General features: G+C 58.4%; 44 protein-coding genes and 1 pseudogene. 22 read left to right on the top strand and 23 right to left on the bottom strand.

What is annotated here, in order from left to right; genetic code table 11:
* A partial coding sequence (locus RSSM_RS07125; RefSeq protein WP_052336006.1) for an adenylate/guanylate cyclase domain-containing protein occupies nucleotides 1–2,059 on the top strand: 2,059 nt, incomplete at its 5' end.
* Between the two features lie 257 nt (nucleotides 2,060–2,316).
* On the opposite strand, the gene RSSM_RS07120 is transcribed toward RSSM_RS07125, so the two are convergent.
* Nucleotides 2,317–3,054: a response regulator transcription factor gene (locus RSSM_RS07120; RefSeq protein ID WP_008676048.1), complete on the bottom strand. Its 738-nt coding sequence runs from the start codon at nucleotides 3,052–3,054 to the stop codon at nucleotides 2,317–2,319.
* A gap of 179 nt (nucleotides 3,055–3,233) precedes the next feature.
* Complete coding sequence (locus tag RSSM_RS07115) at nucleotides 3,234–4,112, bottom strand: metallophosphoesterase (RefSeq protein ID WP_008676045.1); 879 nt, start codon at nucleotides 4,110–4,112, stop codon at nucleotides 3,234–3,236.
* Between the two features lie 129 nt (nucleotides 4,113–4,241).
* Here RSSM_RS07115 and RSSM_RS07110 point away from each other — a divergent pair, with 129 nt between their 5' ends.
* Together RSSM_RS07110 and bshB1 are read left to right on the top strand one after the other, a co-directional pair.
* Complete coding sequence (locus RSSM_RS07110; protein WP_008676043.1) at nucleotides 4,242–6,041, top strand: outer membrane protein assembly factor BamB family protein; 1,800 nt, start codon at nucleotides 4,242–4,244, stop codon at nucleotides 6,039–6,041.
* 40 nt (nucleotides 6,042–6,081) lie between these two features.
* Nucleotides 6,082–6,822, top strand: coding sequence for a bacillithiol biosynthesis deacetylase BshB1 (bshB1, locus tag RSSM_RS07105; protein ID WP_008676040.1), 741 nt, complete (start codon nucleotides 6,082–6,084; stop codon nucleotides 6,820–6,822).
* A 144-nt stretch (nucleotides 6,823–6,966) separates the two neighbouring features.
* Here bshB1 and RSSM_RS07100 read toward each other — a convergent pair whose 3' ends face one another.
* Together RSSM_RS07100 and truA are read right to left on the bottom strand one after the other, a co-directional pair.
* Nucleotides 6,967–8,556 (bottom strand): serine/threonine-protein kinase, encoded by a 1,590-nt coding sequence (locus RSSM_RS07100; protein ID WP_008676036.1) that lies wholly within the window; start codon nucleotides 8,554–8,556, stop codon nucleotides 6,967–6,969.
* 185 nt (nucleotides 8,557–8,741) lie between these two features.
* The gene (gene truA / locus RSSM_RS07095; RefSeq protein ID WP_236621000.1) at nucleotides 8,742–9,662 is read right to left on the bottom strand and encodes a tRNA pseudouridine(38-40) synthase TruA; all 921 of its coding nucleotides are present in this window, start codon (nucleotides 9,660–9,662) and stop codon (nucleotides 8,742–8,744) included.
* A gap of 354 nt (nucleotides 9,663–10,016) precedes the next feature.
* Here truA and RSSM_RS07090 point away from each other — a divergent pair, with 354 nt between their 5' ends.
* Nucleotides 10,017–11,540 carry a DUF58 domain-containing protein gene (locus tag RSSM_RS07090; RefSeq protein WP_008676032.1) on the top strand — a complete coding sequence of 508 codons (1,524 nt, stop codon included), beginning with the start codon at nucleotides 10,017–10,019 and terminating at the stop codon, nucleotides 11,538–11,540.
* A gap of 106 nt (nucleotides 11,541–11,646) precedes the next feature.
* Here the strand turns inward: RSSM_RS07090 and RSSM_RS07085 are convergent, their stop codons facing one another.
* The 6 genes from RSSM_RS07085 to RSSM_RS07060 are packed head-to-tail and all read right to left on the bottom strand — an operon-like array spanning nucleotide 11,647 to nucleotide 18,021.
* On the bottom strand, nucleotides 11,647–13,113 hold the full coding sequence (locus tag RSSM_RS07085) for a hypothetical protein (RefSeq protein WP_052336005.1): 1,467 nt from the start codon (nucleotides 13,111–13,113) through the stop codon (nucleotides 11,647–11,649).
* The gene (locus tag RSSM_RS32345) at nucleotides 13,034–13,969 is read right to left on the bottom strand and encodes a VWA domain-containing protein (RefSeq protein WP_008676027.1); all 936 of its coding nucleotides are present in this window, start codon (nucleotides 13,967–13,969) and stop codon (nucleotides 13,034–13,036) included. Before RSSM_RS32345 ends, RSSM_RS07085 begins: the two co-directional genes overlap by 80 nt.
* Entirely contained in the window at nucleotides 13,966–15,051 is a 1,086-nt protein-coding gene (locus tag RSSM_RS07080; protein ID WP_008676025.1) for a vWA domain-containing protein, read from the bottom strand. The genes RSSM_RS32345 and RSSM_RS07080 overlap by 4 nt, the downstream gene beginning before the upstream one ends.
* Entirely contained in the window at nucleotides 15,048–16,100 is a 1,053-nt protein-coding gene (locus RSSM_RS31530) for a DUF4381 domain-containing protein (protein ID WP_008676023.1), read from the bottom strand. Before RSSM_RS31530 ends, RSSM_RS07080 begins: the two co-directional genes overlap by 4 nt.
* Nucleotides 16,097–17,017, bottom strand: a complete 921-nt coding sequence (locus RSSM_RS07065) for a DUF58 domain-containing protein (RefSeq protein ID WP_008676022.1) — start codon at nucleotides 17,015–17,017, stop codon at nucleotides 16,097–16,099. The genes RSSM_RS31530 and RSSM_RS07065 overlap by 4 nt, the downstream gene beginning before the upstream one ends.
* The gene (locus RSSM_RS07060) at nucleotides 17,014–18,021 is read right to left on the bottom strand and encodes an AAA family ATPase (protein WP_044301547.1); all 1,008 of its coding nucleotides are present in this window, start codon (nucleotides 18,019–18,021) and stop codon (nucleotides 17,014–17,016) included. Before RSSM_RS07060 ends, RSSM_RS07065 begins: the two co-directional genes overlap by 4 nt.
* A 184-nt stretch (nucleotides 18,022–18,205) precedes the next feature.
* Between RSSM_RS07060 and RSSM_RS07055 the strand changes: the two genes are divergently transcribed.
* Nucleotides 18,206–18,814 (top strand): peptidylprolyl isomerase, encoded by a 609-nt coding sequence (locus tag RSSM_RS07055; RefSeq protein ID WP_008676017.1) that lies wholly within the window; start codon nucleotides 18,206–18,208, stop codon nucleotides 18,812–18,814.
* A 93-nt stretch (nucleotides 18,815–18,907) separates the two neighbouring features.
* A complete protein-coding gene (locus RSSM_RS07050; RefSeq protein WP_008676014.1) occupies nucleotides 18,908–19,384 on the top strand; it encodes a hypothetical protein in 477 nt (158 codons plus the stop codon).
* A gap of 338 nt (nucleotides 19,385–19,722) precedes the next feature.
* Here RSSM_RS07050 and thrS read toward each other — a convergent pair whose 3' ends face one another.
* A complete protein-coding gene (gene thrS / locus RSSM_RS07040) occupies nucleotides 19,723–21,930 on the bottom strand; it encodes a threonine--tRNA ligase (protein WP_008676010.1) in 2,208 nt (735 codons plus the stop codon).
* 326 nt (nucleotides 21,931–22,256) lie between these two features.
* Between thrS and RSSM_RS07035 the strand changes: the two genes are divergently transcribed.
* Nucleotides 22,257–23,750 (top strand): EF-hand domain-containing protein, encoded by a 1,494-nt coding sequence (locus RSSM_RS07035; protein ID WP_044301559.1) that lies wholly within the window; start codon nucleotides 22,257–22,259, stop codon nucleotides 23,748–23,750.
* A 120-nt stretch (nucleotides 23,751–23,870) separates the two neighbouring features.
* Here RSSM_RS07035 and RSSM_RS07030 read toward each other — a convergent pair whose 3' ends face one another.
* The gene (locus tag RSSM_RS07030) at nucleotides 23,871–24,533 is read right to left on the bottom strand and encodes a PilZ domain-containing protein (protein ID WP_008676001.1); all 663 of its coding nucleotides are present in this window, start codon (nucleotides 24,531–24,533) and stop codon (nucleotides 23,871–23,873) included.
* A 243-nt stretch (nucleotides 24,534–24,776) separates the two neighbouring features.
* Here RSSM_RS07030 and RSSM_RS07025 point away from each other — a divergent pair, with 243 nt between their 5' ends.
* From RSSM_RS07025 to trpA, 3 genes are all read left to right on the top strand, one after another.
* On the top strand, nucleotides 24,777–26,942 hold the full coding sequence (locus RSSM_RS07025) for a hypothetical protein (RefSeq protein WP_236620999.1): 2,166 nt from the start codon (nucleotides 24,777–24,779) through the stop codon (nucleotides 26,940–26,942).
* 25 nt (nucleotides 26,943–26,967) lie between these two features.
* Nucleotides 26,968–28,251: a polysaccharide biosynthesis/export family protein gene (locus tag RSSM_RS07020; protein WP_008675998.1), complete on the top strand. Its 1,284-nt coding sequence runs from the start codon at nucleotides 26,968–26,970 to the stop codon at nucleotides 28,249–28,251.
* Nucleotides 28,252–28,454: 203 nt separating this feature from the next.
* Nucleotides 28,455–29,306, top strand: coding sequence for a tryptophan synthase subunit alpha (gene trpA, locus RSSM_RS07015; protein WP_008675996.1), 852 nt, complete (start codon nucleotides 28,455–28,457; stop codon nucleotides 29,304–29,306).
* A 476-nt stretch (nucleotides 29,307–29,782) separates the two neighbouring features.
* Here the strand turns inward: trpA and RSSM_RS07010 are convergent, their stop codons facing one another.
* Nucleotides 29,783–30,643 carry a peptidase C39 gene (locus tag RSSM_RS07010; protein WP_236620998.1) on the bottom strand — a complete coding sequence of 287 codons (861 nt, stop codon included), beginning with the start codon at nucleotides 30,641–30,643 and terminating at the stop codon, nucleotides 29,783–29,785.
* 208 nt (nucleotides 30,644–30,851) lie between these two features.
* A complete protein-coding gene (locus tag RSSM_RS07005) occupies nucleotides 30,852–32,342 on the bottom strand; it encodes a S26 family signal peptidase (protein WP_044301543.1) in 1,491 nt (496 codons plus the stop codon).
* Nucleotides 32,343–32,538: 196 nt separating this feature from the next.
* On the opposite strand from RSSM_RS07005, the gene RSSM_RS07000 reads away from it, so the two are divergent.
* The 5 genes from RSSM_RS07000 to RSSM_RS06980 all read left to right on the top strand — a co-directional run bounded on the left by RSSM_RS07000 (nucleotide 32,539) and on the right by RSSM_RS06980 (nucleotide 36,156).
* Nucleotides 32,539–32,961 carry an ATP-binding protein gene (locus tag RSSM_RS07000; RefSeq protein ID WP_008675988.1) on the top strand — a complete coding sequence of 141 codons (423 nt, stop codon included), beginning with the start codon at nucleotides 32,539–32,541 and terminating at the stop codon, nucleotides 32,959–32,961.
* Nucleotide 32,962: 1 nt separating this feature from the next.
* Nucleotides 32,963–33,505 carry a flagellar basal body rod protein FlgB gene (locus RSSM_RS06995; RefSeq protein WP_008675986.1) on the top strand — a complete coding sequence of 181 codons (543 nt, stop codon included), beginning with the start codon at nucleotides 32,963–32,965 and terminating at the stop codon, nucleotides 33,503–33,505.
* A 2-nt stretch (nucleotides 33,506–33,507) separates the two neighbouring features.
* Nucleotides 33,508–33,927, top strand: coding sequence for a flagellar basal body rod protein FlgC (flgC, locus tag RSSM_RS06990; protein WP_008675983.1), 420 nt, complete (start codon nucleotides 33,508–33,510; stop codon nucleotides 33,925–33,927).
* A gap of 4 nt (nucleotides 33,928–33,931) precedes the next feature.
* A complete protein-coding gene (fliE, locus tag RSSM_RS06985; RefSeq protein WP_008675982.1) occupies nucleotides 33,932–34,330 on the top strand; it encodes a flagellar hook-basal body complex protein FliE in 399 nt (132 codons plus the stop codon).
* 191 nt (nucleotides 34,331–34,521) lie between these two features.
* Complete coding sequence (locus tag RSSM_RS06980) at nucleotides 34,522–36,156, top strand: flagellar M-ring protein FliF C-terminal domain-containing protein (RefSeq protein WP_008675980.1); 1,635 nt, start codon at nucleotides 34,522–34,524, stop codon at nucleotides 36,154–36,156.
* A 257-nt stretch (nucleotides 36,157–36,413) separates the two neighbouring features.
* On the opposite strand, the gene RSSM_RS06975 is transcribed toward RSSM_RS06980, so the two are convergent.
* The 3 genes from RSSM_RS06975 to RSSM_RS06965 all read right to left on the bottom strand — a co-directional run bounded on the left by RSSM_RS06975 (nucleotide 36,414) and on the right by RSSM_RS06965 (nucleotide 38,998).
* Nucleotides 36,414–37,691: an NAD(P)/FAD-dependent oxidoreductase gene (locus RSSM_RS06975; protein ID WP_008675978.1), complete on the bottom strand. Its 1,278-nt coding sequence runs from the start codon at nucleotides 37,689–37,691 to the stop codon at nucleotides 36,414–36,416.
* 110 nt (nucleotides 37,692–37,801) lie between these two features.
* The gene (locus RSSM_RS06970) at nucleotides 37,802–38,485 is read right to left on the bottom strand and encodes a ceramidase domain-containing protein (protein WP_008675975.1); all 684 of its coding nucleotides are present in this window, start codon (nucleotides 38,483–38,485) and stop codon (nucleotides 37,802–37,804) included.
* 186 nt (nucleotides 38,486–38,671) lie between these two features.
* Nucleotides 38,672–38,998 carry a hypothetical protein gene (locus RSSM_RS06965; protein ID WP_008675973.1) on the bottom strand — a complete coding sequence of 109 codons (327 nt, stop codon included), beginning with the start codon at nucleotides 38,996–38,998 and terminating at the stop codon, nucleotides 38,672–38,674.
* 300 nt (nucleotides 38,999–39,298) lie between these two features.
* Between RSSM_RS06965 and RSSM_RS06960 the strand changes: the two genes are divergently transcribed.
* The 4 genes from RSSM_RS06960 to RSSM_RS06945 all read left to right on the top strand — a co-directional run bounded on the left by RSSM_RS06960 (nucleotide 39,299) and on the right by RSSM_RS06945 (nucleotide 42,228).
* Nucleotides 39,299–40,036, top strand: coding sequence for an SDR family NAD(P)-dependent oxidoreductase (locus RSSM_RS06960; protein WP_008675971.1), 738 nt, complete (start codon nucleotides 39,299–39,301; stop codon nucleotides 40,034–40,036).
* Between the two features lie 247 nt (nucleotides 40,037–40,283).
* Complete coding sequence (gene ribH / locus RSSM_RS06955) at nucleotides 40,284–40,733, top strand: 6,7-dimethyl-8-ribityllumazine synthase (RefSeq protein ID WP_044301555.1); 450 nt, start codon at nucleotides 40,284–40,286, stop codon at nucleotides 40,731–40,733.
* A gap of 15 nt (nucleotides 40,734–40,748) precedes the next feature.
* Entirely contained in the window at nucleotides 40,749–41,735 is a 987-nt protein-coding gene (gene thiL / locus RSSM_RS06950; protein WP_008675966.1) for a thiamine-phosphate kinase, read from the top strand.
* Complete coding sequence (locus RSSM_RS06945; protein ID WP_008675964.1) at nucleotides 41,728–42,228, top strand: glycine cleavage system protein H; 501 nt, start codon at nucleotides 41,728–41,730, stop codon at nucleotides 42,226–42,228. Before thiL ends, RSSM_RS06945 begins: the two co-directional genes overlap by 8 nt.
* A 176-nt stretch (nucleotides 42,229–42,404) precedes the next feature.
* Here RSSM_RS06945 and RSSM_RS06940 read toward each other — a convergent pair whose 3' ends face one another.
* Nucleotides 42,405–43,157 (bottom strand): OB-fold-containig protein, encoded by a 753-nt coding sequence (locus tag RSSM_RS06940; RefSeq protein WP_008675962.1) that lies wholly within the window; start codon nucleotides 43,155–43,157, stop codon nucleotides 42,405–42,407.
* A gap of 349 nt (nucleotides 43,158–43,506) precedes the next feature.
* On the opposite strand from RSSM_RS06940, the gene RSSM_RS06935 reads away from it, so the two are divergent.
* Nucleotides 43,507–44,211, top strand: a complete 705-nt coding sequence (locus RSSM_RS06935) for a glycine zipper domain-containing protein (protein WP_044301552.1) — start codon at nucleotides 43,507–43,509, stop codon at nucleotides 44,209–44,211.
* Nucleotides 44,212–44,618: 407 nt separating this feature from the next.
* A complete protein-coding gene (locus RSSM_RS06930; protein WP_236620997.1) occupies nucleotides 44,619–46,835 on the top strand; it encodes a mu-protocadherin in 2,217 nt (738 codons plus the stop codon).
* Between the two features lie 166 nt (nucleotides 46,836–47,001).
* On the opposite strand, the gene RSSM_RS06925 is transcribed toward RSSM_RS06930, so the two are convergent.
* From RSSM_RS06925 to RSSM_RS06905, 5 genes are all read right to left on the bottom strand, one after another.
* Nucleotides 47,002–48,567, bottom strand: a complete 1,566-nt coding sequence (locus tag RSSM_RS06925; RefSeq protein WP_008675954.1) for a glycerol-3-phosphate dehydrogenase/oxidase — start codon at nucleotides 48,565–48,567, stop codon at nucleotides 47,002–47,004.
* Nucleotides 48,557–50,053, bottom strand: coding sequence for a glycerol kinase GlpK (gene glpK / locus RSSM_RS06920; protein ID WP_008675952.1), 1,497 nt, complete (start codon nucleotides 50,051–50,053; stop codon nucleotides 48,557–48,559). The genes RSSM_RS06925 and glpK overlap by 11 nt, the downstream gene beginning before the upstream one ends.
* A complete protein-coding gene (glpQ, locus tag RSSM_RS06915; protein WP_144059623.1) occupies nucleotides 50,050–51,030 on the bottom strand; it encodes a glycerophosphodiester phosphodiesterase in 981 nt (326 codons plus the stop codon). The genes glpK and glpQ overlap by 4 nt, the downstream gene beginning before the upstream one ends.
* A 254-nt stretch (nucleotides 51,031–51,284) precedes the next feature.
* Nucleotides 51,285–54,863, bottom strand: a complete 3,579-nt coding sequence (gene smc / locus RSSM_RS06910) for a chromosome segregation protein SMC (RefSeq protein WP_008675949.1) — start codon at nucleotides 54,861–54,863, stop codon at nucleotides 51,285–51,287.
* Nucleotides 54,864–55,218: 355 nt separating this feature from the next.
* A complete protein-coding gene (locus RSSM_RS06905) occupies nucleotides 55,219–55,872 on the bottom strand; it encodes a DUF456 domain-containing protein (protein ID WP_008675946.1) in 654 nt (217 codons plus the stop codon).
* A 130-nt stretch (nucleotides 55,873–56,002) separates the two neighbouring features.
* On the opposite strand from RSSM_RS06905, the pseudogene RSSM_RS06900 reads away from it, so the two are divergent.
* Nucleotides 56,003–56,398: pseudogene (locus RSSM_RS06900) on the top strand (HNH endonuclease); the annotation flags it as partial.

Below are 56,398 nucleotides of genomic sequence, written 5' to 3'. Positions count from 1 at the left end.
GGCGTCATCGTCACCAGCCGGCCCGGCATCCGCCTATGCCGATGCGAGCAGCGGTGCGGTCGCTGAATCAGGCCAACGCCAGAAACGGCACGTCGTCGCGATCCCTTGGGCCGTGCCATGGGACTCCTCCATCTCTCGCCATCATGCCGTGCTCACTCGGTTGAGCAACGACCGGTTGCGTGTCACGAAAGACCCACGGGCACGCAATCCGATTTTTTACCGCGGCAAACCACGCGAACAATTTGTGTTGGTCCCGGGCGAGCACTTCGTCATTGGACAAACCACCTTCACTCTCGCGCGGCGTCCGGGATTCACGTCCGATCCGGAACCGCCGCCCCAACCGTCGGTGGAGTCAACGCCCTCGATCCGCCGTGGACTCGCGTCTTCGCAACGTGACAACGCGGGCAGCGATGCGGATCTGACACCGGACTACATTGCGTCGCCGCAGTCGTTCGAAGTCACCGAAATGGCGTTCGCCGAATCGGCATTGAGGCAGCGAAACTTTCACGACACTCAAGCGAGAATCGAATTGCTCGCGAGGCTCCCGGACTTGGTCGCCGGAAGCATCAGCGACGAAGAACTGTTTGCGCGAGTGACGGACGTTTTACTCCGCGCGACCCCGGCATCCTCTGCGGTGGCGATCGTCCGGGCGGACCAGCCTGAAACAACGACAGCCAGCTCCGATTTGGCTAACTCCGATTCAGGGGACACCGCGCCGCAGATGCAGATTCTGCACTACGACGTTCGCAACAACGACTCGACATCGCACGACGTGAGCACGAAACTGGTCACCGCGACGCTGCATCGTCGTGAAAGCGTTTTGCATCTGTGGGAGACCTCTCCTTTGCGAGGAACGTCCTTGCCCGCATCCGATTACACCGCGACCGAAAACGTCGACTGGGCGTTCTGCGTGCCACTGCGAAGCGAAGCGTGTCGTGGGTGGGTGCTCTATGTGACGGGCAGCCGGACGGGGTTGGTGGGCGAAGCGGCGAATGACTCGCGCACCTTGGTCGACCGACTCAGCGACGATGTGAAGTTTGCCGAGGTCGTCGGTTCGCTCGTTTCAGGCATGCGTCAGGCGAATCAGTTTCAACAACGGCATGCGGCGATGCGGCGGTTCTTCGCCCCCGTGGTTCTCGACGCGATCGCGGGCACCGATTCGGAGAATTGGCTGCAGCCGCGTGAGTGTGAACTGTCGGTGATGTTTTGCGACCTGCGTGGTTTTTCACGAACGTCGGAAATGCACAGCGATCAACTTCTCGTACTGCTCGAACAAGTCAGCGCGGCCCTCGGCGTGATGACCAAACATATCCTGGACACCGAAGGGGTGATCGGAGACTTTCACGGTGACGCCGCCATGGGATTTTGGGGATGGCCATTGCCGCTGCCTCACGGGACCGACCCGATGGTGGCGGCGAGTTCGGCGGCCGCACGTGCGGCGGCAGACATTCGTCGCGATTACACAAAGGGAGCCTCCGATTTCCGTTGCGGCATCGGGATCGCTTCGGGCAAAGCGGTCGCCGGCCGGATCGGTACGGTCGACCAAGTCAAAGTGACCGCGTTCGGTCCGGTAGTGAATCTAGCGAGCCGGCTAGAAGGACTCACCAAAGTGTTCGGGGTCGAGATACTCGTCGACGAGGTGACTGCCAAACATCTCGTTGTCAGCAACTCCACGATCGGCACCGATTCGGCGGAGGATGATTCGGTCGCGACCGCAGCACTCTCCCCAACACACTCCGGTGCAACGCCTGCCATCACCGGAGACGGTTTTCATTTGCGAACGCTCGGTCGGGTGCGTGCCGCCGGAACGCAAACTCCGATCGAGATTTACCAATTGATCGTCCCGATGGAAAACCAACCGCAACTGACTCAGACGCAACTTGAGTTGTCACAGCAGGCGTTTGTCGCGTTTGCCGAAGGACGCTGGGACGACGCCTATCAACAGTTGCACGAACTGCCCGCATGGGATCGTCCCAAGGACGTGTTGCTGCAGCGAATCCTTCACCACCACCGAGTCGCACCGGCGGGATGGGACGGAGTGTTGGAGTTCCCGAAGTAGTACAAGCCGAGGTGGTGTGCTTACTTGTTCCGCCGCAGTTTGATTTTCCGGTTAGAACCGTAGTGGATAACGCAAGGCTGTTGATTACCCACAAATTTCTTCACGCCGAAGGCGTTTTAGCTATTAGCCGGCGGTAGAGCAAAGCGAGCACCGCCGGGATGGTAGGCAAGGCATTGTTGCGCCCCCCTTGGATATCACCGAAAGTCTTGGCGACTTTCGCTACGGTTTGAACCCTTAAGTCGAAAATAGCCGAAGCGCTAGGCTTCTTCGGCGACTGCGACTTCTTCGTCTTCGTGAGCACTCGATTCGTGCTCGCGGAAGCGGTATCCGATGCCACGAACGGTTTCGATCAAGTCTGCCGAATCGTTCATTTTCTTCCGCAACGCACGGATGTGAACGTCGATCGTTCGCTCGAGCACCAAGGTGTCTTCACCGAGAGCGGCTTCGACGAGTTCGTTCCGATCGAAGGCACGTCCGGGTTGGCGGATCAACGTTTCGAGCAGCCGGAATTCGCTCTTGGTGAGTTTGAGGACCTCGCCATCGATGGTGGCCACGAAGCGTCGGCGATCGACGGTGACTCCCGACTGGGTCACCGATTCGGCATCGTCCACGGTAGGTTCGCGACGTCGCAGGAGAGCTTTGATCTTCTGCAGCAGAACCTTGTAGCTTTCGACCGGCTTGAGAACGTAATCGTCTGCTCCCATTGCGAATCCGACCACTTGGTCCGATTCCTCACCGAGTGCGCTGAGCATCATGATCAGGCACGACTGAGTCGCCGGATTGGCCCGCAACTGCTTGCACACCTCGACTCCACTGAGGATCGGCAGATCGACATCGAGGACGATCAAATCAGGCAACTGCAGTTTGGCTTGTTTGAGTGCTTCGCGGCCGTCTGTGGCTCGGAAGACTTCGTAACCTGCCCGCTTGAGTTGATACTCAAGCGTCTCGACGAGCGGCAGATAATCTTCGACGACGAGGACTTTCGTTTTGGACATGCGGCGCGATTGTGGTGGGGAATGGCGGGTTAAAAACGGCCTCCTGCGGACGCCAACATTTTGATCCATCAACCCCATTTACGCAGCGCCCTGGGGAGGGCGAAAGCAATGAAGGTTCTATGAATATTCTATGTGCAGAACCGCATGGCCTGGCGTCTTTGTGAACCAAAATCAACGATTTATAGGGACAAATCGAGCACAACGGGCTCGAACGGCACATGCTTCACCGCTGCGCCCGCGTTATAGAACTCGTAGCCCGCAATACGCACCCCGCGGAGTCGCCGGTGAGTGTGCCCGAACACGATCTGCTCGATCCCATGGCCGAGCCATTCGGGTTGTTCCCGGACCCACCGGAGCAACCGCATGCAGACCCGTTTCCGGCGGTGAACGGCGCCCGCGGTCGCTAAATGCAGTCTCGCCGACACGGCCGCGTTGTAGAGGTGATTTCGGATCGCGGGGGGCTCGTGAATATCAGTGCGTTCATGGTGCCATCGCGACCGATATCGGCCCAATCCCGCGTGGCTGCCGCCGCCTTCGATCACGTCGCCGTGAACCATGAGGCAATTGCCCACACGAATAGCGTCGAGCCCCACATGCACGCCCCCAGGCTGCAAGGGCAACTCGTGATTCCAAATCGGCTGAGACGCCGAGTTCTGCTGCCGCGTCGATGGCTGATACGGCGCGGCCCACTGAGCGAGTGCAGTCTGAAATTCGGGCTGAGCGTCGTGATTGCCGGTCAAATAGACAAAGCTCTTTTCGGGGAACTCCTCCCGCCACGCCTCCAACCAGTCCACCGCGATCCGGCGAGAGGTGGGCCCGTCCCCTTCGCACGACCAACAAAAGTCGAACAAGTCGCCGCCCCAAACGCACACGTCCGCCGATTCGACCGCCTTGCGTACCACCCGATGGTGTTCGCCATAATTGCTTCGCGAACTGAGCAGATGCAAATCGGAGACAAACGCGACGGTCAATTGACGTTTTGCGTTTCCGGATCCGGGCCGCACCAATGTCGCGAGATTTGGCGGACTGCTATCGTGAGAAATACGATCGTGTGACATCTCTCGCCTTTGCGTTAGTTCGGCCGAACCGGACAATTGTTTTTTAACGTGGTCTTCAACGACTCGTTTTCAACGACCGCGTCTTGGATTGTTCCTGACTCCCCACTCATCCGTACCAACCATTTCATAATGACTAATCCTAACGACGGGTATGCCGTCTCCAAATCAGAGACAGACGCCGCACCCTCAACCGCGCCCAGTTCATCGGATCAGGCCGTTTCCGCCAATCGGACGCCGTTTCTCCGCCGGGCTGCATTCTCCGCCGGAGCAGGCATTTTGATCATTGGCGTGATCCAATACTTCGCTCCTGATTTCGATTACCAGTTCGCGTTTCTCGGATGTTTCGGTGTTGGTGTCATCTCGTTATTGTTGACGTTGTACTTTTTACAGCGGGCCGCACATCGTGCCGGTCGCACGTGGTTGGTACCGGTGTCGACGCTCGCGATCGCGATTGTGTTCATTTCGCTGGTGAAAGTCCGAACCATGTCGGGCGAAATGATCCCGCAACTCGGTTGGCGTTTCTCGACGCGAGAGGTCCCCGAACTACAAACATCCCCGGCTGCACCGATCGCCCCCGATGCGTCAAACAACGTAGCGGCATCCGGCAACGATCCCAACAACGCAAACGGCGCTGCCGAATCGAATCGCCCGAGCGAGGAAATCGCAGCCGGTACGGACGCCAATACCGACGATGCCACACCGTCATCGGAAACGCTCGTGATCGAGTGGGGGCAGTTCTTGGGTAACAACCGCAACGGTGTCGTCAGCAATCGTGCGTTCACGATTCCCAAATCCGCCAGCGAAGTCGAAACGATTTGGAACATTGGCATCGGCGGCGGGTGGTCATCGTTCGCGGTTGCCGGCGACATTGCCGTGACGTTGGAACAGCGTGAAGACCGTGAGTGCGTCACCGCGTACCGTGTCAGCGATGGCGAGTTGTTGTGGATGGTCGACCATGAGGCGACTCACACACACCCGCTCGGCGGCGCGGGTCCCCGATCCACCCCGGCGATTGATCAGAACCGTGTCTACGCTCAGGGTGCGACCGGGATGGTGTGGTGTTTGGACTTAGTGACCGGACAGGTGATTTGGGAAACGGATCTGCTCAAGACCGCCGGTTGGGATCAGGTCGAATCCGAAGTCGCCGTCACTTGGGGGCGCAGCGGTTCACCGTTGATCGTCGACGGTCTTTGTGTTTTGCCCTTTGGCGCAAACGCCGACGCGAGTCAACGGTCGCTGATCGCGTTCGATGCGAAGTCAGGCGAAATTCGCTGGACCGCCGGCGAGGACCAGATCAGCTACGCGTCGCCGCAGTTAATGACGCTCGCTGGAGTGCGGCAAATCGTTTCGGTCAACGAACAAACCATCACTGGCCACTTAATCGAAACCGGCGAGCAACTCTGGGAAACGGATTGGTTCGGACAAAGCAGCGGTGGAGCCAACTGTGCATCGGCGATTGATGCGGGCAACGATCGTTTCCTGATCGGCAAGGGCTACGGTGGCGGTAGCGCGTTAATCGAAGTTCAACAATCATCCTCAAACGATGGCTTTGTCGCCGAAGACGTATGGCGATCCAACCGGGTGATGAAAACGAAATTCAATCATGCGGTAGTCCGCGACGGCGTCGCATACGCGCTGAGCAACGGTGCGTTACAAGCGGTCGACATCGACTCGGGTGATCGCCTCTGGGAGCAATCTCGTCGCTCGCGGTCGGGGCAGGGGCAAGTCATCTTGGCCGGTGATACTTTGATCGTTCAAGAAGAAATGGGCGACGTCTTGTTCGTTGACGCCACGCCGGATGAATACCGTGAATTGCTGCGGATCGACGCGCTGCAGCACAAGACGTGGAACGTCCCTAGCCTCGCCGGCAACATACTGTTGGTGCGGAATTCCGTCCAAGCGATGGCGTTCCGTTTGCCTCGCAAATAAACACTCACATCACAGCGACAAACAACTCGAAACGACAACGATGATCAACACGCTCACACCGACTGAGTTCCCCAATCCTGACGATTTCGAACCACTCGACTTCCTCGTCGTCGCGCCGCATCCCGATGACGCTGAAATTGGAATGGGTGGCACGATCATGCGGATGATCGATCAAGGCATGCGGGTCGGCGTGCTCGACCTCACCTCGGGCGAGCCGACTCCGCATGGCAGCATGGAAACTCGCATTCGCGAAACGGCGGCGGCGACTTCCGTGATGAAATTGACGTGGCGTGGCAACGCGGGACTGGTCAATCGAGCACTCGAGAACACGATGGATGCTCGCGTTCGGATCGCAAGCTACATCCGCTGCCTTCGACCGCGTTGGCTGTTCGCGCCGTACTACCATGACGCCCACCCGGACCACTTGGCCGCGACCCTGCTGACCGAAGCGGCACGGTTTCACGCCAAGTTGAGCAAGACCGACATGCCCGGTCCGCGGCATCATCCCGAGCGGTTATACTATTACTTCTGCATCCACCTGCGGCTCGCCGTCCAACCGGCGTGGATCGTCGACATCTCCGAACAGTGGGAACGGAAGATGGAAACGGTCAGGGCCTACGAGAGCCAAATGATTACCGGCCGGCCGACGGCACCACCGACACTCATCGATCGAATCCGCCACGAAGGCGAGCATTGGGGACGGCTGATCAATCGCACTCACGGCGAACCGTTTGATACGAAAGAGCCACTCGCGATGGGCAGTTTGCGAGACCTGCTGTAGCGAAAAATCTTCGAGTGTCGGCAGGTATCCGGGCGTGAACGATTCCGCCCCGCCGGGTTCGCCGCGCCGAGTTCACCCCGCCGAGTTCGCCCAGGCTCAACTCACTCAGCTCAACTCACTCAGCTCTGCCCACCCCAGCTCTAACTACTCGACGACAAACACACGACCGCCCTTGCCGTCTTCGATGGCTTTGACTTTGGGGGACGCGTTGGGAAGTGGTCGCGATATCGTGTAGGCGGCAATACCGACGACGAGCACGAGTGCGACCACCGCGATCGCCAAACCGATCCCCAGCATGACGAGCTGCGTGTCGCCGCTTTTTTGGCCACCGTCGGATGACGATGCGGCGTTGGTTCGCGTCGCCGCAACCGGGCCGGACTTCTTGACGACAGGAGGGATTCCCGATTGCCCGCGTGCAGCCCCAGGCATCGACTGGTTCGACAGTCGGCCACTGGACAGTGGTTGACCGGATAATGGTTGACCGGGGGTAGTCGCAAAGTCCGAGATGGAACCTCCCGCGACATCGAGTGGCGGCAGCGAACCGAAATCGAAATCTTTGATAACCTCGACGACGTCAACCTCTGACGTCGGCATGCTGTGGCTGTCTTCCATCGTGGCCTGAAACAGCTTGTCGTCGATCGCCGAATCGCTCTGCGTCACCATCGCCGCGAGTTGTTCGTGTCGAGCCCCGATGTCACCCCGTCCGGCCCGCAATCGTTGCAACTGATTTAGCAAATCCGCCGCCGACGACGGTCGCTCGGCGGGCTTCTTCGCCATCATCCGTTTGAGCAGCATCGCGACGGCTTCGGGACAATCGCTACGCGTCTGACGCACGTCGGGGATCGGCGCGGTTTGGTGTTTGGCCAGTCTTTGCGCGACGCTGTCGCCACGAAACGGCGGTTTCCCGGTCAGCAAGAAATGCCACGTACAACCGAGCGAATAGATGTCCGCTCGTGCGTCTACCGTCTTGCTGTTGAGGGCTTGTTCCGGGGCGACAAAATCCGCCGTCCCCATCAACCGTTTGGATTCCTGGTTGTCATCGGCCTCCGACCATCCGATCCTCGCCAATCCCATATCGCTGACCTTCACGACACCGTCACTGCGGAGCATCAAATTGGACGGTTTAATGTCCCGGTGAATCACGCCGCGTTCGTGAGCATGCACCAAACCCTCGCAGGCTTGGGTGATCGCATCGAGCGCCGCGTCGTAAGACATGATTCCGTCACGCGCAACGATTTGATGTAGATCAATCCCGTCGACAAACTCCATCACGATGTAAAGTTTGTTGCCGGCTTCGTTAAAGTCGTACGCGCGGACAATATTGATATGATCGAGTTGGGCCGACGCACGAGCCTCTTCTTTGAACCGTTCGATTCGGCGAGTGTCTTTGAGAGCATCGGGCGGTAACACCTTCAACGCCATCTGACGTTTCATCACTTGGTGTTCGCCGAGATACACCATTCCCATCCCGCCACGTCCGAGCGGTCGGAGCAGTTTGTACGCGCCGAGAAAGAAACCGCGACTCTTGCCCGAGAGTAGTTTGCTGGCCTGCCATCGCGTGAGCAGCCCTGCGTTTCGCAGGCCGTCGGCGAGGCGCTGTGAGTCCACGTGGGCATCCTCCGTCATCAACGATGCGACGACGGTTTTGATTTCCTCGAGCGTCAGAACACGTGAGGCGAGGGCGCGTTTGACGAGCGAACGGGTTTCTTCATCAAGAATCGGACGCGCGGTCACTGTGGAAGTCGACGATTTTAGCTGAATGGATGGTCCAGGAGCGGTAGGGGAACTCTCACCATTCATCGTGAACTCGAAATAAGTAAATAAACGAACGGCCAATTCTACTCATCGGCCTCGCGGTTTGCGAAGCGACAGCGTGCATGGAACGCTCGCCATTTCAACCGATTTTCGGGCCCGGCAGGTTAAGTTTTCGTGAACATTAACGACGGAGTCAAAAAAACCTCATTGGGATAACTTACGCAGCACAAAAAAAGCCCCTGTGGCGGTGCCGTCGCCCCTGCCATCTGGCGATCTTTCGACATCAAAACTTCATCAATCCACTCCAGCGGTCGGTGCCCGCGGGCCACGTCCAACATCGTCCCGACGAGGTTGCGGACCATGTTGTAGAGAAACCCGTTGCCCTCCACGTCGAAGCACCACCGTTGCCCGGTAAACGCATCGGACCGAGCCGCAATGGCCTGCGATTCCTGGCCATCGGATGCACTGACGTGTTCCCGCATCCAACAACTCCGCGTGATCGTGCGAACCGTACTCGCGACGGAGGAACCCGCGGCTTGGAAGGCGGCAAAGTCATGGGTTCCGACAAACTTATCCGCCGCCGCCGATAACAGATCGACATCCAGCGGCCATGGAACCCGGTACCGAGTCCGCATGGCAAACGGATCACGTTGACCACCGACCTGAATTTGATATCGGTAACGTTTCCTGACGGCGTCAGCGATCGGATGAAACGAAGCCACCGTCTCACGCACATCGACGACGGTGATATCGTCAGGCAATCGCGAATTGATGCCTCGCATGACCGCGTTCGCGTCGGCTCGCCAATCAGGCAACACGCAACGAGCGACCTGCCCCCACGCGTGCACTCCCGCGTCCGTGCGTCCACTACCGAGCACGCGACCTGCTTTCGTCCGAACGGCTGCATCGGCCGGATCGATTGCGGACTGGTCTTTCTTTGCGTTCTTGCCGAGTTTTGCCTTCTTGCCGAGCAGCGTGGCGACCGCGTTTTCGAGCTCGGCCTGCACGGTCGGTTGCCCCGGCTGGACCTGCCATCCCGAATAGCGAGTTCCGTCGTAGGCGATCGTCAGATGATAAGTCGGCAAGAGGTTCTCGCAGAAAATGGATAGAATCAGAAAAAGGTTCAGCAGTCGGAAAAACGCACACTCACGGAAAAACCGAGACACCGACGGATCGCATCGCCGCACCCAAGGTCGCTGTTCGAGTCGTTATTCTTATCCAACCGGCCGGATCACGGTAGCGTGTAGGACACGTTGAGGATCTGTTAAGATGTCCGCACGGCGTTTGAGCCTGAGGATGCTCGATCGTTTTCTGACCGTTTCACCGTTTCACCGTTTCACCGTTTCACCGTTTCACCGTTTCACCGTTTCACCGTTTCACCGTTTCACCGTGACGACGAGTTCGCGGCGAGTCACACCCACCGACCGCGACACGACTCCATGCTTTTTCATCTTGCTCAATCAGCGACCGCCAGCGGAGTCGCGGAAGAGATTCAGTGGCTCAGCGGATTACCATGGTTGCTGCTGCTCTTGCTGAGCCTACCGTTGGTCGTGGCCGCGTTGTACACGCGGGTGTTTCCGACCGGACTGTGGGCGAGCCTGCTGAGCGTGTCCATCGTCCTGAGTGTCCTGTTCGTCTTCTCGCCACAGGCGCTCGTCGTCCTCGCCATGGTCGACGGTCTGATCTTCGTGGTCACGTTGATTGATTTTCTGTTGCTGTGGTGGGGCAGTGGTGGTCACCGCGCGACCGGAATCGTGGTTTCACGCCACATCCCTCGTACCGGTTCGCTACGTGTACCGATCGAGACGACGCTGACGCTACAGAACCAAACATCGATGCGTCTGATCGGTGATTTCTGCGATGACCTACCCGAACATTTCACCGCTGAACCTTCGATGCATGATCTCGATCTCGCACGAGGAATGGAAACGATCGCCATCAGCCAACTCACCGCACATCGTCGCGGCGCGTTCGAGTTGGAACGATGTTACCTGCGAATCAAAAGTCCGCTGCGACTGTGGCAACGCCAAATCACTCTGCCGATTCACAACCGGGTGAACATCTATCCGGACATGAAACAGTTGTCCGATTACGCAATGCTCGCCCGGACCAATCGGCTCAGCCTGATCGGGGTCCGGCGCACTCGTCGGATCGGACAGGACAGTGATTTTGAACGTTTGCGTGACTACACACGTGACGACAACTATCGCCATATCGATTGGCGCAGCACGGCCAAACGCAACAAACTCACCGTACGGCAATTTCAGAGCGATCAAAGCCAACGGCTGATCTTCATGCTCGATTGCGGTCGGATGATGACGAATCAACGCGACGGATACTCGCTGCTCGATCACGCTCTCAACGCGTCGTTGATGATGGCCTACGTTGCGTTGCAGCAAGGCGATTCGGTGGGCATGATTTGTTTCAGCGATCGGATTCACGCCTACATTCCGCCGCGCGGCGGGGCGAGCCAGATGAACCGATTGCTTCAGGCCGGTTTTGACCAGTTCCCTCGGATGGTCGAATCGCGATATGACCTTGCGTTCCTGCACCTGAACTCGCGGTGCAAACGCCGCTCGCTCGTGACGCTGATCACGAACGTGATCGATGAGGTCAACTCAGCGGTGATCGTGGACTACCTCTCGAACCTGACGGGCACTCATTTGCCACTCGGTGTTCTTCTACGAGACCGCGAGATGTTCGACGCTGCCGACGCCCCTCACAACGCCGCCTTGGCTGCGGCGGCAGCGGGCGGTGGTACCGAGGCTCCCCATTACACCGAAACGATCGACGACTTCACCATGTATCGAGCCGCCGCGGCGGCTGACATTCTGCTGTGGAGGGAAGAGGTTCTCACCGGACTGCGACACCGCGGAGTGCTGTCGGTCGACGCGTTCCCCGATGAACTGACCGCTCCGCTGGTGAACCAATACCTCGAGGTGAAGGCCAAGCATCTGCTTTAGAGCGTTGGGATGTTTTACGTGTCCGATCCCCGTAACTGAATTCACCAGAATTCAGGCCACCGAAGTCAGGCGACATCGACGACGTCGTTTTTAGAACGTTCGAGGTCTACCAATCTTTCTCGACCGGAATCTGCCGTTGTTGTTGCAACTGCTGCAACCGGAATCGGCGGATCAGATCGCGGTCACGAATCGCCTGCAGCATCTTCATCGCTTCTTCGGCGGTCATCGGCCGATCATCCGGTTTGCCCTCACCGGCGTGCAGCGAGTTCGCCCCGGGCGCCTGCGATGACTCGTCTTGGTTATCGCTCGACAGACTTCCGCTGACGTCCTGCGTAGTTGTCTCCTGCTCCGCTTCTCCCTGTTCATCGGGCTCCGCCGGATCGCTTTGTTCTTCTGGATCTCCCGTGTCGCCGCTCATTTGCTGGTTGGAGTCTTGTTCGTTTGACGGCGGTGTGGAAGCCTGAGAATCCGACGGGGAGTTCGCATCGTTCTGCTCGTCACTCTCGTTAGGTTGCTGTTGCGAGCCATCTTCAGACGGTTGATCACCTTCGCTGTTTTGTGACTCCTGTCCCTTTTCCGAATTCGAATCCTCGCTTTGTTCGTCCGATGTGTCCTGCTGCTCTGAGTTGTTAGAATCAGGGTTGTCTGAATCTGGGTTCTCCGAATCAGAGTTCGATTGTTCGGGCTGCTGTTGCCCGGAGTTATCTTGGTTCGAACTCTGCTGCTGAGAATCCTCATCGCCGGCATCCTGCTCTTGCGAGTCGGACGATTCCTGCGATTCGGATTGCTCTGAATTCTCTTGCTGGCCTGACTTCTCCTGCTGCTGTTGTTCCGATTCCTGGATCACCGCGAGCAGTTGAACCGACTTCTCTAGGTTGGCACGCGCGTCCTCCCAGTCTGGCCTCAGTCGCAGAGCAGACCTCAACGCGCCGATACCTTGTTGCAAGATCTGCTTCGCCTGCTCGGTCGCGGAAACCGAATTCACATCGTTTGCATCGGCGGTGTCGTTCGGATGACTCGCATCTTGCGTCGGCGGTACTTGGCTCGTTGCCAGGGTTTCGATTGCCGCGGCATAACACGACGTTCCAAGGTTGTAGCGTGCCGATGCGGCGACCTCATCCGATCCCGCCCCGACCGCCTGAGCGAACGCATCCACTGCCGCGGAGAACTCACCTTCGCGATACAACTCGACACCTCGGTTGTATACGCTCGTTGGTTCGAGTGTTGATTCGGTTGGATCGGTCTCGAGATCGGCTCTCGGCTCGATCGTTTGTGCGGGCGCGGGTGTCGCGGTCAGGCAGAACACGAGCAACATGCCGGCCACCGACGCGGATCGACCGATCCCGCGTGGCGAACGACGGGCAAAGAGTCTTACGACATAGTCGATCAACAACAGAACGAATGCCGGCAAAGCGAACCATTGGAATCGAGCGGCATAGGTATCCACCTTCGCGGTTTCAAACTCGGTGGCCTGCATCCCAGCGATGTATCGATCATAGATCGTCGCCATGTCGACTTGCTTGGTGCCCGCCGGGATGTAGACACCGTCGGTTTCGGTAGCGATTTGTCGCAAGGTCGCGCCATTCATTTTTGACCAAACCGGTTCGCCTTGATACTTGATGTATCGCCCTCGTCTCGTGCCTTGGTCGTTCGCGGTCAACGTCTGGAATCCGTGATCCGGCATCCATGTCACCGAGCCCCACGGTGAAGATTCGGATTTTCTCATCGTCGTGCAATCGTTTCGCCATTTTGACCGGTTCACTTTCCTGGTCTTCGCCATCAGTCAACACAACGATGACGCGGTGGGAATTGGTCTTACTCAGAAACGCTCGCCCTCCGGACTCGATCGCATCGCCAAGGCGTGAACCGCCACGACGAACCGAGTTGGGGCTGACGTCTTCGAGTTGTCGGCTGAAGTCTTCATAGTGATTGGTCAGCGGAATCACTTGTCGTGTCTCGCCGGCAAAGACGACCAACCCGACGCGGTCTCCCGCCATCCGTTCGACCATATCTCGGATCATTTGCTTGGCCCGTTCGAGTCGATTGGGCCTCGCGTCTTCGGCCAACATGCTGCGTGACACGTCGAGCAAAAACAACACCTCGATTCCTTTCTGTGGAACCTCCTGCTCAGTCTTCCCCCACCGGATGTCCATCATCGATAACGCGAGCAATCCCAATGCCATCGACAAAACCGCCGCAGACACGACGCCACCAACGACTCGATGTCGGGCGAAAAACGATGACGAATCGAAGAAGTCAGCGAGTCGATCTTCGGTCGCGAATCGACGCTGCGCCCGCCGCCGGATCAACACAACGATCAAACACATCACACCAGATATCGCCGCGGCCACAATCCACCACGCCGCAACCGGGTTCCCCACCAATCCGTCGTCCGGCAACCACGCCGCCCACCACAAATCGCGATTCATGTTAACTCCCTCAGCCAAAACGTTTGCAACGCGATGCGGATGAGCAACAGCACCATCACAATTGACAACAGCGGCGGAACAGTCGCCCACCGGGTCGGATAGTCTTCCACGGCGAGTTCTCGATACTCGACAAATTGTTTCGATTCGACTTTTGTCTTCTCGAGTTCATCGATTTCGCGGTAGATCGATTCGAGCGAGTCGGTATCGGTCGCGCGAAAATATCGTCCGCCGGTCTTTTCCGCGATTTGCGTGAGGGTGTCCTCGTCGATATTCACTTCCATCGCCCGCAATACTTCGCGACCAGAAAAAGGGTCACGAACCGGAAAAGGAGCCTGCCCCTTGGTCCCGACGCCGATCGTGTAAACCTTGATCCCGAGCGTTTCGGCGAGCTCCGCCGCTTGCAGCGGTTCGAGTGCCCCCGCGTTGCTCTCACCGTCGGTCAGCAGAATGATAATCTTGCTCTTGATCTTGCTATCCTGACGCGCGTCGAGTGCATTGAGTTTCTCCGTCGCCAACGCGATCGCGTCCCCGATCGCAGTACCGTCTTCGTTTCGTTGGTCGACGATCTGAGTTTGGTTGAGTGTCCCTACCAAAAAACCATGATCGAGCGTCGGCGGAGTGATCGCGTCGGCGTAACCGGCGAAGGTTGCTAGACCTACGAGGTCATTGAACCGCCCTTCGAGTTCATCACCACCGAGTACAAACTTCGCGACGACGTTTTTGATTGCCCGCAAACGATCAACTCGTTCACCATCGATTCGAAAATCCATCGCCTGCATGCTACCGCTACGGTCGACGACCAATTCGATCGCGATACCTTCGCTGCTGGAGACGGTCCGCTGGCGACCGTCGCGTGGACGTGCCAGGGCGACAATCAAAACCGACAACGCGATCAGCAGCAGGACATCCGGCAACCAAATCAATCGCTGACGCAGCGTCCGGGGTAGCTGAAACGCGGCATCGAGATTGCTAAACGGCACTGAAGCCTGATCGCGATTCGAGAAGAACCGCCGCCACGCCAGAAACGGAATGATCAACAACAGCAACAGATAAGCGGGCGAGTGAAAAAGAGACAACATCATGCAGCCTCCTTCGACGCGGTTACATTTTCGGCGGGCAGGGACTGAAGCGTCTTGGCATCATCGATTGCGGTTTCGAGAGTGTTGATTTCCTCACGACTGACGTTTTGTTCGGCTCGCGAGTCAAACTTAATCCGATCGGCGACGGACAACACGCGTCGCAGTGTTTGCAGTTGTTTTCCCGTATATCCGCGAGTTTCGAGGCGTTCTAACAATCGAGGCGTAGGAACGACCGTTGTTGTTATCCCGGACCGTCCCATCAAATTGACGTGAAGCACGCGTTTCAACAGTTCAGATGCCTCGACGTAGGCGGCGGCGTTTTCGATACGTTGCCTCTGAAGTTCACCGAGACGATCGCGACACCATCGCTGCGACGAATCATGCCGACGATACCATGCCCACAACACTGCCGCCGCAACAACACAAGCGAGCCCGATCAGCCAAGAGACCCAACCGAGTTCCGATTCCTGATCCTGATTCGAAGGCGTCTCGATTTCACCCACGATGTCTCGATAGGTTTCCAGTGTCGATTGCTCGTCTGGCTGCAGAATACTGCGTACCTCGATCTCGACAGGCTGAGTCCGAATCACACGAACGTCCGCCTCCGAATCATCGTCGTCAGATACATCCAGACCGACCGGCACCAAGCGGACCGAGATCGGAGGAACCGTTTGCAATCCGACCTGCAACGTTTCCAGCCGCATGGTACGCACCCACAAACGATCGCCTGAATCGGCAACCGGCATGTCACCGAGGTCGTTCACATCGAGGATATCAAACGACCCGATCGTTTCCCCCACGTCTTCGAAGACGACTCGGGTACCCACCGGAGCCGCTACTTCGATTCGAATGGTAAAAGGGTCCGCAATCGCGATTGACTGTCGCGACAAATGCACGACCGGCCTCGGCCCGTCCGCCTCGGTATTCTTCGGAACAACGATTCCTTCCTCGAACGTGTCCCCGGACGAGGGCGGTTGGGCACACGCCCAAACCCCGAAGGGCATCAGCCAAATCGCGACGCACAGCCAAATGGAAATGGATGGATGCCTCATCTACCCTGCCGTTCACGTCGATGGAAATAACGTTGCAGCGGTTCCACGATGTCTTGGCCGGTTTGCAGATGCAGCGGCATCCATTTCAGCCGAGCAAACATCGCGTCCCGAGCGGCCATTCGCCGGGTCGTCAATTCTTGGTACTGACGTCTCACCCGCCGACTGCTGGTATCGACCAAATGCACGCGTCCCGTTTCGTTGTCCCGTAGGCGGATCAAACCGACGCGCGGCAGTTGCATCTCTCGTTCGTCATTGACGATGATCGGGATCACGTCATGCCGACGACTGAGCACCCGCATGGAACGTTCGAGTGAAATTTCCGCCGCCGTTCGTTGTGCGTCTGAATCGAACACGTTGCTCGTCAAAAAATCGCTGATCCAAAAAACAACACTGCGGCGATGAGTCGTGCGGTTGAAATGATCAATCGCGGCCACCAAATCAGTTCGGCCACCGATCGGTTCACAGTACAGCATTTCCCGGATCAGCCGTAAAACATGCCGTGCCCCTTTTCGCGGAGGTATGTGTTTTTCAATCTGATCGGTAAACAGCGTCAAACCGACTTTGTCATTGTTCTTGATTGCCGACATCGCCAACGTCGCGCCGAGTTCGGTAACTAGTTCCCGTTTGGTTTGGTGCTGGGTCCCGAATCCGATCGACGGGCTGAGGTCGACCAACAACATCACCGCGAGTTCACGTTCTTCGCGAAACAACTTCACGAACGGCATGTCACTCCGCGCCGTCACGTTCCAATCGATCGTGCGGACATCGTCACCGACCTGGTAGGGCCGGACTTCTTCGAACTCGATGCCTCGACCTTTGAACGCCGAATGCCAACTGCCGGTGAGCAATTCGTCGACGCGGTGAGAGGTTCGCAGTTGAATGCGTTTGATCTTCTTCAGAACCTCGCTTGGAATCATGGCACCGCCACGTGATCCAAGATCTCGCGAATAATCGATTCGCTGGTACGCTCCTCCGCTTCGGCTTCGTACGTGATCATCACGCGGTGACGCAGCACATCGAGAGCGAGGTTTTGGACATCTTCGGGCAACACGTAACCGCGACCATCGAGAAACGCGTTCGCTCGCGCGGCCAACGCCAAATTGATCGTCGCTCGCGGCGAACCGCCGAACTGAATCAGTCCGTCGAGGTTCAGCCCGTAGGCGGCCGGTCGCCGCGTCGCCATGACCAAATCGACGATGTATCCCTCAATCTTCGGATCGATCACGACATCGTCGACGTTCCCGCGAGCGGCCATGATTTCTTCCGGTGAGGTGACCGCGGCGACGTCGAACTTCGGCGCCGTTTTGCTCATCCGTCTGAGAATCGTGAGTTCTTCGTCGCGCTGCGGGTAGTCCACGATCACCTTCAATAGGAACCGGTCCATCTGTGCCTCAGGCAGCGGATAGGTCCCCTCCTGCTCCACCGGGTTTTGCGTGGCCATCACCAAGAACGGTTCTTCGAGCATGAACGTTTCGCCGCCGATCGTCACCTGACGTTCTTGCATCGCCTCGAGCAATGCACTCTGCACCTTTGCCGGTGCCCGGTTGATCTCGTCAGCGAGGATCAGATTGGAAAAGATCGGCCCTTTTTGAACAACAAAGCTCTGATCCTGGGGACGGTAGACCTGCGTCCCGATCAAATCGGCAGGCAGGAGGTCGGGGGTGAACTGCAACCGTTGGAACTCGGTGCGGATCGATTTCGCGAGACTCGACACCGCCGTCGTCTTAGCCAATCCCGGAACACCCTCAATCAGCAAGTGTCCACCGGTCAGCAAACCAATCAGCATTCGGTGAACGAGATCTTCCTGGCCCACGAGTACATGACCGATCTCCACAGCGATCTTGCGGAACGGCTCGCTCGCTTGGGGAAAATCGCCGCCTGTAGGAGCCCCTTGCGGCGAAGCGAATTCAGATAAAGACATTTCGTGACGTTCGATTGAAATGAGACGGATGGGTGACGGGAATAATGTATTCGACCTCAAACCCGGTTCGGTTCGTAGGTTGGGTTGGAACCCGATCGACTGATTTGGTTAAATACAGCAATCTCACCGAGCAGGCCAGGACGATCGGCCGCTCTTCCCACCCCCACTGGAGTCCTCCCCAACGATGGTTCAACGCACTTTCACGTTCATGCTCGTCACTTTGTTCGCCGCAATTTGCTCTTCCACCGTTTCGGCTGCCGACCCGATGGAAGCCGAAGTTACCAACAAGGTTTATTTCGATGTCACCATCGGCGGAGAACCGGCAGGACGCATCGTGATGGGTCTGTTTGGCAAAGACGTTCCCAAAACCGTTGAAAACTTCCGAGCCCTTTGCACAGGTGAAAAAGGCGAAGGAAAATCAGGCGTGCCACTCGATTACGAAGGCAGTGCCTTTCACCGTGTTATTCCTGGGTTTATGTTGCAAGGCGGTGACTTCACTCGTGGAAACGGCACCGGTGGCGAGAGCATCTACGGATCCGATTTCGACGACGAAAACTTTAAGTTCCGTCACTCCCAACCGGGCATCCTCAGCATGGCCAACGCCGGCAAGAACACGAACGGTTCGCAGTTCTTCATCACGACGGTTCCTACCCCGCACCTCGATGGTCGCCACGTCGTCTTTGGACGCGTCCTCGAAGGCATGGATGTTGTGAAGAAGGTCGAGTCGGTCGGATCGAGCAGCGGACGGACGCAAACGCTGATCAAGATCAAAGAAGCCGGCGAATTGAAGTAAGCGTTCTGATCTCGAGGCATTTCGGTCGCTGGCAACAGGCAGGCGACAACAATCAATCACTCGGACGCCAGCCCTCAAAGGCTGGCGTTTTTTATGATGAAACCGGCGACCATCAGCGAACTGAAAAAAGCCCTCGCGCCGTTGCCGCGTGAAGACCTGCTCGACGCATGCGTCAGGCTGGCACGGTTCAAAGTCGACAACAAAGAACTGTTGACGTACCTGCTGCTCAAGTCCGATGACGAAGACGGCTACATCGACGATGTGTGTGCGGAGATCAGCGAGCAATTACCCTCGACCCGCACGGTCCACAAAAAGACACTGCGGAAGATCATCCGCACCATGGACAAGTGCATCCGGTACTCGGGCGACAAAGAAACGGAACTGCAAATTCGCATCCATTTCTGCCGACAAATTGTCGAACGCAAAATCTATTTCGGCCGTTGCCGAGTGAGCGCCAACATGTATTTGGCGCAAATCAAGAAGATCGAAAAAGCACTCGAGAAAGTGCATCCCGATTTACAGTTCGACTTTCGCGAGCAGATGATCGGGCTCGACGAATACGTTCGTTAGCGCAACGGTTCTCGAGCTCTCGATGCGAGTCTCGCGGGACGTCGATTTTGTTGCTGAAGTTTTTGCGTGAGGCGGTGTCGGGAGTTTTTTATCAATCGCGAAGTGACAACGGGCAAAAGTTCCCGTGAGCCGAAGTGCGTGAGCACTCGGGTGTTGGGCGGGTTCGGTCTCAACATCGCTCGACCGTTCCCACCCGAGGCCTTACGGCCATTCGGCTCACTTCCGTCGCTCGGGATTTCCAAGACCGAGAGTTTCTCCCGTCGCTTCGCGAGTGGGGAAATGGTCAATAACTAAATCGACATTACGAGACACTCGCCAACGTGTTTCGCTCGGGACGCTCAATACTCGTGCGAGGTTTCGCTCGATTCGGCGATCGACACCGCGGACGACTTGACCGCTTGGCGAACGGTTCGGTTCTTCACTTCGTCGGTCAAACGTGCGATCGCTTCGGCAACGGGCATCGCGCCGAGGTCGCCATCGATACGGTCTCGCAGTGCGAGGTGGCCCATCTCGGCTTCCTTCGGTCCGACAACTGCCATGTAATTGACGAGATCCAACTGAGCGTTGCGGATCTTCGCCTGCACCTTGCCGTCGGAAGAATCCACCGTCACTTTCAAACCGGCCTCATCGAGTTGTTTGGCAACCGCGACGGCGTAGTCGAGCGATTTGTCACTGAGCGGCAGAACGCGAATTTGTTCCGGCGCCAGCCACATCGGAAACGCACCGGCAAAGTGCTCGATCAACATCCCCGTGAACCGTTCGAGCGATCCGAACGGTGCGCGGTGAATCATGACCGGTTGATGGGTCGAATTGTCGTTGCCTTTGTATTGCAGTTTGAAACGTTGCGGCAGGTTGTAGTCCAATTGCACCGTTCCGAGTTGCCACGATCGTCCGATGCAGTCACGAACCATGAAGTCCGCCTTGGGACCGTAGAACGCGGCTTCACCGGGCTCCTCGTTGAATTCCATTCCGGAATGCTGCAACACACCGCGGAGGGCCCCCTCGGCATGGTCCCAATTCTCTTCGCTGCCGACGTACTTGCTGCTGTCAGGATCGCGCAACGACAACTGCACCCGGTAATCGTTCAACCCGACCGACTGCAGCACGAACTGAGTCAGTTCGATCGTCGCACGAAATTCTTCTTCGACTTGTTCGGGCGTGCAGAAGATGTGTGCATCGTCCTGGGTCAGACCGCGGACCCGCATCATCCCGTTCAGTTCGCCGGTTTGTTCGTGACGGTAGACGGTTCCAAACTCGAACAACCGCAGCGGCAGTTGACGATACGATCGTGGTTCGGCGGCAAAGATTTGACAGTGGTGAGGGCAGTTCATCGGTTTGAGCAGGTAACGCTCGTTGACGAGTTGCCAGTCATGCAGCGCCTTCTGTTTGGCTTCGACAGATGCGGACGGTTTGTAGTCATTCAATTTGACTCCAAACACTTCCGCAGCAGCAATCAGTTTGTCTTCGTCGTCGCTGCTCAGATTTCCTTCACCGAGTCGCGTGTTCCAGGCATCGAGCAGCCCGCCCACTTCGCTGCCGAACAACGGTGCGAATTGGCTGTCGCGGTAATACGGGAAGTGACCGCTGGTTTCATACAATTCGACACGCCCGATGTGCGGGCTGTAGACGGGATCGTACCCTCGCGAGAGCAATTCTTTGCGGAGGAAATCTTCGAGTGCGACGCGAACTCGGGCGCCTTTGGGCAGCCACAGACAGAGCCCCTGGCCGACTTCCGGATTGATCGCGAACAGCCCGTGCTGTTTGCCGAGCACGCGGTGATCGCGGCGGCGTGCTTCCTCGAGTTGTTCGAGGTACGCGGCGAGTTCTTTCTTGTCAAAGAAAGCGGTCCCGTAAACACGTTGCAATTGGCGTCCTGACGCGTCCCCTTTCCAATACGCTCCCGCGACAGACAGCAACTTGATCGCCTTGATCATGCCGGCGTGGGGAATATGCGGTCCGCGGCAGAGGTCGACGAATTCGCCTTGGCGGTAGAAGCTGACGGTGGGTTGGTCGCCGAGACCGGTATCGATGTGCTCGACCTTGAGGTCTTGGTTCAGGTCGTCGCACAGCTTTCGTGCTTCGTCGCGGTCGAGCACGAAGCGTTCAAACGGCTCTTTGGCTTTGATGATCTTTTTGATCTCGGCTTCGATCTTTGGAAAATCGTCCTCGCTGATTTTCTCGGACAGGTCGAAGTCGTAGTAGAAACCGCCCGAGGTAGTTGGACCGAACGCGAGCGACACGCCGTCGTAGACTCGCATGATCGCGCGAGCCATCACGTGAGCGGCCGAGTGACGCAGAACGTCGAGCGCCGACGCGTCACGGTTGGTCAGCAACTTCAGCGGCACCGATCCGTCCTCGTTGGCCAATTCGCCAAGCGGACGGAACGAATCGACAATTTTCCCCTCAACTTCCGCAGCCACGACCGCCCGGGCCAACCCTTCGCTGATCCCGCGTGCGACGTCCATCGGTGTAGCGTCGCCGGGATGTTTCTGTTTGGTGCCGTCGGGAAGGCAAACTTCAACGTTCTGAATCGAAGCGGTAGACATGGATGCGAGGGTCGATGGGGGTAAACGAGTGAGAGAATTCAAACGTACACCGGCGACGCTTCAGGGCCGCGATGGACGCAGAGACGGCAGGATAGCGGTTTTGACAGGGAAAGAGAAACCTCGGTTCGGTGGTAATTCCGATCGCGAGATTTTCTCGAGAAGCCGTTTTTCTCGAAGAAATCCCAAAGCGTGGATACAATAAATGCACCAATCCCCGCGAAACCCAGCCTCCCCGGCCGGGGTTTCAACGCGAACGGGCTGCGGTAACGACCGCAGCTCCGACCCGCTTTCTCAGCTCTTTTCACGCTTTTCGCCGTAAAACGAACATGTTGACGACATTTTCGAACTCACTACCACGCCTTTCCACCTGCATGATGGCCCTCTTTTTGACGGGGATGATTGCTGGCGAAGTTGCCGCCCAACGGGGAGGCCGAGACAGGGGTGGCGACCGAGGAGGAGACAGAGGTGGCGACCGGGGCGGTGATCGAGGTGGTGACCGGGGAGGAGATCGGGGAGGACGCGGCGGATTCGGAGGAGGAGGATTTGGTGGCGGACCTCCCGGCGGCGGATTTGGTGGACGCGGCGGCGGACCGGGTGGCGGAGACCGTGGCGGACGGGGTGGCGGCGATCCGAGCAGTTTCTTGACCCGGCTAGACCGCAACGGCAACGGCCAGATCGATCCTGACGAACAACAGGGTCCTGCGAGTTTCTTGATCCAACGTATGCAATCCATGGACTCGAGCATCAAACCGGGACAACCGATCTCGATCAAAAAGGTCTCCAGCGCGTTTGAAAAAATGCGAGGAGGACGTGATCGCGACGACGAGAGTCGTGGTGGCCGAGACGATCGACGCGGTTCGTCGAACGGCAACGAAGACCCGACCGAGGTCGAACCGCTCGTGCCTGGTTTTGGCGAGGAGAGTGTCTACATGCCTCTGCTCGGATTCGGACCGGCGGCCGAAATCATGGCGGTACCTCCGTCCGAAGCCGACTTGGCCGAAGCTCGCGAGATGCTGCGGCGATACGACCGCGACCGGGACGGACAACTCAGCAAGGAAGAACTCGGCCGCGGCCGTTTCTGGGGCACGCCAATGGACTTCGACCGCAACGGAAACGGAAAACTCTCCGAATCGGAACTCGCGACCCGAGAAGCCGTCGAACGCGAAAACAAAGAAAGCAACCGTGACAGCGGACGCGACGATCGACGCCAAGACGATGACGGCCGCGACCCGATCGTGGAGGATTTCGAAGGTCGACGTTCCTACCGCGTCTACCCGGCAGGCACGCCCGAAGGCATGCCACGGTTCTACACCGAACGCGACCTCAACGGTGACGGACAAGTCTCCATGAGCGAATACACCTCCGAATGGAACGATTCACTCGTCGCGGAATACTACCGGTGGGACCAAAACCAAGACGGAGTGATCACGGCATCGGAAGTGCAATCCGGCGTGAACCAAGGCTACACCGCGAGCGACACACGGCGAGGCATCGCGCCGCAATCCGACACACTCGCATCCACCGCATCCCGCTCGTCATCTGCCGACTCGTCGTCGAGCGCGTCTTCGAGCGGCGCTGCGTCAAACGCCCCACCGGCACCCAAACTGGAAATGCCGAGCGAACCGCCGAGCGACAAATTGATGGCGTACGCAAAAAGAATCGTTTCGAAGTACGACGAAAATGGCGACCTCGCCCTATCGGCGACAGAGTGGAGCAAGATGCTGATCAGTCCCGCCGCCGCGGACTTTGACGGCGACGGCCGGATCACCGTGGTGGAATACGCGGGCTACATGATGGCCAAATCCAAACGCCGAAACTGATCTCATCCGGATCGCCGTATGCCGGATTGTCGCATGAGGTTGACGCTGCGCGACATCGACCGGGTGATTTGATCCGAACCGATGCAGCATCAGCACGGAACGAACGGCGTCGATGCGATTCTACGAAGCCAATGCGTCGTTGATCGCGCGGGCCGAGTTGAGGTTCTGAAAGATGCACCCGCATTCGAATTGGTCGCCACACGGTTTGATCCATTTCACCGACACACTGCCGCTCGCTCCGGAAGAGGTCGTCAGCAGAAGTCGTTCGGCAACGTCGAGTTCTTTGTCGGCGTGAATTCGCACGCCGGTCGTTGAGAAGTCTTCGAGCGTTGCCTGACTCAGGACGGGCTTCCCGTGAGCACGTCGAACTTGGATCGGAGTTCCTAATTGAATGCGTGTCTCTTGTCGACGCGTCACCAAACCTGCCGACACCATATGGTCAATCAGGTTTGGATCCATCAACCGGCGAAACTGGAAACCGAACGTATTGCTGCCGACGGAGGTCTGTTGATTCCAACACAACCGACCGGCCACCTCGATATCGACTTCGCCTGACGTATCCTGCATTCGCAAAACCGCAACGGTGATCTCTTCGGGGCGATCGAGCGAGACTCGCACCGCGCACCCGCCGACACTGATATCGGCCATTTGGCACGGGTGCCGGATCACGTCGTCCTCGTGCAACACCAACAACTCCGCCGTCAAATTGGCGGTGTTCCTGGCATGGAAACGGTCACCGTTTCGGTTCTGAGCGGGGCCGGGCGACGGGGTTGATGCAGACATGAATGAAAAACAACGGGTGGTGAAAATCGAGATCGTTCAACTCTACAACACGAAACGCACCCCCCACGCGAAATATGCATCCGTTTACGTTGGTAATCTGTGACGGTTCTTCCGGTTGTTCGACGTGGAATGATCATTCGGCCCCACCGACCAACAGAATCATCACATCTCATCGCGGTAGCGTTCCGATGACACGAGAGAACGGATCACCGTCGATGCCTCGTGCCCCGAATGAGCCACGCAATGAATCAGTCACCGCAAACCGTTGTTGAACGCCGCCGCGTAAAAAGGCTGTTGTTGTCGGCAACCTTGATCGGTGCGTCGGGCTGCGCGTTGACACCTTCATCGGTATCGGCACAACAGACCAACCCGTTCGTGCCCCAGCACACGTACGAACAGGCGGCCTACGGCAATGCGTCTGCGCGAGACGACCGCGATCGCGGATACGCAGCCGCCCAGTCTTTTCCCGCAGGCACGACTTTCCCAACCGCCAACTCTTATCCTGCAGCCAACTTGCCAGCAACCACGCCAGTTGCCCAGGCACGTCTTCAGATGCCACAGGTTCGCGACAGCCAAACTTTGCAGGGCAATGCGAACTCGCTGGGCAATATCAATGTGTCTGCCGCTGCGAGTTTGAACACGCGAGTCGAGTCTGACGGTCCGGCCGCTTCGACGATCGGTCACGCTCGTCCCGTTCATGTCGGTCCGGACTGGAACGCCTTCACGCCTCAGTCGTTCGCCACCGATTCCGCCGGTGCGTCCCCAGCAGTGTCTCACAACACAACCGGTTCGCCGACGATGGCACCGTCTCTTTCAACGACAACGTTGCAGCCACCGAGTATCGCACAATCTCAACCTCGTGCCGCCGCGCAATCTCAACCCCGCGCCGCGCAATCTCAACCCCGCACCGCCGCACGCACGAACCTGCGTCCGTCACGACTGCCGGCGGCAGGGTCGGCGTCTTTCGATGAAAGCCTTCCCAGCACGGCGCCACCGAATCTAGCCGGAACGACGGCTTCTTTGGCGAGTGCGGCGCAGCAACGTTCTCGTTTTGTCGCGGCAACGCCACCGCCACGACCGACCGGTTCCGCGGTTTACCTCGCGTCTCAAACCGCTCAGTCGCAAATCGACGAGGCGGCAAAACTGTTCCGACAAGCGAGCTTGGAATACGACTGTGCCGCCTACGCATCGGCAGAAACGTCCGCATGGCAGGCGCTCGAAAAAGCAGCCCAGGCGATCGACCTCGCGTCGGTTTCGGCGAGCCAACGATCGGTCAACGCTGTCCGAGATAACGCAAAAAACCAACCGAGTAGCGTTGACCGATTGCAACGAGGCCGGTGCGCCATCCGAGAAGCACAAGACTTCGTCGGCCCGTTCGCTCACGGCAGCCAGCAAGCGATCGCTCGTCTAGCCCGTGCCCACCAGACGCCGGTCGTCCGGGAAACGTTGCCGCCGATGACCGCCCGTTATTCCGCCGAAGCACTCGCACGACTCGGACAATCTTCGTCGGCCTCACATCACTCGGCGGACCTGCCGACGGCGAACGAAGCCGTGGATCGCTATCTCGACTACGCACGAACCCAGTTCAGCGTGATCGCGGGGCAGAGTCTGCTCGCGGCCCAGACCATGGACCTGCTCGCCGCGATCCGTCTCGGCCGGAATGAATCGACTCAGTTGCCCGGACCGACGGCGATTTGCCTGCGTCGTGCCGCGGTGCAGGGCCAAAGCGACAACGCGGATCTCGTCGCAAAACTCGGACATCACCTGGCCGACGTGGGACTGGTCGACGAAGCCCGTTGGGCGCTCGGGCATTCCTTGACATTGCAACCCAACCCGACCAACGCAGCCCGGCTCGCGGCCTTGAACACCACATCGCGCCGCACCTCAACCCAAGGCGGCCAACCGTCATCGCAGTACGGATCGTCGATACTCGCTGCGACTCGAGCAGCGATGCCTCAATATCAACCAAAGCGTGCACCGGAGATCACAACGGTTTCACCGGAACAGTTTGCGTCGATCTCTCACAGTGTTATCCCGGGTTCCCCACGGTCACACACGGTCGCGCAGACGCCTCAACCGGCGACCTCTGCCGATCCGCCTGCGACGGAGATGAGATACCACAACGCGTCGGCAACGACATCGAGCCCCAAGGCGCCCTCAGCGAAGTCGTTCTTTCAAGCGGTCACGGCTTCCTTCCGATCGCCATCGACGCCCGAGCAGCCGGCTCAATCGCAAATCAACGCCACACCAGCTGCCTATCGAACCAACGGTTCCGGCCAGCCGCATGCGGCCGAACAAGGAATTCCCAACGGGTCGCACGACGAACGCCTGTCGGCTCCCAACGAAACCGATCAACGCGATGGCCGAATCAGTTCACGCCTATTGCCCGGCCTGAAGAAATGGTGGTAACGGCTAACGTCCCACCGCCTTTTCCATGCCCGTTCATTCTCAGCAACGTCCCGTCATGATCACCACGCATCGCTACCGACCACAACGACTGATCCTATTCGCCATGGCAGGTGTTGTTCTGCTGGCGAGCCGGGTTGCGGTCGCGCAGGTCCACCCCATGCCGGTATACCCATCGTCGCATGGTGGATCGTTCGCATACGGCTCCGCTGCGATGCCGGGAGGTTGCACGGCCTGCGGCACAGCCATGGTCGCGGGTCCCAACGGATACGGATGCCCCAAGTGCATGATGGGTGTCGACTGCGCGACCGCGTGCGGCAGCGAGGCTCGGTGGCAAGACATGCGTCCAATGCGGTTCGATGCGTACGGCCCCGGTGGCTATGCGGGACCGTCACGGATGCAGCACCTGGCGAAGTATCACATCCGGCCGGGCGATGAAATCCAAATCGTCTATCTCGTGACCCGGCGACAAGACAACGGGCAGTATCGCCTGATGCCCGGCGACGAAGTCTCCATCGAATCGATCGCCGACGAAGACCTCGACCGAGGAACGCTGCAGAACGGTTTGTTGATTCAACCCGATGGCACCATCACGGTTCGCTTGTTGGGACAAATCCAAGCCGCGGGATTGACCGTGGAAGGATTGCGGACGCTGCTCGAACGTGAATACGAAGCGTTCTATGATGATCCCGCGATCGACGTGACGCCGGTTCGGACCAACACGCTCGCCGAAGACATCCGAGCCGCGGTTGGCGGACTCGGTGGTTTCACCGCACAAGCGATCACGGTCACGGTCATGCCCGACGGCCACATCCGGTTGCCCGGCATCGGCGGCGTGAACGTTCAGGGGTTCACACTCGAACAGCTCAAACGTGAGATCAACCTTCGATACGCGGAGGTTGTTGTCGGGTTGGAGGTGGAACCGATCCTGACGCAGCAGGCGCCGCACTTTGTCTATGTGCTCGGTCAAGTCGGCCAGCCTGGGCGGCAGGAACTCACCGCACCGACCACCGTCCTGGGGGCGATCGCCGCGGCCGGCGGGCATCTTCCGGGCGGTAATCTCCGGCAAGTCGTGATCTTCCGCCGGGCCGAGGATTGGCGATTGATCTCGACGATGCTCGATCTCAACGGAGCGATTCGCGGCAAGCGTCCAACGCCTGCCGATGAAATCTGGCTTCGAGACGGCGACGTCGTCATCGTGCCCGAACGGCCGATTCAGGTGTTCAATAACTTCGTCAATCAGGTGTTCACCGAAGGCATCTACGGTATCATTCCGTTCGGCGGATTTTCGGTCTCGCGAGAAAACCTGTAGCGTTTTCTGGTCGATTTCCCAGATAGCCTGGATCCACATTAGCCTCGGTTCCACGATAGCCCGGCGCCCTGTTAGGCCCGACTCCCCGTTAGGCTCGGTTCCCGGTTAGCCCCGGTCCGTGATCGACCCGGCGTCCGAAGAAGTTTTGTATCTGCCGCCGATGATTGACACCCACGCCATTTCACCACGCCTGAGTTGACGGCATGTCGGAACTAAAAAATCTCTTCCAAACGCTCGCCAAGAACAATCGCAAAGCGTTGATGCCGTTCGTCACCGCGGGCGATCCCGACATCGCGACCACCGCTGCGGTCATCCGCGCGGCCCAGGACGCCGGCGCTGACCTTTGTGAAATTGGTGTCCCCTACAGCGACCCGATCGCCGACGGCCCCGTGATTCAGGCCTCCTATCAGCGAGCCCTCGATGCGGGATTTCGATTGAAAGAAATCTTTGAGCTAGGCGAGACTCTCTCTCAGGCGGCCCCCACCCCGGTCAGCATGCCACGCGTCACGATGGTCAGCTATTCGATCATCTATCGAACCGGAATGGCGAGGTATGTCGAACTCGCGAAAGCCGCGGGATATTGCGGGGCGATCGTTCCCGATCTGCTCGTCGAAGAAGCCGAACCGTTGAGCAAAGTTTGCCGGGAAGCGGAATTTGATTTGATTCAACTGATCACACCGACCACCACCCGCGAACGCCAACGCCGAATCGCGAAACTGACGACCGGTTTCCTGTACTACGTTTCGGTCACCGGAATCACCGGCGAACGTTCCGCCTTGCCGGCCGACATCATCGACAACGTCTCTTGGTTGAGAGAACAAACGGACCTCCCGGTCTGCATCGGGTTCGGTATCAGCAGCCCGGAAACGGCCGCCCAACTAGCTCCGATTTCCGACGGTTTGATCGTCGGATCGGCGATCGTTCGGAGGATCGCCGAAGCATCCGAGCAGGCAAAACAATCCGGTGCCGATCCGACACAGGCTGCGGCAAAGATCGTTGGTGAATTCTGCGGTGAACTGCGCCGGGCGATCGACAGTTCGCTCGTGAAATCGTAGAGCATCTTTAGAAATGACGTCGCCGATGTCGGCAGACTTCGGTGGCCTGAATCCTGGCTAATTCAGCTAGAGGGAGCGGACACGTCCGATTTCAAAATGCTCTTAAACGAGTGCCTGTCCCGTCTCAGGATAATGATTTACTAGCCCGCAGCCCAAGCAAGGGATCACAGGCGATCCACTCGCTTGCCGGGCTGTTGATTTATTCGTTTAACGGCAATACCGTTCAATTTTCGTTTAACCCGTGCCCGAAGGGTAGGTTGTGTTCCGTCAAGCGTCGCCTACGGCTACCGGTTAAACGACTCTTGATTAAATCGACAAACCGTTACGCGTCGGACGGGTACCCTATCCTTGAACCTTTGGTTTTTGACTAAGTCAACAAGCCGGTTTGTTTCGGGTAAGCCCATATCGCTCGCCGCGAATGACTGACTCGCGTGTTCCTATCTGCCGGTCGGACACGCCCCGGCCGCAGTCGCTCGCTACTGCTGTTTCTCGAGATAGATCGCTTCGCCGGTGATGCGGGTCCGCAGTTCGTCATCGGACCAAGAAACTTTGCCAACGGCCGGATCACCGATCAACCATCGACCGCCATCGGTTCGGCCGAGCACCGTGATCACATGTCCGGAGAAACGGCTACCGAGAAAACGGTTCCCCATCGGTTGACCAGGAAACGACTCGAAACTCACCAGGGCGACGTTGGGCAACTGACCTGCGTCGATCCATGTCGACGGGTCACGCGAAGCCACGCGGGCCTCGAGGCCGTGCTCATCGGCTATCGTTTTGAGGCCCCGGTACAAACCCAAGGGAGCAGTCCCCAAGGTGCTGCTCAAACACGCGTCGGCCATCGAGACCTCGCTCGCATCCACGCCGAAATGTTTCAGCAACGTGACCGCTGCCGCCGGTGCACAACTCGCACCATGAGACTGCATGCAGACACCATTTCTCCAATTCGGGACGGCGTTGAGCGTCAACGGGAACAACACCGGACGCGCGATCGGGGTCACCACATAACCGATGGCCAATCCCATCAGGCATACGGTCACCAACGGTCGCAGTGCACGCCTCATGCTCCGCGTATGCCCCACCAACCCGCTCGTGAACCCCAACGCGATCGGGGTCACGTTGGACCAGTAGAGCACCGAACTCGACGTGATCGCCTCTGCCCAGACCAATCGCCCGAAATAGCTCCACGCGAGTAAAAACGCCATCCCGACCGAAGCCGCTAAAACACCGGTCTCCGCCCACTGCGACGTCAGGGTCCATCGATGACCGAGCCGGTACGCAAGGAAAGTCAAGACCGTGATCACAATCACTGCGATAGCGAGTTCGAAATCGGTCATGGACAATCCGGTGGTCATCTGCAGCCCTTTGCTCGCTTCACATTCGCATTGGTCGCGGGAAATCGGTTAAACGGAACACTGTGAATTTCACGTTAAGAACATATTAGCAACGAGGGAAGATCAATGTAACGCTAGATCAATCGACAAAAGTGCGGCATTGTGGCCAACTTATCTGCCATAAACGCCAAAACGCGACGTTTGAGCACACTTAGCGAGCTGGCTTCACGACACCGGCAATTTCGGCCGAATGTACAGCCCCCCAATGGCGGCTATCGATCGAGAGCGGCACGTTGTCTCCGACGACGAACCATTCGTCCGCACCCAACTGCCATGTGGCATCTGCAAGCGGGAACCGGGTCGCGATAGATGGGGTGTTGCGGGGGTTTGTTGCCTCCCGATACTCCACATCGCGTTGAACTCTCAAATCACGAATTCGCAAGATCACGTGGGAGTTCTTTGGGCTCGCAGCCGTGCTCGCCGAACTCGCAGTGGATCCTGACCGCTCGAAACGCAAACGCCGCGCCAAAAAAGCGCCGATCGGCCGGGTTGCCGAAAGATGCGGCTGAAAACGACGTCGCATCGCGTCCCCGTCGGCAACACCAGCCCCGGTGGTTGTCCCGGTGACGGCTCCGTCCCATCGCCGGTGAACCTGGACTTCTTCACCCGGAATCAAACGCGTTGTTCCGTGTTGGACCTGGATACCTTCGTCCGTCCAAAACCCGGTGGATACATCCACCTCCAACGGTTCGGATTCATTCCTCGCGACGAGTTCATTGCCCCCGGAGGCCGCTACCTCCGCGGTCAGCACAAAGCTCGTCGACAACCGGCCGGCGGGAAACAATCGGCGATCAATCCCCAGGTTGCCCGGGTAATCATCGAGCACACGCACCGGCCGATCGCCCCGATAAACGTTCCGATGCTCGTATATCAGCAATCCTTCGACAGACGTCATCACCCAGGACCGATCCGCATCCCGCACGCGTGCAAGATGGTCACTGCCCCCTTTTTCAGACGCCACCGACCAACGAGTTTCCTCCCGGTGAAGATCGACGTCGACCGGTACCGTGGGCAGCGTCACGTCAGATCGCCAGCCCGCCTGAGCCCGATCGCCGTCGACGAGCAAACGCCCCGACGAGTCATAAGACACGGACTGGCCCGGTCGTGCCAACACCCGTTTGACCTGTGCCGTTGCGGGCTCCGCGTGGGGATTAATCAAAACGAGATCGCCACATTGCACTTTCTCGAGATCGACTTCCTCCACGTCGAGCGTGTCCGGCGGGATCGCCTCCTTCGCGAGCATCGTGCTCAGATATTCGACATCCCACTGCGTACCACAGTGCCAACAAACCGTCGAACTCGCCGGCAAAACGTGCTCAACCCGGCCATGCAAAGCGGCCGTCAAAATCTGACGATCGACTCGCGTCGGCAACTCACAATGAACACACACCAACTCGTCCGACTGATCCCACAACGTCGGGTTCATGGAAGGACCGCCGACACGGTATCTCTGCCCGCCTCCATTAAGCCCAACTCCATTGAGCCCACGTTCATCAACACGTTGAGGCGGAGACGGCTTCGAGGAACAACCGATCCCCGTCAGAGTTGCCATTGTTCCGGACAACGCACCGACCGCGATCGCGTTGGCCGATCGTTGCCCCCATTGTCGACGAGAACATCGTTTGGGCAATTGACTAGTCATCGGACATGCAGATTACGACGCGTTGTTTCAAAACCGGTCTTGCGGTGGCAGCGAGAAAAACGCTAACAGCCAAGATGCAACGTACGGACGCGTTGAAATGTGGGCTCATCGAGATCCGCCCAGCGGATGCTCGCAACCCGCCAGAACCTTCTTCGGCCTTTTTCGCCGGGGAACCCTGAGGAAACGGAATCCTACCATGTCACATCGTTTGATCGGCAACGAAGCCAACCATCCTTTAGCAATTGTAGTCGAATCGGTTGCTTCTCAGCTTTTGATGAAACATCCCGCTCCGATTCACCTCGAAGTCGACATCGACCTGAGCCTTCGCTTGCCGGTGGATTCGTCTTCGTTGAGCCAGTTGATCGACAGCCTCGTGCGTCAAGCGATCGGCGAAATGCACGAGGGTGGAGAACTCACCATCACTGCCTGCGAGACACCGACGGGCGTCGAGATCGAAATCGCCGACACCGGATGCGACGTCGACCAACGTGCCTGCAAACTGCCGATGATCGCCGCCGCAATGGCCGCGGAACTGACCTGGCAAAACTGCCCGCAAGGCGGATGTGCCGTCACCGCGAAGTTGCCGGTATACCATCAAGCCCAACGGCGAGCCGCCTGAGATGTTCAACCCGTTGGCTGCGACCACCATCGGCGCACTCGAACAGACGATCGCATTCACCGAACGTCGCCACGAGTTACTCGCTGGCAATATTGCCAACTTGAGCACGCCCGATTACCGCAGCCGCGACCTTGACGTTGACGAATTTCAAACAGAGTTGGCTCGTTCGATCCGAGAGCCCCATCCGGCGAACGGCGAGATCGAAAACAGCAGCCCACCGCTCACTGACTGGCCGGGCGTTCTCCCGGGCATGCTCGGGCATCCGATCCTGTCGGCCGAAGCAGCCTCGGCGTCCGGAGTCGGGTCGCAGGCCAAAGACCCACGAATCGAACACGTCGGCCCCACCGAAGCCGTGACACGAGACGACCGATGGAGCGGCCCACGTTCGGCGATGGAATCGATCGTCTACCACGACGGCAGTGACGTTTCCCTCGAAGAACAAGTCAACAAGATCTCAAAGAACAAACACCTCCATAACCTCGCCATCTCGACGATGCGAAACCAGTTCGACCTGCTCCGCGCCGCCATTACCGAAAGGGCTTAATCATGATGAGTTCCCTTGATATCAGCACCTCCGCGCTTGTCGCTCAGCGGACGCGTCTGAACACCATCTCGGGCAACATCGCCAACATCTCGTCCTTGGTCGACGAGAACGGCAACCCGAGCCCCTACAAAGCACGCCAAGTCGTCTTCCAAACCGACGAGTCGGCAGGAAGCGGCGAAGCGGCGGGCGTGAAAGTGTCGGACGTCCTCGTCGACCAATCCGAACCGCTCTATCGTTACCAACCCGAACACCCACTGGCCATCAAAGAAGGCGAGTGGGAAGGATACGTCGCCTATCCCAACATCGACCTGACCACACAGATGGTCGATGCGATGGAAACAACGCGCGCCTACGAAGCCAACATTGGTGTGATCGAAATCAGCAAAGACATGAGCCGTCAACGCCTTGCCATCTTGGCGTAACTGAATGTCCGGTCCGATACGATTACCGCCGATCGCTCCACCGCCGCTGCCGTCCTACGCGCAGCCGCAACCGGGCACGATGCCGGGATCGTATGGCGATGCGAAGTCGCCTGGGTTCTCGCTGGAACTGTCGCCAGCGAACCTTTCACCGGACGGTCATCCCACGCCGACCTCGGACACCGGCGGCGGACTAACCGGCCTGCTGGTTGATCAGGTCAAAGGCGTCAACTCGATGCAAACCGGTGCGGACGCGATGATGAACTCATTGCTGACCGGCGGCGACGTGAACGAAGCCGAAGTTTTGACGGCGGTGCAGAAAGCGGACCTGGCGTTCCGAATGCTCATGCAAATTCGCAACAAGTTGATGGACGCCTACCGCGAAGTCCAACAGATCCAAATCTAACTCGCCTACCGCGATCCCAAATGAACGACCTATCCGACAACCTCACCCATTCATAGCTCGCGACTCAATGAGCCAACAGGCGTTAGCCCCGGTTGTCCCAATCGCAACCGCAACCACAGTGCCGGCCGACGGTTGAGTCCTCGGATAAGTATCCAAGCCCCTATCGACGAAAGTCCTAACGCGAAGACCCCATGCTTCAAAACCTGATCGACCAATTTCGCAACGTCTTCCTGGCGATGCCGGTACCTTCGCGAATCATCGCGGGGTTGCTGGTTACGGTGATCGTGATCGCCTTGGGATTTTTGGTGCGAGGGTCGAGTTCGCCCAAAACGGAATACCTGCTTGGCGGCAAACTGCTCGACGAAAAAGACCTCGACGCCGCCGAACTGGCTTTCGGTGCGGCCGGTTTGACCGGATGGAGGCGCGATGGCCGTCGGATGGAAATCCCAACCGAACAGCGCAGCGACTTCCTCGCCGCTCTTGACGCGTCGGCCGCGTTGCCGATGTCGCTGCGTTCGCATATCCAAGCCGCCATCGACTCATCGACACCTTTCGAATCGAGCGAACAAAGACTCGCTCGCGTCAGCCACGCCAAAGAACGCGACCTCAGTGACTACATCGCAAAGTTCCCCGACGTCCGCACTGCGAGCGTGACGTACGACCGCGGCGAGCGCATGGGGCTGTCGCGCGGCCGAAAACAATCGGCGAGTGTCGTCGTCCAACCCGAAGGCGTCGATCCGTTGTCTCGGGCACGGATTCAAATGATCAAAGAGATGATCCGTGCATCGTTCGCAGGCATGTCAATCGACGACGTGCAGGTCACCGATACCAACGCGTCGGTCATGCCCGGCGACTCGGAGAACGATGACCCGCTGTCCAAGAAACGCCGTGAAGAGGAATCCTACTACGAACAGAAGATCCGCGCTCAACTCGCCGGATACGGTCAAATCCATGTCAAAACGTTCGCCGACATCGATCCCACGATGGGCAGCGAAAAGGCGAGCCTGAAGTTCGACGCTCAGCCGACAACGCTCTCGGAATCCCGCCGCAAATTCGAAAACGAATCCTCACGCCCGATGCCAGGCGGCGTGCCAGGAACGCAGGCCAACGCGTTGAGTAATCGCCCGATCAAGATCGAAGCGACGACGCAAACGACCAAAACCAAAGAAGACCAAACGTCGAGCAACCGGGTCGCCGGTCAAGAGTACGAGACCACACGCACCGCGGCACTGACGGTCAAACGCATTCGCGTCTCGATCGGTTTGCCGATGAGCTACTACCGCCAAGTTCACCTCCACAATTTCCTTCAAGACAACCCGGACAAATCGCCCGAAGACGTCGAGGCGTTGAGCGACGACGCGCTACAGAAACTACGCGACTCCACCAAACTCGCGATCCAATCCGCGGTCACGCCGCTGTTGCCGGAAGTCTCCGCCGGAGAAGACCGCTTCCCGCTCGTCGAAGTTTGGGACTACCCGGATCTACCCGAACGCCAAGTCGCTTCGTCAGGCACCGGCCAAGCCGCACTGACTTGGCTGGCTGATTCGTGGCAATCGATTGCCATGTTGCTGCTCGCCGCGACCGCATTGCTCGTCGCCCGCGGAGCAATGAAATCCATGGGCGGCGACACCGATCCGGCCGGGTTCTCCGAAGGCTTCGGACTCGAACTGCCCGCACCACCGGCCCCGGTCGAAGAAGAGGAAGGCAAGCATGAACAGATGGAAATCACCGGCGGCTCACTCAAGAACGAACTGGTTGATCTGGTCGAAGGCAATCCCGAGGTCGCCGCTAACGTCATCCGCAGTTGGGTAGGCGACGCCGCGTAACGCTTGCGATCCTCTGAACGGACAACGGGATATCGGTAGTGCGGCTCAGCTCATTTTCGGGTAGTGGATCTTGTTGAAGATCCTCATGCAGCAGGATCTTTAACAAGATCCACTTCGGTCTAAACAAAAATCAAACCGCGTCGGAAAACGAGAGCCTTGTAGCTGGATTCACCGAAATTCAGGGCGCCGAAGTTGGGCGACATCGGCCACATCACTTTTGAAAGCGTTCGAAAGAGAGCACGGCGGGCTCGCGATCACTACTCGGTACCGCTGTTCTTCCACGCCTTAGCGACGATCAACCGGGCACCGCGGGCGAACGTCACGTAAGACCATGCCCACGACAGAAACACAAAGAATCGGTTTCGAAATCCGTTGAGATAAAGGATGTGAATCAACAGCCATCCCAGCCACGCGATGGTGCCTTTGAGACGCATCCGCCCGCTTTGCATCACGGCTCGTCGTCGTCCGATTGTCGCCACCTGCCCCTTGTCGAGATAGTGGAACGGACGGCGCGACGTCGGCGTAATTTTCCCGGCAACCTCGGCACGGATCAATTTCCCCACGTAATGACCTTGCTGGATAGCCACCGGTGCCAAACCGGGCAGTGGGTTGCCGGCTTTGTCTTTCGCCGCGGCGAGGTCGCCGATCACAAAAACCTCGGGGTGTCCGTCGATCGACAGATCCGGCTGCACCACGACACGCCCCGCCCGGTCCGTCTCGGCACCGAGCGTCTTGCCGATCGGATTGGCTTTCACGCCCGCCGCCCAAATCACCGTTCGGGCATGAACAAACTGCTCGCCGACACGCACGCCCTCGCCGTTGATATCCGTCACGCGATCACCTAGACGAACTTCGACACCGAGACTCTCCAAGGCCTCTTTGCTGTACTTCGAAAGAGGGTCAGGAAACTGTTTCAGGATCCGATCACCGCTCTGCACCAAGATCACCTTGGCGTGACTCGCATCGATCGTCTTGAAGTCACGTTTGAGGGTATTGCGAGCCATCTCGGCGATCGCGCCGGCCAACTCGACTCCCGTCGGTCCGCCCCCAACCAACACAAACGTCATGAATCGTTTCTGCTCGTCCAGGTCATTGGTCCGTTCGGCGGATTCGAACGCCATCAAGACGCGGCGGCGAATCTCGGTCGCCTGAGGGATCGTTTTGAGGCCCGGTGCGAAGTCTTCCCACTCATCCCGTCCGAAGTAGTCATGCGTCGCTCCACACGCGACGATGAGATAGTCGTAGGGGATCACTCCGACTTCGGTTTGCAAAACTTGGCAATCGACATCGACACTTTCGACCGTTCCGAGCAACGTCGAAATATTGTCGTAGCGGTTCAACATCGATCGAATCGGCGATGCGATATCCGACGGATCCAAACCCGCCATCGCCACTTGGTAGAGCAACGGTTGAAAGAGGTGATGGTTGCGGCGATCGATGATGGTGACCGAACAGTCTTGGGCTCGACCGAGCTTCTTTGCCGCGTTGATTCCGGCAAAACCACCGCCAACGATCACTATTTTTTTCTCAGCCATCAGATTGTTCCGTGGAAGAATTCGGCAATGCGGACATCGGTGAGGTCGTATTGTTCTCGCAAACGCGTTGCAAACCCGAAAGTTGTATTCGGATTCCCTAGGCGAATCGACTAGGGGGTGACATTCTCCGGCGCAGAGTCTGCCACTTCACCCGCAGGTGGATCCCGCATGGTCAACTCATAGTGCCGATAGGCGAGCCAGAAGACGAGTCCGTTGAGCAGATGCCACATCCCGTGCAGGGTGAGGATATGGTTATTGGGGTTGCAAACGATGTGCAAAAAGTCGAGCCACCAGAATCCCCATGCGACCAGGAACGTGACCACCATCGCATAGGCCCATGGCGTTAGCTTTTGGTCGTAGAGACCGCGAATCACCACGACCACCACGATCGCCGCGAACATGGGGCTGGCAAACGCCGTCGAGATCGACGAGAGAACGGTCAGGATTAAGGTGCCGAGGACCACCAATCCCATCAGCATCGAACTGCCTGGATGATTGGGCCGCGCCCGTTGCTGCTGGAGCGCCGCGATGGCGAGGATGAACATGAACATCCCGCTGAGATCCAACGTTTCACCGAGGATCGTGTTGCTCGCGTGAAAGTAGCCCGACGCGATTCCGGTCCACAATGCCGCCCCGCCGAGCAACTTTGCGAGCGGGCGTTTGGCGTGCAAAAGAATCACGATCCCGGCAATGACCGGACCGATATTCGTCCAGGTATCCGCCGGGTGAGCGATCGGCCCGTCGAGCGTCGCCTCACAAAACTGCATCCGCGCGGGTTCGAAGAGCCAATTCATAGTCGATCAACTGGGCGAGCGAGGAAACAGGGCGACATCAGTCAGTACGACGAAGGAGAATACCCTTTCGCCCCGTTTTTTGTAAGGATCGCTACCTGCCCGCCGCTCAGTATTCACAATACGCAAATACCAAACGACCTTCGATCGGAACCGCCGTCCGCGTGCATTTAACGGCGAGTCATCAGCCTACGATGCGACGGTTTCGGCTTGAGCATCCGCGTCCACGGTTCGTGCCCGGCGACGACGTTTCTTCGGTTTGGTAATGCCCCATTCTTTGGTCAGCATCTCGAAAACTTCAGGCGTTTCGTAGCGGACGATGTTCTTGCCTTCGGGCATCGGACCGATCAAACCACGAAAGACGGGCATACCGCGCAGAGCCAAATCGGTGCTGCAATCGTCGATGCCGATCTGCTCGTGGCTGTCCATCAGCGGATCGATCGTTGGGTAATCGCGGATTTGCAATGAACCATCACCGCCACGGGCGACGACGCGATACGTGTCTTTCTTCGACATATTCAAACTCAGGGTCTCAAGGGCATTTGGGAGGTGCCTCTTAATCATCGGCATCACCGCACAGGCAGACCACATTCGCGTCCACCCGCGGCACAACCGTGTGTGCTTGTCGAAAGCCGAACAGACGATTGAATCGACACAATCGCGCAAACATCACCGCCGGCGCTGCACGGGAAGATTGACAGGCTTCTAGAAAACCTCAGACGCCGGATCGTCGGTAGGGCGGCCCTGTTGCCCGACATGGCGCAATGACGGTTTTCATATCGGCCATTCATCCCCATCCACAACGCGTGATCATCCATGGCATTCCACCTCATCGTCGGGGCATCCGGCGGAATCGGCACGACCCTTTGTCGTCAACTCGTTGCGTCGGGTGACCGCGTGATGATGGTCGGACGCGACGAAGCCAAACTCGCTGCTCTCGCCGACGAACTCAAACAACCCCGCGCGGTCTGTGACGCGACCGATTGGGACCGGCTCGCCGAAGTCACCGATCAAGCGTTGGAGGATTTCGGCACGCTCGACGGAGCGGTGAACCTCGCCGGTTCTATCCTGCTCAAACCTGCTCACCTGACGAGCAAGGAAGACCTGCAGAGCGTCATCGACCAAAACCTGATCACCGCGTTCGGATTGATCCGAACCGTCGCTCCGAAACTGAAGAAAGCCGGCGGCGGCTCGATCGTCTTGATGTCCAGCGGCGGAGCGGCGATCGGTTTGACCAGCCACGAGGCGATCGCGGCGGCCAAGGCGGGCGTCGCCGCAATGGCTCGTGCGGCCGCGGCAACCTACGCCGCCGGTGGCGTTCGCATCAACACAGTGGCTCCCGGTTTGGTCAAAACCGAAATGACCGGCCGCGTTTGGCAAAACGAACGGTCGGCCGAAGCCAGCCGCGGTATGCACCCGCTTGGACGTCTCGGCGAACCGTCTGATGTCGCCTCGTTGATCGCGTGGTTGCTCTCCCCCGAACAAACCTGGATCACCGGCCAGGATATCGCGGTCGATGGCGGGCTGAGCAGCATCAAATCGGCAACACGATAATTTCGATCCCGGCGTTGCCACCGGAGCCAACCGGGGAGGATCGCGAGAAACGGCACGGACCTGGGTGAGACAGCAGAGAAGCCCTCGCCTAGCGTCATGGCTGCCTCGGCAAAGCAACGACGAGACAGCGGATAGTGGAGACAGGGGATAGTTTCGACGCGGCAATTCCTGTTCAATTGCGGCAGAATTGCTTCCTCCCCTGTTTCTTTTAAAGAGATCCCCAACCGTGTCCTCCACCATCGACGGAATGTCCGGACCGCTGCCCCCGGGGCGCATTGCGGTCGTCGTCAGCCGCTACAACCCCGCGATTTGCGATTCCATGCTCGGCGCCGCGGTAGAGTCGTTGACGAACGCCGGCATCGCGTCGGACCGCCACTGGATCATCCGCGTACCCGGTGCGTGGGAGTTGTGCTGGGCGGTCGAGCAGACGTTTCAACACGCCGACGTGGTGGGAGCGATTGCTCTGGGGTGCGTGATTCGCGGCGAAACCACCCACGACGAACACATCAACCGTGCCGTCAGCGCCTCGCTGATGAATCAATCCATCGCCAGCGGTCGTCCGATCGGATTCGGGCTGTTGACATGCAACACGCTCGAACAAGCGATCCAACGCAGCGGCGGCAGCGTGGGAAACAAAGGGCACGAGGCCGCCGACGCGATGCTCGAGATGCTACGTCTCGCTCCCAAACTCCGCTAAGGCAGGTCATTCGACGTGGAACAGTCTTTTCTCGCATACCTACGTGGACGTACCCGCAATTTGCCGTCGGTCGCGGTCGGAATCGGTGACGACGCCGCGGTGCTCAATTTCCCCGGCACGCCCGAGTTCCCCAGCACGCCCGAGTCGCCCGCGACGCCTGATTCTGCTGACACCCCCTGTCTGCAGCAGGTCGCGTGCACCGACCAAATCATCGACGGTGTCGACTTCCGCAGCGACTCGCAACCGCTCGCATCGATCGGATACAAATCGATCGCGATCAACCTCAGTGACATCGCCGCGATGGGAGCCACCCCGACTGCGGCTCTCGTGACGCTCACGCTGCCTTCCCTGAACGCCACCGAAATTGCCGGTGAAGTCTACGAAGGCATCTTGGAAGCATGTGCTGAATTCAACGTAGCCGTCGCCGGCGGAGACCTCTCGACCTACGACGGTCCGCTCGCGATCAGCGTCACGTTGCTAGGAACCGTCACCGCACCGTGGCTGCGGACCGGTGCCAAAGAAGGCGACGCGATCTTCGTCAGCGGATCGCTCGGCGGCAGCCTTTCTGGCAGGCACCTTCGTCCGATCCCTCGCATCGAATTGGCCAACCGGCTGCGGCAACATGTGAACGTCAACGCCGCGATCGACGTCAGCGACGGGTTCAGTTTGGACCTCGACCGGATGCTCGCATCGAGCCGCGTGGGTGCGGAACTGAATATCGAACAAATCCCGATCTCTGACGCCGCCCATGCGATGTCAAAAGACAGCAACCGTTCGCCGTTGGAACACGCATGGAGCGACGGAGAAGACTTCGAACTGATCTTTACCGTCGACGAATCCGACGCGGCTGCGTTGGAAGAACTCTCCGCCGATGACCTATCGGTCAACGTCACCCGGGTCGGAAGTGTTGTCGGACGAACCGGGTTGTGGAAGCGAATCACGGGCAGCAAGCTCGAACGGGTCTTCCCGCAAGGATACGTCCACGGGGAAACCGATGAGTGACACCTTCACCTTCGCGATGGGCGAATTCGACGCGGAATTCCCGAACCATTTCTTCTACAACAAAAACCACATGTGGGCATTACCATCGCCTGCACCCGAGAACGACACTTCCGGTAAGGCAGCTCCAACCGACCGGAGATTCCGATTCGGGCTAACCGCCTACGCGGTTCGTTTGTTGCAAGACGTTTATTTCCTCGACTGGGTCGTCGATCCTCCGACCGAACTCACTGCACGAATGACGATCGGTTCGATCGAGAGCAAGAAAGCCGAAAGCGACCTGTTTTCACCGGTCGCGGGCACCCTGACGGCGATCAACGAAGAAGTGCTCGAAGATCCGTCGTTGATCAATGCCGATCCGTACGGCGCCGCCTGGCTGATCGAAATCGAAACCGACGAGGCGGACGCGTTGATGACCGCAGACCAATACGGCGAACATCTCGTTGAAGCCTGGAAAGTCGCCCAGCAAACGATCAAAGGGCAAGCCAACAGCTAGAGGCGCGTCAAAGCTTCGTTTTCGGGTAGCGAAATTTCGGGTAGCGAAACTTGCCAAGAGTTTCGGGAGGGCTCGTGAATCACCGAAAGTCTTGGCGACTTTCGCTACGCCCTGATTGCTGTTCTCACGCCAGCCGCGGCGAGTGCCGACCGGTGGCTGTTCGCTCCGCTCGGTTCTCAGGCGACCGCAACCTCAGCCGGTTCGACGTGGTAGACCTTGGCGTTCTCGTCGTAGGTCATGATTCGCACGGGTGTTCCCTTTTTAATCGGATCACCCGACGTCCGAATATCAATCAGCAACGGAGCTGCGTTCGTACTGTAGCGTGCCCGACCAAACGTGGAATCGACTGAACTCGTTTCCACAACCGCGACGCCGCCAATCAGGCTGCTCGCGTGATAATGAGTCGGTGGGACGAGCAACCGGTGCAGCGGCGATGTCATGAACCGCGTCAACACGACCGCGATCACCCCGTTGCGAATCGTCAGCAGCAAACTCGAAACGAAGGTCGCCGGATACCGCCGCACATCGAACTCGAACCACAACACGTAGCTGAGCACCCAAAAGAACAGACTGAACACCGTCAACCAAACCATCAACGGCACCCGATCGAGATGAACCACCTTCATCGTGGCGGCGGCAAAGCCTCCGAAGGCCCCGTCTGCACCGTGATGCGCATCGGAATGCCCGCCCGCGTCCGCACCAGGATCCACTCCCGCATCCGCGTCGACACCGACATCCACTCCCGGATCGACATCGAGATCCGGACCGTCGATCCCAAAGTCGAACGAGAACACGCCTAATAACGAGACCATGACGAGGGACAGCACGATCGCCGCCAAGATACTCGCGGGCCAAACCGGACCGACGAACAAATGCTCCAAAACGTTCTGCACCCAGTGCGTCCCGTCGGACAAAACGATGATAGACACGAGAACGAATTCCCCAAGAAAAGTGGCCCAAGTGAAGGGATCTCACCCGAAACGTGAGTATAGGGGATAGGCCGCGATCCCAGGAAATTCGGGCGCGCCCGCCAATTCGGCCTGCTATCCCCGATATTCCGAACAAATCGAACACCTCAACGAGCTTTGGGACCCAAATTTGGACAAACAATTGCGGTTGATTCGTCCGGAAGCGTCGATTTACAAGGAATACTTCGGTGGCGGTCATTTTCCGTCTTCGGCAATTATGAATCGCCCGATGACAGGCATCGCCAATACCGAGCCCTTCGATGGCGCCCCTCAACACTCTCGCTCTCACCTTTGCGTGGCAGGCACGAAAATGAATCGTTCGCATTTCAACAGATTCGTTACCAAACGCAGCCGATTGGTCGGCTGCACACTCGCCGTTTTTTCGCTCGCGGCGCTCGGAACGCCTTCCACTGCACGGGCCCAGAACAACACCCAACGGGGTGCCACCCTCGGCGGGATCACCGGCGCGATTGCCGGTGCGATCATCGGTGACAACAACGACGAAGCCGGCGCGGGCGCCGCGATCGGTGGAGCCATCGGTGCAGTCGCCGGCGGGATGCTAGGCAATGCCAAAGACAAAGACCTCGCCTACCAACAGCAATACTACCAATCACGCCCCTACGCGACTCAATCGGCAACCCCGACGAACGTCTACGTCCAACCGGCTCCCACCGGCGCGGTCAGCTTTACCGACGTCATCGCGATGAGCCGCAGCGGAGTCGGCGAGAGCCTGATCCTGAATCAAATCTCCACCCGCGGTGTCCAGCGACGCCCCGTCGTCTCCGACATCATTTCCCTGCACCAACAAGGTGTCAGCGAAACCGTCATCTCGGCGATGCAGCAAGCACGCGTCGGCGGCGGCGAAACCATCATCGCCGAACCACCACCAACGATCGTGGAAACACCCGTGTACGTCGCGCCACGACCCTATCCGGTCCCCGTGTACAAGCATCATCGGCATCACGGACCCACGTACCGGGCTCGCCCCAACTTTCACATTCACTACGGCCACTAAGAGCCGATTGAACTCTCTGCGGTGAATCGATTCACCGTCGACGATCGCCGTGTTTCGAAATACAAACCGCGGCGAACGCCGAACGGCTGATGATTTTGCCGTCAGGTTCGAAGCCTTTGCTAGCATTCCCGCTCGCCGAATCTTGACTCGCTCCTCGGCACGCGGTTTCGATGTTCGGGATCCATTTCGGTGCCCGAACGTTCAGCATCTTCTCGCCAAAAGCTCGGATTTCCGAGTCGATCGGGCTTTACCTGGTTTCCACTTCGGCGATACGCTATGCCGTGAAACCCGTTGATCACGGGTGACCGGCAACGGTGCTGACTCATGAAGAGAGCGGCTGTGTCGGTCGGAATCGCATAGATTGTCTCTGCGATCCCTTGTCAACCAACACAGCAAAGGATTGTGCCATGAGTGGCGCTGTGATGCTATTGATGGTCGCATCGTTCGGAATCACCTACGGGTGGACTCCCGACGGCGGCAACGGCGTGAAATACATCATCCAAATTCCGCCCGAAAAGGTTGACCAGGTCGCTCGCACCGGAGAAATCTCCAGCCAGATCCCGCCGGAAATCCGTTCGCACGTCAGCGAAGTTGTGATCCGCATCGGCCACGGTCAGGTGCCCCGCGTCACACCGAACTTCATCTCTCGCTCAACCCCGGCCGGCTCCAACCGCAGCGATCAACCCACCGCGTCCTCCATTGCGGCGTCCGATCCCATTGCGGCGTCCGATCGCAGCCCCGTGCCGATTCCGGCGATGGGCGACCCGTCGGTGGCACGCCCGATTCCTGGATTCGCGTCGGCCACCACCTCGGTCATGAAACCCGATCCGCAGAGTGGCGGCATGAACTTGCCCGGTGGCTTCGGCATGACGCCCGCCACCAACTCCGCTCCTCCGAGCACGAGTTTCAGCCAGACTGCCCAAGACACCGCCAATAACATGGGCAACCAATTTCGGGGAGCCATCGACACGAGCCGTCAGCAGATGGAGCAAACGCTCAACAACGCCACCGACCGTCTCGGTCAGGACGCGTCCGCTCAAATGCAAGCAACAGCCAACAACCTGCGGGACTCGGCGAGCCAACTGTTCAACAACAACACCGCCACGAACGATCCCGACGATCCGAGGTCTCGGCTCGGACAAAATAACTACTCGGCAACCGACACGGGGTCTCGTCCGTCGACCGATCCTTACAACCGAAACACCAACACCCGTTCGAGTTTCCCGAGCACAGACAGCAACGCCGCTCCATTCGCAACCTCGCGAGCAGGCATGCCGTCGACGTCAGCCACCTCCACCTCACGTTCAGCCTCGAGCACCTCACGTGCAGCTTCGACCACGTCAGGTTCGGACGATTGGTACGACCTTCGCAACGGTTCCCGCCGCCGCCCGTCGACCGACCCGGTTGATTCAAACAACAGCGGTTCCACCAACGGCGGAGCACTCGCGAGCGGCAACTTTGGGCGGCTCCCCTCAGGCCTGCAATCGGATTCGGCCGATGCGAGCAGTCGCTCGGCAGACAACTCGTCACGTTCAACTTACGCGAATGCGAGCTACCCTGATTCGAACCAACGAACCGCGAACACGGCATCCAACGGCAACTCATCAAACGTCGATTACGATCCCAACCTGACGCCCGCTCAAGCCGCCCGCCTGCCAAAGAACGGTTACAGCTTCGACGCGGAAAACTATCCCGTTGATAAACAGGGTTACCGCCTCGACCAATACGGCCGACGCGTCAATCGCCAAGGGCGCCTGCTCTCCGCAACGGACACGATGGGCGGACCGAATACCAACTCAAACCAAAACGACAGCCGATCCAACCAGAACCTCTACGGTCAGACAGGCAACCGATCCGACAACGGCCTCTACGCCAACCAGACGGATCGGTCGTCTTCCGTGGCAACCACCGGACCTCCCGCTCTCGGCAACACATCGAATTACAACAACGGATACCCGGGCAACACTCATACCAACGGCGGTGCGTCCCAACTCGTGCAACCACCACTTGCACCGAACCCGGGCAGCTACGCCAACAACGGACAATCCGGGATGCCTTCGTTCACAAACAACCAGGCCCCCGGCTCGCAGCCCAACACCGGACAATACCCGACGAACCAATATCCGATGTCCCAATACCCGACATCGCAGTATCCAACGTCGCAGTACCCGACATCACCGTACCCAGGCGGTCCCGCTGTTGCAGGCAACGGATCCCAACCTAACCTGAGCCCAACACTCGCCCCCGGCATGCCTGGCTACTCGCAATACCCGGACCCGCGTTTGGTGAGCCTGACCGGTCAGAACAACGCGTCGAATTCGGGTAACGCCTCCAACAACACACCGATCGGCAGCGACGACCGAACAACCTCGTCGTCGGATCGTGATTCAAGATCGGATCGGCTGGCAACATCCGGTTCCGCACTAACCGATCGCACACGCGACCCTGCCTACACACCCGAACAAGTCGCCGCGCAACCGATCTTCAACGCGTTGTTGCTGTTGTCGGTCGTGGCGAACGTGTACCTGTTGTTCTGGCTAAAGAACCTGCGTCTTCAATTCCGCGACATGGTTGCGACCAAACGGTCCAACAACGCAAACAAGTCGCTAGCGACCAGCGTCTAACGCATCTTCAAGAATGATGTAGCCGATGCCGATTAACATCGGCGGCCTGAATTCTGGCGGATTCAGCGACGAGGATCGGACACGTCCAACTTCGAATGCGCTCTCAATCCAACTCGCCTTGCCGAGATCACCGGCCGCGTTCGATCTGAACAGCGGCCATGGTGGTTTACGGTGCTGGCATGCCGAAATGAGCCGCAACGCTGCCGAACTCCGCGAGTTGCTGCTGCTCCCACCCGGCGTCTTTGCCCATTTCTTCAGCCATGATCCGTGCCACTTCCGGTGCGATCGTTTCGGCGGCGGTTCGATTGAGAAACAATGCACGCGTGCGGCGTGCGAGAACATCATCGACGGTCCGGGCCATTTCGCGTCGCACCGCCCACACGACTTCCACGGCTCGAACAGCCAACTCGGGATGCAGTTGACGGCCGAGATCAGGTGACTCTTCGATTAGCTTTTCAATCTCCGTTTCATCGGTACCGTAAACCGATGCATCCGGTGCCTCCGTCGCGCCATGCAGTTTTAAATCAACGGTCGACTTGCCGTTAACGCGCAAGTCCGCATGATCGATGGCTCGATCCACGCAGTCCTCGGCCATCTTTCGAACCGTCGTCCATTTCCCACCGGTGATTGTGATCAGTCCACTCTTTGAGATCAAAATCGTGTGGTCGCGTGACAACGACTTCGTCTCTTCGCCCGCCCCCGACGGCGGACTGACCAAAGGTCGAACACCAACAAACACACTCAAGCAATCCTCGCGACGCGGAACGCGAGTCAGATAATCGGCTGCGGTTTGCAGCAGGAACTCGATTTCGCTCTCTTGGGCGAGTGGCTCCAACGTGGCATGATCGATCGGAGTGTCCGTCGTGCCGACAACAACGTGGTCATGCCAAGGGATTAAGAACAACACCCGTCCGTCGGATGTTTTCGGAACAATCACCGCCGTCTCACCCGGCAAGAACTCACGTGGCAACACGATGTGCACGCCCTGACTCGGCGCGATGATTCGCGGTGACGACTGATCGTCCATCTGCCGAACCGTGTCACAGAAAGGACCGGTCGCGTTGATCACGCACTCTGCGCGAACACTCATCTGCTGACCGGTTTCTTCGTCTACGAATTCGACGCCACTGACGCGGTGTTCCTCATCACTCTTCAATCCGGTAACGCGGCAGTAGTTCAACAACGACGCCCCATGATCGATCGCCGACATCGCCATGTGAATCAGCAGACGACTGTCATCAAACTGTCCGTCAAAGTAAACGACGCCTCCCCAACGCAACCGTTCGGGACGCACCGTGGAAACCATCTCTCGGGCCGCTTCAGCATTCTTACCGCGGGCCCGCGGGAACTGACTCCGTCCGGCGAGGAAGTCATATAGAAAGAATCCGGTCCGCATCATGAACCGCTGCCAAAGCGATTCACAGGGGACAATGAACGGCAACGGACGCACGAGATGAGGTGCGTTTTGTTGTAAACGAGCCCGCTCGCGGAGCGAATCACGAACCATCGCAATGTCGCCTTGTTGCAGATAGCGAACACCGCCGTGGATCAATTTCGTACTGCGACTCGACGTCCCTTTTCCGAAATCGGATTGCTCGAGCAACAACGTCGACAGCCCACGCACCGCCGCATCGAGCGCAATCCCGGCACCGGTCGCACCGCCACCGATGATGACCACGTCATAGGTTTTACTGTCACCTGAGATCGCCTGCAGAACGGATTCACGATTCATGTTGTTGCCATCCCCGGCTACGCTCTACCGCCTGACGCCATCGTTCTCGCCGTCGAGACACATCGGCCGCGGGCATGGACGGTTCGAAGACACGCTCGCTTTTCCAAATCGACTCGACCTCGTCGATACCTTTCCAAAACCCGACCGCCAACCCAGCCAAGAATGCTGCCCCGATCGCTGTCGTTTCGATCACTTTTGGTCGTACGACCGGCACCTGCAAAATGTCGGCTTGGAACTGCATCAACAGATCATTCACACTCGCCCCGCCGTCAACCCGCAACTCCCGCACAGACAAGCCGGCGTCTTCGCTCATCGCCTCGAGCACGTCGGCGACTTGGAATGCGATTCCTTCTAATGTCGCCCGCGCGATGTGTCCCGCCGTCGTCCCTCCCGAAATGCCGACGAGGACTCCGCGTGCGTACGGATCCCAGTGAGGTGCACCGAGTCCGGCGAAAGCGGGAACCAAATAACAATCACCGGTGTCCGGGACCGACTCAGCAAGCGACATCACATCCGCCGACGACTCGATCACGCCCAACCCATCACGCAGCCACTGAACCGCCGAGCCCGCGGTGAAGATACTGCCTTCGAGAGCGAATTGCGGTTTGGGTTCGCCGCTGCATGCGATTGTCGTCAACAGATTGCACTTCGATGAAACCGCTTCGTCACCGATGTTCATCAAAACAAAGCAACCGGTTCCGTAGGTATTTTTCGCCATCCCGTGTTTGGTGCAGTTTTGACCAAACAACGCGGCGTGCTGGTCACCTGCACATCCCGCCAAAGGAATCGGTCGCCCCAAGATCTCAGGCGAACACTCACCATAAACGCAGCTCGATGGCCGCACCTCTGGAAGAACACTCGCGGGTATTTCGAGCAGGTTGAGCAGATCCTCGTCCCACGACTGCGTCTGCAAGTTAAACAACATCGTCCGCGACGCGTTGCTGACATCCGTGACATGCAACTGTCCGTCGCTGAGTTTCCATAGCAGCCAACTGTCGACGGTGCCAAACGCCAACTCACCGCGGTCCGCTCTTTCTCGAGCGTCCGGGATTTGATCGAGCAACCACCGCAACTTGGTGCCACTGAAATAGGGGTCAATGACCAATCCTGTCTTTTCGGCAATCGATGCGGCATGCCCTTCCTGCCGGAGATGGTCGCAGTACTCCGCCGTGCGACGATCCTGCCAAACGATGGCGTTGTGAAGCGGCTCTCCGGTTTTGCGATCCCACAGCACGGTGGTTTCACGTTGGTTGGTGATCCCGATCGCAGCGATGTCATCAGCGTCAATTTGGTTCTCTTTGAGAACGCGTCGGGCGACGTCTCGCTGCGCTTCCCAAATTTCGACCGCGTCGTGTTCAACCCAACCTGAACTCGGAAAAATCTGCCGATGCTCTTTCGAAGCAACGCCACCCATTTGCCCCGCATTATCAAACAGGATCGCACGACTGCTCGTCGTTCCCTGATCGAATGCCAAAATGTACTTCATGAACCGACCTCCCTCAGAGATCTTAGATAGCGGACAACCGCATCAGGTTGGTCCGCAAACAATCCATCAATTCCCACCGTTTGAAAGCACGCATCCAAACAAGCCTGACTCGACGACACCACGCTCGGCAACGCGTCCGCACGAAATGTCCATGGATGAACGAGCAAACCAAACGAATGAGCCATCTCGGTGAGTCCGGTAGAAACCAATTGGCTGTCTCCTTCCTCCTCGATCGTCGTTAACACCGCCGGGAGAGATGGCCCAATGCCGTCAACAACCTTTGCGATCTCAGCCAATCCCTCGTGTGACTTCAATCGGTTGTAGTCGGTTCCCGACTCGACATCGTGCCCGCTGCCGATCAACTGAATCAACCGACCACGGTAACCATGCCGCTTGCGTACAGCGACCACCTCTTCCGAGTCAAAGCACTGCAGAAAACAGCGGTCTTCCGGATTGGCGTATCCGAATTCCGCGAGCACACGGAGCACCACCGGAGTGATCTCCATGCCTTGCTCACGATGCCACAACGGTCTTTTGATTTCCGGATAGACGCCCGCTTCCCGTCCGGTTGTTCGATTGAGATTTTGGATGAACCGCAACTCTTCGGCGAGCGTTACGATCCGAAACTCCCCTTCGCCGGTCGGATAGCGTGTCGGAAAAACAGGATTGCCGCTGACACGATCAAATCGCTCGTAAATACTTAGCGTTTTCAACTCAGCAACCGTGAAGTCGATCACGTAGTAACGTCCATCGCTTCGCCGGCGATGCGGGAAGACTTTCGCAACATCGGTGACGGTATCTAAATGCACGTCATGCGACACAACGGGAACCCCGTCTCTACTCAGCACGACATCCTGTTCGATGAAATCGGCGCCCATGGCATGAGCGATGCCCTTTGCCATCAACGTATGCTCGGGCACATAGCCGCTCGCTCCTCGGTGTGCGATCACGCAAGGTTGTTGCTTATTCTTCGTCATGGGTGCTTCGTCATGGCATGGTGTTGAGTTCGGCAAGAATCGATATTGCCGGCTTATTGAATCGGATTCCGCGTGAAGGTCGTCACGATAGCGTGGGACGCACTTCTCTTTTTCATTGGAACCGATTAGCAATTTCGTCGCAGCACGTTGGCGCGAATTGCAGATGAAGAAGTACCGATGAAAACGGCAAGAAAATCTCTCGATTCCCTGCGCCGAACGACGAGGGTTCGCCTCACCGCCAAATGGCATATAGATCAGGCGGCGCTGATCTGGCCATCTTCGCTGACGTCTTCGAATCGAATCGAGACTTGCTTGCTGACACCCGATTCCTGCATCGTGACGCCGTAGAGTGTCGTGGCAGCCGTCATCGTTTTCTTACTGTGCGTCACCACGACAAACTTCGAGTGATCAAGGAATTCACTCAGCACGGTAACGAATCGTCCGATGTTGGCTTCATCGAACGGCGCGTCCACTTCGTCGAGCACACAGAATGGGCTCGGACGATACTGGAAAATCGACATCAGCAGCGCGACCGCCGTGAGAGCTTTCTCGCCCCCGGACAACAACGAATTGCTGAAACTCGGTTTACCGGGCGGCGTCGCAACGATCTCGACACCGGCTTCGAGCGGATCGTCGGCCTCCTCGAGGACCAAGTCGGCGTTTCCTCCGCCGAATGATTTGCGATACAGCTTTTGAAAGTTCTGACGAATCGCTTCGAGCGTATCGAGGAACAACCGTCTCGAATCCGAATTGATCCGCGCGATCACGCGTTGCAGCGAGTCCTTCGCCGCGGTGAGGTCTTGATACTGGCCGTGCAGTTCGTCGTAACGAACCTGCAGTTCATTGAGTTCTTCGAGAGCCTCCATGTTGACCGAACCCACGTTCTGAACCTGCGAACGCAGTTTGGCGATTTCGGCATCGACGGCGGCGCGGTCTTCGATCTCAGCGATTTCCTCCGGTGGGTCGTCACCACGAAGATCGATCTCGTAATCTTCTTTGATGCGTTCGGCCAACGTGTTGCGTTTGAGTTCGGCCGCGTCACGCGACGCGGTGATCGACGAAACCGCTTCGGCCGCCGCAGCGACCGCCTTGATTGCCGCTTGAGTTTGCGTCTGCACCTTGCGTGCTTCGGTTCGCTGCGCGTCGGCACGTAGAGCGAACACACGCAGCGATTCTTCGGCGGCTTCGCTTTCGATCAACAGTTCCGCCAACCGATCGTCGGCTTGCACGATTCGTGTTTCGACCTGCGACAACCGTTCGCGAGTATGGGCGATCGCGTCTCGGATTTCCTGCTTGGCTGCCTCACGTTGGCTTTGATCCCGGCGTGCGACTTCCGCCGCCGTTGCGAGCGATTCGACCTGTTGTTCCAACCGAGCTGACTCAACCGAAACGCTCATCGCTTCGCTTTGAACGGCCTGCAATTTCTCGGTGGCCGCGGCGAGTTCGCTTTCGATGCTTTGCCGTTGTTCTTCGAGCAAAGCGATCGATTCCTTCCCGCTGCGAATCGACAGATCCAATTCCGCGTCCTGGGCCTTCGCTTCAGCCAAGATCCGCTCGTGCTCTCCGCCGGTATTGTTCAATTCATCGACCGATGCCTGTCGCGCCGCTACACGCTCGGCGATGTGATGACTGCGAGCCTCTGCAGCAGCGTGTCGAGTGATCCAGTCGCGTTGGGTTTGTTCGTGGCGTCCTAACTCGGCCGCGTTGGCATCGATTTCTTCGGCCAAACGAGTGATTTCTTTTTCCGCTTCGGCGATCTGAAACGCGTAGTGTTCCATTTCCGATCGGGCCGACTGCAATTCACTGCGGCGGCTGACGAGTCCTGTTTCACCGCCGGGAGGCCCGACCACGCTCGATCCGTCGTTGTCGAGCAGATCACCCGACGCGGTGACAAATCGCAACCCGGCACCGGACAGTTTTCGCAGCCCCAACGCCGTGCCGAGCGAATCGACGAGCCAAGTGTTGCCGAGCAGATGCCGAACCAACGGCTGCAAATAGTCATCACAGTCAACCATTCGGTCGGCCCGTCCGATCACCCCGGCAAGCCCGTCGAGACGGATACGGTCGCCGGGCCGACGGGCCGGTAATTCATCCAAACGGATAATTCCGACTCGGCTCGCGATCTTGATCTCGCCCGCCGCGATGGCATCTCCGATTGCCGGACCACGAACGATCACGTACTGCGTCCGAGGCCCCAACGCGGCATCGATAAGCGGTGCGACTTGACGATCGACATTGAAACACTCGGCAACCAAACCGACGAGTTGCTTTCGAAGCTCTCCGTCGGGCAGTCGCAAAATTTCACGAACACCACCACTGACCCCTTCTTGTCGCTCCTCCAACTCGCCAAGAACTTTGGCCCGCTCGGTGATCCCTTGCAACCGAATCTTCAGCGAACCGATTTCGTCGCGACGTCGTTCGAACAAACGCCGGGTTTCGGCGAGTTTCGCGTCCGCGATATCGACGAGTTTTTTCGACGCGGCGATCTCGTCTTCGAGGCGGGTAACCTCCGCCGTCGCTGCTTCGTGCTCTTCTCGAGCGGTCAACAGGTTGGCTTCAGCGGTTTCGAGATTGCGTTTGGTCTCGGCAATCGCGCGGGTCGCCTCGACCATCTGTTGTGCCACGCGTTGGCGATTCGCTTCGTGATCGGCGACGCGTCGCACCGCGGCGAGATGATCTCGTTGCGATTCATCGCGGCGGTTTTGAATCGCGTTGACTTCCTTCTGCAGGCGATCCCGGTCTTCAGTGATCGTTTCTTTCCGGTGGACAACCTCGGCCGCCTGGGCCTGGGCGATTTCGAGGTCCGCGATCGCTTTCTGCAGATCAGCGGTCGCACTTCCGGCCGCCGTGCGGGTCACTCGCAACCGACGATAATGCCCCGCCAACGTCCGTCGCTGTTCAGCCAAGGTGGTCTGGTCGGATTCACGTCGCCCCTGCAACCGAGCCACTTCGCCCGACAATTCCCCTCGGGCACGTTCGGCGTCGCGGGCTTCTTCGGCGATGGCCTGCAACCGCATGTCGGCGGCTTGACGTTCTTCCTCGAGCGATTCCCGCAGCGCCTCGCTTGATTCGTGCGATGCAGACGCTTCGGCCAGCTTTTGCTGAGCGGTTTCCAATTCGCTGCACAGCGAGAACCAATCGTTCCACGCAACAACGGTTCGCAATTCCTTCAGCCGGTCCGATGCCTGACGATAGCGTTCGGCTTTTCCGGCTTGGCTTTTGAGCGTTTTCAAACGGGTCGCGACTTCGTCAACGATGTCACCCAAGCGGGTCAGGTTCTGTTGCACGCGAGCCAAACGTCGTTCGGCCTCGACTTTTTTGGCTTTGAAACGACTGATCCCTGCGGCCTCTTCGAAGATCGCACGACGATCCTTCGCGTTGGCCTGCAGCATCCGGTCGACCTTACCTTGCTCGATCAGACTGTACGCGTCGATTCCGATACCGGTGCCGCGGATCAACGCCTTAACGTCTTTGAGACGGACGGCCTGATTGTTGATCAGGTACTCACCCTCGCCGCTGCGATAAACTCGCCGAGTGACGTGAACCTCCGGCGCATCGACGGGCAACTGTCCTTCCGAGTTGTCGAAAATGATCGTCGCCTCGGCCGCCCCCGACGGACCTCGAGTTTGTGACCCTTTGAAGATCACGTCCGACATGTCTTTGCCACGAAGACTCTTGGCACTCTGGCTGCCGAGAACCCATTTCATCGCGTCAACGATGTTTGATTTCCCCGACCCGTTTGGCCCGACCACAACGGTGATCCCATCGGGAAAATCAAAGCGAGTTCGATCCGCGAAACTCTTGAATCCGGCCAGCTCGAGTGCTTTGAGCATAGGGGGTAGGGCTGTGGGCCGGACGTGGAAGGGGACAGGAACTCAGAACAGGAAATCAAAATCGCAGACCGGCAACGGTCGGCACTCGATCACTTACGAACACCTCTGCAAAGGGTTCGTCGCGGGACCGCCTCGGGTCCTCGCTCGACGTACAAGATTAGACAAAACACCCGGCAAATCCTAGTTGAATACGCCCCGGTGGCCCGCAAAATGCTCGCCAAAATGCCTTAGAAACTCGCCAAAGAGAGAATTTAGGCAGAGTGGGGCCTCGCTAGACATTTATGGGCATCCGAGAAGACGCCTCGGTTTCGCCCCGAAAGCGGCGTCCCAACCACAAAATTTGCTAGCTCGATTTTCAAAACAGCACTGCGATCAGGCAGATCAGGACAACGATCAATCCGGCGACCATTTTTCCCACCACGCCGGTCGTCCGCCCCCAAAACGCCGCCCGCCCGATCCGCCAATTCTCACGCCAGGACTTCCCATCCTGCCACTCCGCCAACATCGCCCCCGCGGTGGCCCCCACGCCGCCGAAGAGCAACGCGGCGAGCACGGGTCCGAGCACCGGGATCGGCAACCCGACGATGCCTCCGACGATCGCCCCGACAACCGATCCGGCGATCGCCATGATGGTGCCTCGACGGCTCGCGCCCGCACGACTCGCCCCGACGGCGCCCGCTGCAAACTCGATCAACTCGCCAACCACCGCAGCCATGAAAGCCAACCCGACCGCGACCAGCCCGATCTGCGCACGCCCCGTTTCCGGCCCCAACCAGGCATACAACCCGATCGCCAAGACCGCCAACCAGTTCCCCGGCAGAGCCACCAAATTCGTCAACCACGCGGCGACGCAAACCAACACCAACAACACCGCGAGAGCCACCACCCCCCCGGACAAAAGCACCGCCTGAGCCGAATCTTTCCAACCCTCCAACCAAACCGACCAGTCCGCCAGGAATGTCGCAAATCCGTCGTCGAACAACGCGGAAACCCCAAAAGATTCAATCATGGTTTGATGAAGTATTTGCGTGTTGGCGAACCCGTCCCCCGTGGATTCCGTCTCAAAGAGACAATCTCAACGGGGGAGCGGCTGAGAATGGTGTTGATCGAAGTAGAACGAGACTTCGCGAATCGTTACCATGGTAGCGGCGACCTACAACCCGACTCCCGCTTCGCTCAGCGAAAGGACAGTAGTATCCATGAACGCGAGGGTTTTAGACACCAACGTGTTGGTTTTGAATCGCTTCTACATGCCGATTCGAGTGGTCAACGTGCGTCGTGCGTTGACACTGCTCTACCGGGAATGTGCCGAAGTGATCGACTGCGACGACGGCCAATACGTCAGCTACGATTTCGGATCTTGGTGCGAACTGAGTCAACTCGCCGCCGCGGACAAACAACCCGGCGAAGAGTTTCTCAAGGCGGTTGATTTCGAAGTCAAGGTTCCTCGAATCGCTCGCCTGACCCGCTTTGATCGAATGCCGGCACAGACGGTGCGATTCAATCGGCGGAACCTCTTCGCTCGCGATGAGTAT

This window comes from Aporhodopirellula sallentina SM41 (genome assembly GCF_000346505.1).
GTDB classification, from domain to species: Bacteria; Planctomycetota; Planctomycetia; order Pirellulales; family Pirellulaceae; genus Rhodopirellula; species Rhodopirellula sallentina.
This window is presented reverse-complemented; position numbering and strand designations above follow the sequence as displayed.

What these genes read in the sequence shown, in the direction of transcription:
- RSSM_RS07120 (WP_008676048.1), bottom strand. Translation starts at nt 3,054, where the DNA reads ATGTCCAAAACGAAAGTCCTCGTCGTCGAAGATTATCTGCCGCTCGTC.
- RSSM_RS07115 (WP_008676045.1), bottom strand. Translation starts at nt 4,112, where the DNA reads ATGTCACACGATCGTATTTCTCACGATAGCAGTCCGCCAAATCTCGCG.
- RSSM_RS07110 (WP_008676043.1), top strand. Translation starts at nt 4,242, where the DNA reads ATGACTAATCCTAACGACGGGTATGCCGTCTCCAAATCAGAGACAGAC.
- bshB1 (WP_008676040.1), top strand. Translation starts at nt 6,082, where the DNA reads ATGATCAACACGCTCACACCGACTGAGTTCCCCAATCCTGACGATTTC.
- RSSM_RS07090 (WP_008676032.1), top strand. Translation starts at nt 10,017, where the DNA reads ATGCTTTTTCATCTTGCTCAATCAGCGACCGCCAGCGGAGTCGCGGAA.
- RSSM_RS32345 (WP_008676027.1), bottom strand. Translation starts at nt 13,969, where the DNA reads ATGAATCGCGATTTGTGGTGGGCGGCGTGGTTGCCGGACGACGGATTG.
- RSSM_RS07080 (WP_008676025.1), bottom strand. Translation starts at nt 15,051, where the DNA reads ATGATGTTGTCTCTTTTTCACTCGCCCGCTTATCTGTTGCTGTTGTTG.
- RSSM_RS31530 (WP_008676023.1), bottom strand. Translation starts at nt 16,100, where the DNA reads ATGAGGCATCCATCCATTTCCATTTGGCTGTGCGTCGCGATTTGGCTG.
- RSSM_RS07065 (WP_008676022.1), bottom strand. Translation starts at nt 17,017, where the DNA reads ATGATTCCAAGCGAGGTTCTGAAGAAGATCAAACGCATTCAACTGCGA.
- RSSM_RS07060 (WP_044301547.1), bottom strand. Translation starts at nt 18,021, where the DNA reads ATGTCTTTATCTGAATTCGCTTCGCCGCAAGGGGCTCCTACAGGCGGC.
- RSSM_RS07055 (WP_008676017.1), top strand. Translation starts at nt 18,206, where the DNA reads ATGGTTCAACGCACTTTCACGTTCATGCTCGTCACTTTGTTCGCCGCA.
- RSSM_RS07050 (WP_008676014.1), top strand. Translation starts at nt 18,908, where the DNA reads ATGATGAAACCGGCGACCATCAGCGAACTGAAAAAAGCCCTCGCGCCG.
- thrS (WP_008676010.1), bottom strand. Translation starts at nt 21,930, where the DNA reads ATGTCTACCGCTTCGATTCAGAACGTTGAAGTTTGCCTTCCCGACGGC.
- RSSM_RS07035 (WP_044301559.1), top strand. Translation starts at nt 22,257, where the DNA reads ATGTTGACGACATTTTCGAACTCACTACCACGCCTTTCCACCTGCATG.
- RSSM_RS07030 (WP_008676001.1), bottom strand. Translation starts at nt 24,533, where the DNA reads ATGTCTGCATCAACCCCGTCGCCCGGCCCCGCTCAGAACCGAAACGGT.
- RSSM_RS07025 (WP_236620999.1), top strand. Translation starts at nt 24,777, where the DNA reads ATGAATCAGTCACCGCAAACCGTTGTTGAACGCCGCCGCGTAAAAAGG.
- RSSM_RS07020 (WP_008675998.1), top strand. Translation starts at nt 26,968, where the DNA reads ATGCCCGTTCATTCTCAGCAACGTCCCGTCATGATCACCACGCATCGC.
- trpA (WP_008675996.1), top strand. Translation starts at nt 28,455, where the DNA reads ATGTCGGAACTAAAAAATCTCTTCCAAACGCTCGCCAAGAACAATCGC.
- RSSM_RS07010 (WP_236620998.1), bottom strand. Translation starts at nt 30,643, where the DNA reads ATGACCGATTTCGAACTCGCTATCGCAGTGATTGTGATCACGGTCTTG.
- RSSM_RS07005 (WP_044301543.1), bottom strand. Translation starts at nt 32,342, where the DNA reads ATGACTAGTCAATTGCCCAAACGATGTTCTCGTCGACAATGGGGGCAA.
- RSSM_RS07000 (WP_008675988.1), top strand. Translation starts at nt 32,539, where the DNA reads ATGTCACATCGTTTGATCGGCAACGAAGCCAACCATCCTTTAGCAATT.
- RSSM_RS06995 (WP_008675986.1), top strand. Translation starts at nt 32,963, where the DNA reads ATGTTCAACCCGTTGGCTGCGACCACCATCGGCGCACTCGAACAGACG.
- flgC (WP_008675983.1), top strand. Translation starts at nt 33,508, where the DNA reads ATGATGAGTTCCCTTGATATCAGCACCTCCGCGCTTGTCGCTCAGCGG.
- fliE (WP_008675982.1), top strand. Translation starts at nt 33,932, where the DNA reads ATGTCCGGTCCGATACGATTACCGCCGATCGCTCCACCGCCGCTGCCG.
- RSSM_RS06980 (WP_008675980.1), top strand. Translation starts at nt 34,522, where the DNA reads ATGCTTCAAAACCTGATCGACCAATTTCGCAACGTCTTCCTGGCGATG.
- RSSM_RS06975 (WP_008675978.1), bottom strand. Translation starts at nt 37,691, where the DNA reads ATGGCTGAGAAAAAAATAGTGATCGTTGGCGGTGGTTTTGCCGGAATC.
- RSSM_RS06970 (WP_008675975.1), bottom strand. Translation starts at nt 38,485, where the DNA reads ATGAATTGGCTCTTCGAACCCGCGCGGATGCAGTTTTGTGAGGCGACG.
- RSSM_RS06965 (WP_008675973.1), bottom strand. Translation starts at nt 38,998, where the DNA reads ATGTCGAAGAAAGACACGTATCGCGTCGTCGCCCGTGGCGGTGATGGT.
- RSSM_RS06960 (WP_008675971.1), top strand. Translation starts at nt 39,299, where the DNA reads ATGGCATTCCACCTCATCGTCGGGGCATCCGGCGGAATCGGCACGACC.
- ribH (WP_044301555.1), top strand. Translation starts at nt 40,284, where the DNA reads ATGTCCGGACCGCTGCCCCCGGGGCGCATTGCGGTCGTCGTCAGCCGC.
- RSSM_RS06945 (WP_008675964.1), top strand. Translation starts at nt 41,728, where the DNA reads ATGAGTGACACCTTCACCTTCGCGATGGGCGAATTCGACGCGGAATTC.
- RSSM_RS06935 (WP_044301552.1), top strand. Translation starts at nt 43,507, where the DNA reads ATGAATCGTTCGCATTTCAACAGATTCGTTACCAAACGCAGCCGATTG.
- RSSM_RS06930 (WP_236620997.1), top strand. Translation starts at nt 44,619, where the DNA reads ATGAGTGGCGCTGTGATGCTATTGATGGTCGCATCGTTCGGAATCACC.
- RSSM_RS06925 (WP_008675954.1), bottom strand. Translation starts at nt 48,567, where the DNA reads ATGAATCGTGAATCCGTTCTGCAGGCGATCTCAGGTGACAGTAAAACC.
- glpK (WP_008675952.1), bottom strand. Translation starts at nt 50,053, where the DNA reads ATGAAGTACATTTTGGCATTCGATCAGGGAACGACGAGCAGTCGTGCG.
- glpQ (WP_144059623.1), bottom strand. Translation starts at nt 51,030, where the DNA reads ATGACGAAGAATAAGCAACAACCTTGCGTGATCGCACACCGAGGAGCG.
- smc (WP_008675949.1), bottom strand. Translation starts at nt 54,863, where the DNA reads ATGCTCAAAGCACTCGAGCTGGCCGGATTCAAGAGTTTCGCGGATCGA.
- RSSM_RS06905 (WP_008675946.1), bottom strand. Translation starts at nt 55,872, where the DNA reads ATGATTGAATCTTTTGGGGTTTCCGCGTTGTTCGACGACGGATTTGCG.